The organism is Mesorhizobium sp. B1-1-6, assembly GCF_006443035.1.
Classification (GTDB): domain Bacteria; phylum Pseudomonadota; class Alphaproteobacteria; order Rhizobiales; family Rhizobiaceae; genus Mesorhizobium.
In genome coordinates, this window is sequence record NZ_VFWR01000002.1 from 111294 (window position 1) to 165773 (window position 54480).

Annotated in this window: 60 protein-coding genes, 1 other RNA gene and 1 pseudogene (2 of these 62 running past the window's edge); 20 read left to right on the forward strand and 42 right to left on the reverse strand. The window is 64.0% G+C overall.

The genetic code is table 11. The annotated features are described in order from the left end of the window. Positions 1 to 86 carry the final stretch of a peptidoglycan -binding protein gene (locus FJ979_RS04120; protein WP_140493164.1) on the forward strand. Its footprint begins 946 nt before the window's first position, so only the last 86 of its 1032 coding nucleotides appear in the window; its start codon lies off the left edge, out of view; its stop codon occupies positions 84 to 86. A 250-nt stretch (positions 87 to 336) separates the two neighbouring features. After that, positions 337 to 762 carry a hypothetical protein gene (locus FJ979_RS04125; protein ID WP_140493161.1) on the forward strand — a complete coding sequence of 142 codons (426 nt, stop codon included), beginning with the start codon at positions 337 to 339 and terminating at the stop codon, positions 760 to 762. A 77-nt stretch (positions 763 to 839) separates the two neighbouring features. On the opposite strand, the gene FJ979_RS04130 is transcribed toward FJ979_RS04125, so the two are convergent. Further along, a complete protein-coding gene (locus tag FJ979_RS04130) occupies positions 840 to 1193 on the reverse strand; it encodes a DUF1304 domain-containing protein (RefSeq protein ID WP_140493158.1) in 354 nt (117 codons plus the stop codon). A 143-nt stretch (positions 1194 to 1336) separates the two neighbouring features. Here FJ979_RS04130 and FJ979_RS04135 point away from each other — a divergent pair, with 143 nt between their 5' ends. Then, a complete protein-coding gene (locus FJ979_RS04135) occupies positions 1337 to 2824 on the forward strand; it encodes a carboxypeptidase M32 (RefSeq protein WP_140580096.1) in 1488 nt (495 codons plus the stop codon). A gap of 18 nt (positions 2825 to 2842) precedes the next feature. Here FJ979_RS04135 and FJ979_RS04140 read toward each other — a convergent pair whose 3' ends face one another. Continuing rightward, complete coding sequence (locus FJ979_RS04140) at positions 2843 to 4642, reverse strand: ABC transporter transmembrane domain-containing protein (protein WP_140493152.1); 1800 nt, start codon at positions 4640 to 4642, stop codon at positions 2843 to 2845. Between the two features lie 208 nt (positions 4643 to 4850). On the opposite strand from FJ979_RS04140, the gene rpmE reads away from it, so the two are divergent. Next, positions 4851 to 5072, forward strand: a complete 222-nt coding sequence (gene rpmE, locus FJ979_RS04145) for a 50S ribosomal protein L31 (RefSeq protein ID WP_006327661.1) — start codon at positions 4851 to 4853, stop codon at positions 5070 to 5072. Positions 5073 to 5282: 210 nt separating this feature from the next. Here the strand turns inward: rpmE and FJ979_RS04150 are convergent, their stop codons facing one another. Further along, positions 5283 to 5918 carry a TetR/AcrR family transcriptional regulator gene (locus FJ979_RS04150; protein ID WP_140517544.1) on the reverse strand — a complete coding sequence of 212 codons (636 nt, stop codon included), beginning with the start codon at positions 5916 to 5918 and terminating at the stop codon, positions 5283 to 5285. 221 nt (positions 5919 to 6139) lie between these two features. Between FJ979_RS04150 and FJ979_RS04155 the strand changes: the two genes are divergently transcribed. After that, positions 6140 to 6619 carry a DUF1772 domain-containing protein gene (locus tag FJ979_RS04155; protein WP_140580097.1) on the forward strand — a complete coding sequence of 160 codons (480 nt, stop codon included), beginning with the start codon at positions 6140 to 6142 and terminating at the stop codon, positions 6617 to 6619. A 63-nt stretch (positions 6620 to 6682) separates the two neighbouring features. Continuing rightward, the gene (locus FJ979_RS32440; protein ID WP_181165385.1) at positions 6683 to 6844 is read left to right on the forward strand and encodes a hypothetical protein; all 162 of its coding nucleotides are present in this window, start codon (positions 6683 to 6685) and stop codon (positions 6842 to 6844) included. 21 nt (positions 6845 to 6865) lie between these two features. Here the strand turns inward: FJ979_RS32440 and FJ979_RS04160 are convergent, their stop codons facing one another. The 3 genes from FJ979_RS04160 to FJ979_RS04170 form a co-directional block, all read right to left on the reverse strand. Next, positions 6866 to 7162, reverse strand: coding sequence for a SelT/SelW/SelH family protein (locus tag FJ979_RS04160; protein ID WP_140493146.1), 297 nt, complete (start codon positions 7160 to 7162; stop codon positions 6866 to 6868). Between the two features lie 12 nt (positions 7163 to 7174). Then, positions 7175 to 7924: a YebC/PmpR family DNA-binding transcriptional regulator gene (locus FJ979_RS04165; RefSeq protein ID WP_140525039.1), complete on the reverse strand. Its 750-nt coding sequence runs from the start codon at positions 7922 to 7924 to the stop codon at positions 7175 to 7177. A gap of 210 nt (positions 7925 to 8134) precedes the next feature. Continuing rightward, positions 8135 to 8458: a helix-turn-helix domain-containing protein gene (locus tag FJ979_RS04170; RefSeq protein WP_140580098.1), complete on the reverse strand. Its 324-nt coding sequence runs from the start codon at positions 8456 to 8458 to the stop codon at positions 8135 to 8137. Positions 8459 to 8509: 51 nt separating this feature from the next. On the opposite strand from FJ979_RS04170, the gene FJ979_RS04175 reads away from it, so the two are divergent. The 4 genes and pseudogenes from FJ979_RS04175 to FJ979_RS04190 all read left to right on the forward strand — a co-directional run bounded on the left by FJ979_RS04175 (position 8510) and on the right by FJ979_RS04190 (position 10084). Continuing rightward, entirely contained in the window at positions 8510 to 8992 is a 483-nt protein-coding gene (locus FJ979_RS04175) for an SRPBCC domain-containing protein (RefSeq protein ID WP_140580099.1), read from the forward strand. Between the two features lie 17 nt (positions 8993 to 9009). Further along, complete coding sequence (locus tag FJ979_RS04180; RefSeq protein WP_224684745.1) at positions 9010 to 9399, forward strand: VOC family protein; 390 nt, start codon at positions 9010 to 9012, stop codon at positions 9397 to 9399. A gap of 11 nt (positions 9400 to 9410) precedes the next feature. Further along, positions 9411 to 9590 (forward strand): annotated as a pseudogene (locus tag FJ979_RS32880) (hypothetical protein); the annotation flags it as partial. Between the two features lie 26 nt (positions 9591 to 9616). Beyond that, positions 9617 to 10084: an SRPBCC family protein gene (locus FJ979_RS04190; protein WP_140580100.1), complete on the forward strand. Its 468-nt coding sequence runs from the start codon at positions 9617 to 9619 to the stop codon at positions 10082 to 10084. Positions 10085 to 10090: 6 nt separating this feature from the next. On the opposite strand, the gene FJ979_RS04195 is transcribed toward FJ979_RS04190, so the two are convergent. The 6 genes from FJ979_RS04195 to ssrS all read right to left on the reverse strand — a co-directional run bounded on the left by FJ979_RS04195 (position 10091) and on the right by ssrS (position 13287). Continuing rightward, positions 10091 to 10375: a BrnA antitoxin family protein gene (locus tag FJ979_RS04195; protein ID WP_140580101.1), complete on the reverse strand. Its 285-nt coding sequence runs from the start codon at positions 10373 to 10375 to the stop codon at positions 10091 to 10093. Further along, entirely contained in the window at positions 10311 to 10643 is a 333-nt protein-coding gene (locus tag FJ979_RS04200) for a BrnT family toxin (RefSeq protein ID WP_140580102.1), read from the reverse strand. The genes FJ979_RS04195 and FJ979_RS04200 overlap by 65 nt, the downstream gene beginning before the upstream one ends. 80 nt (positions 10644 to 10723) lie before the next feature. Continuing rightward, entirely contained in the window at positions 10724 to 11491 is a 768-nt protein-coding gene (locus tag FJ979_RS04205; protein ID WP_140580103.1) for a TerC family protein, read from the reverse strand. Between the two features lie 70 nt (positions 11492 to 11561). Then, entirely contained in the window at positions 11562 to 12386 is an 825-nt protein-coding gene (locus tag FJ979_RS04210; protein WP_140493122.1) for a YmdB family metallophosphoesterase, read from the reverse strand. Between the two features lie 62 nt (positions 12387 to 12448). Continuing rightward, positions 12449 to 13036 carry a 5-formyltetrahydrofolate cyclo-ligase gene (locus FJ979_RS04215; protein ID WP_140580104.1) on the reverse strand — a complete coding sequence of 196 codons (588 nt, stop codon included), beginning with the start codon at positions 13034 to 13036 and terminating at the stop codon, positions 12449 to 12451. Positions 13037 to 13131: 95 nt separating this feature from the next. Continuing rightward, positions 13132 to 13287: non-coding RNA, 6S RNA (gene ssrS / locus FJ979_RS04220), on the reverse strand. 159 nt (positions 13288 to 13446) lie between these two features. Between ssrS and FJ979_RS04225 the strand changes: the two genes are divergently transcribed. Then, complete coding sequence (locus tag FJ979_RS04225; RefSeq protein WP_140493116.1) at positions 13447 to 14286, forward strand: MoxR family ATPase; 840 nt, start codon at positions 13447 to 13449, stop codon at positions 14284 to 14286. Positions 14287 to 14329: 43 nt separating this feature from the next. Here the strand turns inward: FJ979_RS04225 and FJ979_RS04230 are convergent, their stop codons facing one another. Further along, positions 14330 to 15895, reverse strand: coding sequence for an MFS transporter (locus FJ979_RS04230; RefSeq protein ID WP_140580105.1), 1566 nt, complete (start codon positions 15893 to 15895; stop codon positions 14330 to 14332). Between the two features lie 143 nt (positions 15896 to 16038). On the opposite strand from FJ979_RS04230, the gene FJ979_RS04235 reads away from it, so the two are divergent. From FJ979_RS04235 to msrB, 5 genes are all read left to right on the forward strand, one after another. Then, positions 16039 to 16902: a LysR family transcriptional regulator gene (locus tag FJ979_RS04235; RefSeq protein ID WP_140580106.1), complete on the forward strand. Its 864-nt coding sequence runs from the start codon at positions 16039 to 16041 to the stop codon at positions 16900 to 16902. A 65-nt stretch (positions 16903 to 16967) separates the two neighbouring features. Continuing rightward, positions 16968 to 17414, forward strand: a complete 447-nt coding sequence (locus FJ979_RS04240) for a GNAT family N-acetyltransferase (RefSeq protein ID WP_140580107.1) — start codon at positions 16968 to 16970, stop codon at positions 17412 to 17414. Between the two features lie 7 nt (positions 17415 to 17421). Next, a complete protein-coding gene (locus tag FJ979_RS04245) occupies positions 17422 to 18612 on the forward strand; it encodes a VWA domain-containing protein (RefSeq protein WP_140566802.1) in 1191 nt (396 codons plus the stop codon). A 24-nt stretch (positions 18613 to 18636) separates the two neighbouring features. Next, the gene (locus FJ979_RS04250; RefSeq protein WP_140580108.1) at positions 18637 to 19434 is read left to right on the forward strand and encodes an MBL fold metallo-hydrolase; all 798 of its coding nucleotides are present in this window, start codon (positions 18637 to 18639) and stop codon (positions 19432 to 19434) included. A 113-nt stretch (positions 19435 to 19547) separates the two neighbouring features. Then, positions 19548 to 19952: a peptide-methionine (R)-S-oxide reductase MsrB gene (gene msrB / locus FJ979_RS04255; protein ID WP_140493098.1), complete on the forward strand. Its 405-nt coding sequence runs from the start codon at positions 19548 to 19550 to the stop codon at positions 19950 to 19952. 63 nt (positions 19953 to 20015) lie between these two features. Here the strand turns inward: msrB and FJ979_RS04260 are convergent, their stop codons facing one another. From FJ979_RS04260 to FJ979_RS04320, 13 genes are all read right to left on the reverse strand, one after another. Further along, positions 20016 to 20327 carry a hypothetical protein gene (locus tag FJ979_RS04260; protein ID WP_224655908.1) on the reverse strand — a complete coding sequence of 104 codons (312 nt, stop codon included), beginning with the start codon at positions 20325 to 20327 and terminating at the stop codon, positions 20016 to 20018. 7 nt (positions 20328 to 20334) lie between these two features. Continuing rightward, complete coding sequence (locus FJ979_RS04265) at positions 20335 to 20775, reverse strand: hypothetical protein (protein WP_140493092.1); 441 nt, start codon at positions 20773 to 20775, stop codon at positions 20335 to 20337. Positions 20776 to 20807: 32 nt separating this feature from the next. Continuing rightward, the gene (locus tag FJ979_RS04270; protein WP_140493089.1) at positions 20808 to 21068 is read right to left on the reverse strand and encodes a DUF2312 domain-containing protein; all 261 of its coding nucleotides are present in this window, start codon (positions 21066 to 21068) and stop codon (positions 20808 to 20810) included. Between the two features lie 167 nt (positions 21069 to 21235). Then, positions 21236 to 24694, reverse strand: coding sequence for a pyruvate carboxylase (gene pyc / locus FJ979_RS04275; protein ID WP_140580110.1), 3459 nt, complete (start codon positions 24692 to 24694; stop codon positions 21236 to 21238). 273 nt (positions 24695 to 24967) lie between these two features. Further along, positions 24968 to 26086, reverse strand: coding sequence for a branched-chain amino acid ABC transporter substrate-binding protein (locus FJ979_RS04280; protein WP_140517531.1), 1119 nt, complete (start codon positions 26084 to 26086; stop codon positions 24968 to 24970). A 137-nt stretch (positions 26087 to 26223) separates the two neighbouring features. After that, positions 26224 to 26571: a DUF6867 family protein gene (locus tag FJ979_RS04285; RefSeq protein WP_140493080.1), complete on the reverse strand. Its 348-nt coding sequence runs from the start codon at positions 26569 to 26571 to the stop codon at positions 26224 to 26226. Between the two features lie 17 nt (positions 26572 to 26588). Continuing rightward, positions 26589 to 27317 carry an ABC transporter ATP-binding protein gene (locus FJ979_RS04290; RefSeq protein ID WP_140493077.1) on the reverse strand — a complete coding sequence of 243 codons (729 nt, stop codon included), beginning with the start codon at positions 27315 to 27317 and terminating at the stop codon, positions 26589 to 26591. Continuing rightward, the gene (locus tag FJ979_RS04295) at positions 27317 to 28819 is read right to left on the reverse strand and encodes an ATP-binding cassette domain-containing protein (RefSeq protein WP_140580111.1); all 1503 of its coding nucleotides are present in this window, start codon (positions 28817 to 28819) and stop codon (positions 27317 to 27319) included. Before FJ979_RS04295 ends, FJ979_RS04290 begins: the two co-directional genes overlap by 1 nt. Then, on the reverse strand, positions 28819 to 30417 hold the full coding sequence (livM, locus tag FJ979_RS04300; RefSeq protein ID WP_140493070.1) for a high-affinity branched-chain amino acid ABC transporter permease LivM: 1599 nt from the start codon (positions 30415 to 30417) through the stop codon (positions 28819 to 28821). Before livM ends, FJ979_RS04295 begins: the two co-directional genes overlap by 1 nt. A gap of 4 nt (positions 30418 to 30421) precedes the next feature. Beyond that, positions 30422 to 31324, reverse strand: a complete 903-nt coding sequence (locus FJ979_RS04305) for a branched-chain amino acid ABC transporter permease LivH (protein WP_140493067.1) — start codon at positions 31322 to 31324, stop codon at positions 30422 to 30424. Between the two features lie 335 nt (positions 31325 to 31659). Further along, entirely contained in the window at positions 31660 to 32661 is a 1002-nt protein-coding gene (locus tag FJ979_RS04310; RefSeq protein WP_140554899.1) for a 4-hydroxyproline epimerase, read from the reverse strand. Positions 32662 to 32677: 16 nt separating this feature from the next. After that, positions 32678 to 33991 (reverse strand): FAD-binding oxidoreductase, encoded by a 1314-nt coding sequence (locus tag FJ979_RS04315; protein ID WP_224684743.1) that lies wholly within the window; start codon positions 33989 to 33991, stop codon positions 32678 to 32680. A 25-nt stretch (positions 33992 to 34016) separates the two neighbouring features. Then, positions 34017 to 34910: a dihydrodipicolinate synthase family protein gene (locus FJ979_RS04320; protein WP_140580112.1), complete on the reverse strand. Its 894-nt coding sequence runs from the start codon at positions 34908 to 34910 to the stop codon at positions 34017 to 34019. A 116-nt stretch (positions 34911 to 35026) separates the two neighbouring features. Between FJ979_RS04320 and FJ979_RS04325 the strand changes: the two genes are divergently transcribed. Beyond that, positions 35027 to 35671 (forward strand): GntR family transcriptional regulator, encoded by a 645-nt coding sequence (locus tag FJ979_RS04325; protein ID WP_224518934.1) that lies wholly within the window; start codon positions 35027 to 35029, stop codon positions 35669 to 35671. 85 nt (positions 35672 to 35756) lie between these two features. Here FJ979_RS04325 and FJ979_RS04330 read toward each other — a convergent pair whose 3' ends face one another. Next, entirely contained in the window at positions 35757 to 36056 is a 300-nt protein-coding gene (locus FJ979_RS04330; protein ID WP_140493053.1) for a hypothetical protein, read from the reverse strand. A gap of 444 nt (positions 36057 to 36500) precedes the next feature. Then, a complete protein-coding gene (locus tag FJ979_RS04335) occupies positions 36501 to 37997 on the reverse strand; it encodes a CoA-acylating methylmalonate-semialdehyde dehydrogenase (RefSeq protein WP_140517525.1) in 1497 nt (498 codons plus the stop codon). Positions 37998 to 38219: 222 nt separating this feature from the next. Here FJ979_RS04335 and FJ979_RS04340 point away from each other — a divergent pair, with 222 nt between their 5' ends. Together FJ979_RS04340 and FJ979_RS33305 are read left to right on the forward strand one after the other, a co-directional pair. Then, on the forward strand, positions 38220 to 39101 hold the full coding sequence (locus FJ979_RS04340) for a LysR family transcriptional regulator (protein WP_140580113.1): 882 nt from the start codon (positions 38220 to 38222) through the stop codon (positions 39099 to 39101). Between the two features lie 44 nt (positions 39102 to 39145). Beyond that, entirely contained in the window at positions 39146 to 39280 is a 135-nt protein-coding gene (locus tag FJ979_RS33305) for a hypothetical protein (RefSeq protein WP_263483336.1), read from the forward strand. 59 nt (positions 39281 to 39339) lie between these two features. On the opposite strand, the gene FJ979_RS04350 is transcribed toward FJ979_RS33305, so the two are convergent. The 10 genes from FJ979_RS04350 to rsfS form a co-directional block, all read right to left on the reverse strand. Further along, a complete protein-coding gene (locus tag FJ979_RS04350) occupies positions 39340 to 40596 on the reverse strand; it encodes a D-amino acid dehydrogenase (RefSeq protein ID WP_140493047.1) in 1257 nt (418 codons plus the stop codon). Positions 40597 to 40719: 123 nt separating this feature from the next. After that, on the reverse strand, positions 40720 to 41262 hold the full coding sequence (locus tag FJ979_RS04355; protein ID WP_140580114.1) for a nucleoside-diphosphate kinase: 543 nt from the start codon (positions 41260 to 41262) through the stop codon (positions 40720 to 40722). Between the two features lie 14 nt (positions 41263 to 41276). Further along, on the reverse strand, positions 41277 to 41699 hold the full coding sequence (gene rnk, locus FJ979_RS04360) for a nucleoside diphosphate kinase regulator (RefSeq protein ID WP_140580115.1): 423 nt from the start codon (positions 41697 to 41699) through the stop codon (positions 41277 to 41279). A gap of 275 nt (positions 41700 to 41974) precedes the next feature. Further along, complete coding sequence (gene alr, locus FJ979_RS04365; RefSeq protein WP_140580116.1) at positions 41975 to 43114, reverse strand: alanine racemase; 1140 nt, start codon at positions 43112 to 43114, stop codon at positions 41975 to 41977. 92 nt (positions 43115 to 43206) lie between these two features. Beyond that, complete coding sequence (locus tag FJ979_RS04370; RefSeq protein ID WP_140517610.1) at positions 43207 to 43728, reverse strand: RNA pyrophosphohydrolase; 522 nt, start codon at positions 43726 to 43728, stop codon at positions 43207 to 43209. 30 nt (positions 43729 to 43758) lie between these two features. Next, complete coding sequence (locus FJ979_RS04375) at positions 43759 to 44934, reverse strand: divergent polysaccharide deacetylase family protein (RefSeq protein ID WP_140554894.1); 1176 nt, start codon at positions 44932 to 44934, stop codon at positions 43759 to 43761. 198 nt (positions 44935 to 45132) lie between these two features. Beyond that, on the reverse strand, positions 45133 to 46464 hold the full coding sequence (locus FJ979_RS04380; protein ID WP_181168618.1) for a S41 family peptidase: 1332 nt from the start codon (positions 46462 to 46464) through the stop codon (positions 45133 to 45135). Position 46465: 1 nt separating this feature from the next. Further along, the gene (locus tag FJ979_RS04385; protein ID WP_140580117.1) at positions 46466 to 47845 is read right to left on the reverse strand and encodes a murein hydrolase activator EnvC; all 1380 of its coding nucleotides are present in this window, start codon (positions 47843 to 47845) and stop codon (positions 46466 to 46468) included. A 167-nt stretch (positions 47846 to 48012) separates the two neighbouring features. Further along, positions 48013 to 48495, reverse strand: coding sequence for a 23S rRNA (pseudouridine(1915)-N(3))-methyltransferase RlmH (gene rlmH / locus FJ979_RS04390; protein WP_140525017.1), 483 nt, complete (start codon positions 48493 to 48495; stop codon positions 48013 to 48015). A gap of 83 nt (positions 48496 to 48578) precedes the next feature. Further along, positions 48579 to 48956: a ribosome silencing factor gene (gene rsfS, locus FJ979_RS04395; RefSeq protein ID WP_135902362.1), complete on the reverse strand. Its 378-nt coding sequence runs from the start codon at positions 48954 to 48956 to the stop codon at positions 48579 to 48581. 241 nt (positions 48957 to 49197) lie between these two features. Here rsfS and FJ979_RS04400 point away from each other — a divergent pair, with 241 nt between their 5' ends. Next, on the forward strand, positions 49198 to 50049 hold the full coding sequence (locus FJ979_RS04400; RefSeq protein WP_140580118.1) for a mechanosensitive ion channel domain-containing protein: 852 nt from the start codon (positions 49198 to 49200) through the stop codon (positions 50047 to 50049). On the opposite strand, the gene FJ979_RS04405 is transcribed toward FJ979_RS04400, so the two are convergent. The 4 genes from FJ979_RS04405 to proB all read right to left on the reverse strand — a co-directional run. Further along, the gene (locus FJ979_RS04405) at positions 50050 to 51348 is read right to left on the reverse strand and encodes an MFS transporter (RefSeq protein WP_140580119.1); all 1299 of its coding nucleotides are present in this window, start codon (positions 51346 to 51348) and stop codon (positions 50050 to 50052) included. Positions 51349 to 51449: 101 nt separating this feature from the next. Then, complete coding sequence (locus FJ979_RS04410) at positions 51450 to 52037, reverse strand: nicotinate-nucleotide adenylyltransferase (RefSeq protein WP_140554968.1); 588 nt, start codon at positions 52035 to 52037, stop codon at positions 51450 to 51452. Positions 52038 to 52285: 248 nt separating this feature from the next. Further along, entirely contained in the window at positions 52286 to 53572 is a 1287-nt protein-coding gene (locus tag FJ979_RS04420; RefSeq protein WP_140580120.1) for a glutamate-5-semialdehyde dehydrogenase, read from the reverse strand. A 3-nt stretch (positions 53573 to 53575) separates the two neighbouring features. Then, positions 53576 to 54480, reverse strand: the 3' portion of a protein-coding gene (gene proB, locus FJ979_RS04425; RefSeq protein WP_140517608.1) for a glutamate 5-kinase. Its footprint extends 235 nt past the window's final position; 905 of the gene's 1140 nt are visible here — the last part of the coding sequence; its start codon lies off the right edge, out of view; its stop codon occupies positions 53576 to 53578.

Genomic DNA, 54480 nt, shown 5'->3' on the forward strand with positions numbered 1-54480 from the left:
GCGAGTTCCAGCCGCTCGATCCCGCCGACACTGAAGAGGCGCGCAACAAGAACCGCCGGATCGAACTGAAGCTCACCGAACGGTGATCCATCATCACGCGATCTCACGCGAATTTGTTCGCCGGCTCAACTATAGGGCGCAGTTGTGCACCGGCAAGGCCTGAAAAGATTATCTTTTTTTAATTACACTTCGCCGCAAAGCGCTCCTAGCGTGCTGCGCAGGGCCGAGAACCGCCGGCGATGCCTCCCATCGCGACGCGACGGAACTGGACGGCCCGCATCGTCCGGAAGCGGAACGGCAGAGCCGTTCTTTTCCGCAGCAAAAGGAGGCGCCGTCATGCGCTCTTCAGCATCTCTCAAGACTGCAACCCTTGCCGCGATTCTTGTCGCCGCCCCGCTTGCCGGCGCCTACGCCGCGGGTCACCACAAGGGCGCGCTCGACGCGACCGACCCAACCGACATGACCGGCCCGCGTGTCGAGGCTCTCATTGAACAGGTTCAAGGCGTGCATCAGGGCATAATCACCGCCAGACAGGCCAACAACATCACCCCGGCCGCGGCGGAGCGCCTGGAGATGCGCACCGCTCGCATAGGTCAGGCGGCGGAGAAGATAGCCTCGTCGGATCACGGCAGGATACCGGCCGCACAATATCATGACCTGCTGCGCCGTCTCGACAATGTCGACCAGCGGCTGAGGGTCGACATCGGTAGCGGTTTCCTGATGGGCGACGGCGCCGACGGCGGGAACTATCCGAACGGCTGAGGCCATTCTGATCGCGGCCCAAAAGGAAGGGACCACCTGGCGTCTACGGGACCCAATCCCGCAGGCGCCTCTTTTCCTCACCAGCCGAGCCAGACCGCTACCAAGGCAGCCGCTGCCGGCGCGGCCTGCACGAACAGGATCTTGCGACCGACCGTTGCCGCCCCGTAGAGCCCGGCAACGGCCACGCAGAGCAGGAAGAAAACCTTGACCTGGAAACCGGCCGTGCCGAGGTAGAGGGCCCAGATCAGGCCGGCGGCGAGAAAGCCGTTATAGAGACCCTGATTGGCGGCAAGCACCTTCGAGGCGCTGGCGAATTCCGGCGTCAGCCGGAATGCCTTGTGCCCGCGCGGCGTGTCCCAGAGCACCATCTCCAGATAGACGATATAGACATGGATCAAGGCCACCAGCCCGACCAGGATGTTGCCGATCATCGTATTCCCTCGTGATGTGTCGTCGGGCAGCATTTCACGCGTCGGCTCGCCAGCGCAAGGTGCATCTGCCGGATGGCGCGTGAGGGTTGCAAACGCTCCGGCGTTGGTATCTTTTCGCCCCTTCCTCAATCACGGAAGCCGCCATGTCCTTTCAAAAACTCGATGACCTCGGCCACAAGCTCGAAGCCCTGGAGCACGCGCTGGCCATCCTCGGCGCCGATGAAGCGACCCACATGGCCGTCGGTGGCGGCGAGAAGCGCGCCGAGGCCATGGCGGCACTTGCCGGCATGTACCACACCAGGGCGACCGCGCCGGAAATAGCGGACTGGATCGCCGCCGCCGAAGGCGAGGCGCTTGACGATGAACAGCGGGCGGCGCTGGCCGAACTGGGGCGGCAATACACCAACCTGACCTGCCTGCCGGTCGAATTCGTCGAACGCCAGACGACCGCCCGCATGCGCTGCGAGCAGCTGTGGCGCGACCTGCGGGCCAAGAACGACTGGGCGGGCTTCCTGCCGGCGCTTGAAGGCGTGGTGGCGCTGGTGCGCGAAGAGGCGGCCCTGCGCGCCGACATCCTCGGCCTCGCCCCCTACGACGCGCTGATGGAGCAATACGACCCCGGCAACCGCGCCGCGGATATCACGCCTGTCTTCACCCAGCTGAAGACATTTCTCAGGGGTTTCGTGCCGGAAGCATTGGCGGTGCAGGAAGCGCGGCTGCGCAAGCGCCCTCTCAAGCCGCTTTCGGGAACCTATGCGGTCGACAGGCAGCGCGAACTCGGCCTCGCCATGATGGCGGCGGTCGGCTTCGACCTGACGCACGGCTCGCTGTCGGTGTCGCACCATCCGTTCTGTGGCGGTGTGCCGAGCGACGTGCGCATCACCACCCGCTACAAGACGTCCGATTTCCTGTCGGCGCTGATGGGCGTGCTGCACGAGACCGGTCATGCACTCTACGAGCAGAACCTGCCGAAGGCCTGGTCGCACTGGCCGCTCGGCAAGGCGCGCGGCATGGCCGTGCATGAAAGCCAGAGTCTGTTCGTTGAAAAGCAGATCGGGCGCAATCCCGCCTTCTGGCGTTGGGCATTGCCGGTCGTGGAAAAGCATCTCGGCGAAATCTGGTCGCTCGACGACATCCTGCCGCATGTCCACCATGTCGAGCGCGGCCTGATCCGTGTCGATGCCGACGAGGTGACGTATCCGCTGCATGTCATCCTGCGCTATGAACTGGAGCAGGAGCTCGTCTCCGGCAGGCTCGAGGTGGCCGAACTGCCCGAGGCCTGGGACGCCAGGATGCGCGACTATCTCGGCCTCTCAACCATCGACAACCCCGCGGACGGGCCGATGCAGGACGTGCATTGGCCTGCTGCCGCCTTTGGCTACTTTCCCTCCTACACGCTGGGCGCGATAATGGCGGCGCAGCAATGGGCGGCGCTGACGCGGGAGCATCCGTCGGCCGATGACGATCTTGCCATGGGGAATTTCGGTGCCATCAACGATTGGCGCCGCAAGAACATATGGTCGCACGGATCGCGCTGGTCGACGCCCGACCTGCTCGAACGCGCCACCGGTGAAAAGCTCAATGCCGTCTATTTCACCGACCACCTGCGCAAACGGTATGGAGCCGCGTGAGCACGCCCAGGGTCGCCGCTACTCAGCCGCGCCCCTGAAGGCGCTGGCGCCGGTCTCGAACTGCAGCTTGGCCAGCCGGGCATAGATGCCGCCCTTGGTCACCAGGCTCTGATGCGTGCCTTCCTCGACGATGCGGCCGCCATCCATCACCAGGATGCGGTCGGCCTTCAGCACCGTCGCCAGGCGGTGCGCGATGACGATCGTGGTGCGGCCCCGCATCAGCCGCTCCAGCGCCATTTGCACCAGCGTCTCGCTTTCGGCGTCGAGTGCCGAGGTCGCCTCGTCGAGCAACAGAATCGGCGCGTCGCGCAGGATGGCGCGGGCGATCGCCACCCGCTGGCGTTGCCCGCCCGACAGCGTCACGCCGCGCTCGCCGACCTGGCTGTCATAGCCCTTCTCGAGCTTGAGGATGAATTCGTCGGCCAGCGCGTCCTTTGCCGCCGCTTCGATCTCTGACTCGCTGGCGCCCGGCCGGCCGAAGCCGATATTGTCGCGCGCGCTGGCCGCGAAGATGGTGACGTCCTGCGGCACGATGGCGATGCGCTGCCGTATCGAAAGGGGGTCGGCTTCGCGGATGTCGACGCCGTCGATCAGGATCCTGCCGGTCTCCGGATCGTAGAAGCGCAGGATCAGCGAGAACACCGTGCTCTTGCCCGCTCCCGAGGGACCGACGATCGCCACCGTCTCGCCAGGCTTGACCGAGAAGCTCAGGCCGTGGACGGCGGCGCGGTCGGGCCGGGCCGGGTAGGAAAAGGACACGGCCTCGAAGCTGATCGCTCCCTTGCTCGCCACCGGCAGCGGCCTGGGATTGGCAGGCGCCACGATCGCCGGCTCCTCGGCGAGGATTTCGGTCAGCCGTTCGGCGGCACCTGCTGCCTGGGCCAATTCGCCCCAGACCTCCGATAGCGCGCCGAGCGCACCGGCGGCGAATACCGAATAGAGCAGGAACTGGCCTAGCGTGCCCGGCGACAGATTGCCGTCGAGCACGTCGCGCGAGCCGAACCACAGCACCGCCACGACCGAGGAGAAAATCGTGAAGATGGCGAAGAAGGTGAGGAACGAGCGCGCGAAGATCGAGGCGCGCGCGGCCTCGAAGGCGGCCTCGACGGCACCCGAAAAACGCCCGGTGACCAGCGTCTCATTGGTGAAGGCCTGCAATGTGCGCACCGCGCCGATCTGCTCGCTGGCATAGGCGGTGGCATCGGCCAGCGTGTCCTGCGCCTGCCTTGACTTGCGCCGCACCGAGCGGCCGAAGGCGACCAGCGGCAGCACGATGATTGGAATGGCTGCGATGACCAGCCCGGACAGTTTCGGGCTGGTGAAAACCATCATCGCGACCGCGCCGAGGCCAAGGATGACATTGCGCAGCGCCACCGAAGCGGTCGCCCCGACCGCCGATTTGACCTGCGTGGTATCGGCGGCGAGCCGCGACACGATCTCGCCCGACTGGGCAGTGTCGAAGAAGGCCGGCGACAGTTTCGTCACATGGGCAAAGACATCGCGCCTGATATCGGCGACGACGCGCTCGCCGAGCGTGATGACGAAATAGTAGCGGCCCGCCGATGCCGCCGCCAGCAGCGCGGCCATCGCCACCAGCGCGGCGAAATATTCGGCGATGAAGGAGGAACCGGACGGCGTGAAACCATGATCGATCATGCGCCGTACCGCCAGCGGCAGCGCCAGCGTCGTCACCGCCGCGACGATCAGCGAGATGACGGCGCCCGCCACCAATGTGCGGTAGCGGCCGATGTAGGGAAACAGGCGCCTGAGCGGCTTGAGCGAGCGCCGGCGCTCGTCTGCGCTGCTGGTTTGCGCCATCCTGGTCTTTCCTCTTGGCCGCCTTCAGCTATGCGCCTCAATATGCGCTTGCCGCGGCCTTGTGATTCAATTCCGGCTGATGTATAGGCTCGCCGACCGTTTTAGAAGCCGTGGCTCCTCAATAGCTGCGGCTTCGAGTTTTAAAAAGGGGCGCATCGACGCAGGCTTTCAGCCCGTCAGCCGCGCCCGGCAAACCAGGAACCGAGCCATGAAGACCGATATCCATCCCGACTACCACACCATCAAGGTCGTCATGACCGACGGCACCGAGTACATGACCCGTTCGACCTGGGGCAAGGAAGGCGATACGATGAACCTCGACATCGACCCGACCACGCACCCGGCCTGGACCGGCGGCCAGCAGACCCTGCTCGACCGCGGCGGCCGCCTGTCGAAGTTCAAGAAGCGCTTCGAAGGTTTCGGCCTCTAGGCCTCATCAGCTTTTCGCAGACCAGAGAACCCGCCCCCGTGGCGGGTTTTTTGTTGGCCAATGCACGTCCCTTCACGCTGGCGCTTGCCCCCACCTCCGCCTTGTCGGTCCCGTGTGGGAGGTCGGACCGAAGGTCGGGGTGGGGGTCGGCGCTGCCCCACCCCGCTGCTTCGCAGCGACCCTCCCCACGAGGGGGCGGGTGAGAGCATCCTATTCCGCAAGCAATTCCCTGAGCGCCATGCGCTTGTAGGCGGCGACCAGCCTGTCGCCCTCCTTCCGCTCGACCGAGATCGCCAGCCGCATGGCGGCCTCGCCCATCTGCCAAACGAGAAACGCCGTCGTCTCCAGCGCGACGGCATCGGCATCGGGCCGCAGGCGTTTGAGCGTCGCAGTGAGAAATTCGGCGTTCGCACGGCTGTCGGCGAGCTCCAGTTCGCGCAGCGCTTTGTCGGCCTGCGTGCCCGACCAGATATCGCGCATCACCGGCTCCGCCAGGAACAGGTGGTAATAAATGTCCACCAATTCCGAGAACGCCCGCCGAAGGCCCTCGGCGTCGCCGACGTCCTTGAGCGTGGCTGAAATGCAGGCCTGGCTTTCGGCGGTGTAGCGCTCGGCCAGCGCCCAGACGATCGCCCGCTTGTCGGGGAAGAACTGGTAGAGCGAGCCGATCGACACCCCAGCCCGCTCCGCCACCTCGCCCATGCGCATGGCATCGCTGCCTTGCTCCGCAATCAGCGCCGAGGCGGCGGCGAGCATGCGCTCGACCCGTTCACGGCTGCGCTGCTGGCTCGGCGCGCGGCGTGGCGTGGCGACCTGTTCCGGTGGGGACGTGGCGGTTTTTTCCATGGCTCTTCAACAGACGCCGGGCGGCAATGCCACCCAGAAATGACTTGACTCGCAAAATACGAGGGTTTATCACGTTTTGCAAATATGAGGATTTCTCATGTTTTGAAAGAAGCAGACGGGATAATTGATTTGAAGGCGTCGAACAGGTGGCCGGCCATCCCGCAAAACTTTTCTGCCCATTGCGGCTGAAACCGCCGCAACCGGCATCTGGAGCAACTGACATGATCGCGAAGCTACTTCCCACCCTCATCTTCATCGCCGCTATCGGCTCGGGCGTTGTCGGCGGCGTGTTCTTCGCCTTTTCCAACTTCGTCATGCCGGCAATGGCTCGCCTGCCTGCCGCGGGCGGCATCGCCGCCATGAACTCGATCAACATCACCGTCATCACGCCGATGTTCATGACCGCCTTGTTCGGCACCGGCCTGATCTGCCTTGTCTTGATAGCCGGCGCCATCATCGGCTGGCAGCAGCCAGGCTCCTTCTGGCTGCTGGCCGGCGCAGTCATCTATCTCGTCGGCAACCCGATCGTGACGATGGTTTTCAACGTGCCGCTCAACGACGCGCTGGCCGCCATCGATCCGGCCAGCAGCAACGGCGCTGCTGTATGGACCACCTATCTCAGGGACTGGGTGATGTGGAACCACGTGCGCGCGATCACCGCCATCGCCGCGCTGGCATCCTTCTGGTTCGCGGCGCGTTGACGTGTCTCGGTCCGCCGCGTTCGGCATCGCGGCGACCGAGGCGTGTTTATCGGGAGAAGCGCCGTGAACGACCCGTATTCCACCATGGCCTTGGGCATTGCCGCGGGGATCGGCCTCGGCGCTGTCTGTGGCGCAGCGATGGATGACCCTGCCGTCGGCATCGGCATGGGCATAGCAATCGGCGCGGGGATCGGCGCGATTTTCGGGCAGAGGCGAGGAAAATGACGTCCGGCTTCTGCGGAAGTCTCAGCTCTTCGCCTTGCGGTCGGAATGACCGAGATCGCGGTCCGGGTCGATGACGTCGCGCACCAGTTGCTTGAGTTTTGCCGCATCCGGAAAGCCGCCGTCGCGCTTGCGGTCCCAGACCAGCACCTCGTTGCACGATATGGTGAAGACGCCGCCAGTGCCGGGCACCAGCGTCACCTCGCCCAGATCGGTGCCGAATGTTGATAGCAGTTCCTGCGCCATCCAGCCGGCACGCAGCAACCACTGGCACTGCGTGCAATAGGTGATGCGGATCGTGGGCAGCGGTTTTTCGATCATGTCAGGCTTTGCTCACGCAGCGCTGAGCTTGGCCATGGTCTCCTCGTCGACCTCGAAATTGGCGTAGACGCTTTGAACGTCATCGTCGTCCTCGAGCGTGGCGACCAGCTTCATCAGCGACTGGGCGCGTTCCTCGTCGACCGGAATATTGTTCTGCGGTTTCCAGATCGGCTTCACCGATTCCGCCTCGCCGAGAGAGGCTTCCAGTGCCTTCGACACCTCGCCGAGGTTTTCGAAGGCGCAATAGATGGTGTGGCCTTCCTCGTCCGACTCCACGTCATCAGCGCCGGCTTCGATCGCCGCGTCCATGACCTTGTCGGCGCTGCCGGCCGATGCCGGATAATAGATCTCGCCGACCCGATCCCACATGAACGACACCGAGCCGGTTTCGCCCATCGCCCCACCGGCCTTGGTGAAGGCGGCGCGCACATTCGAAGCCGAGCGGTTGCGATTGTCGGTCAGCGCCTCGACGATCACGGCGACGCCGCCGGGACCATAACCCTCGTAACGCACGGCTTCGTAATTTTCGGCGTCGCCCATCGACGCCTTGTTGATGGCGCGCTGGATGTTGTCCTTCGGCATCGACACCGCCTTGGCGTTCTGCACGGCAAGGCGCAGGCGCGGATTCATCGACGGATCGGGCGTCCCGCTCTTGGCCGCGACGGTGATTTCGCGCGCCAGCTTGGAAAACATTTTCGACCGCACCGCGTCCTGACGGCCCTTGCGGTGCATGATGTTCTTGAACTGTGAATGGCCAGCCATGGCACCCCTGTCGTGTTCGGCTAGAGCATCGCGCGGCGAGATGCATGCCACGCCTTCCGCAATGCTCGAATTCAAAATGTCAGAACGTCCCTGCTGCGTCCGAATGGACGTATGGCGCTCTTTGTCGGAATGGCCGGCTTATAGATAAATCGGCTCAATTCGTCCAGCCGCGCCGCGCTTTGCCACGCATGGCAAAGCCGTGACGGCTGTTCACCGCTCCAGATCGGATTTCAGCCGGTCTATGATGCTGAGCGCATGGCCCGCGTACTGGCTGATCCAGCGGTCGTGAATCTGCTTGATCGGCAGCGCGTTGAGATGGTTCCAGCGCTCGCGCCCCTCGCGCCGCGCCACGATGAGATCGGCCTCTTCCAGCACTTTGAGATGCAGCATGACGGTGCAGCGGTCGACATCGGAAAACGCCTCGCACAGCATGCCGGTCGTCTTTGGCGCATCCTTCAGCAGATCCAGCATCTCGCGCCGGCGCGGATGCGCCAGCGCCTTGAAAACATTGTCGTCTTGCGATCGGCTTGACATGTTATTTTTTTATAACATAAGCTCCTATCGATCAAGGAAGGAGCTGTGGATATGTCTCTTGGATTCAGAGTTTCAGGACGCATCGGCAAACCGGTCGCCGACGTCTTCGACGCGGTCGTCAATCCGAAGAAACTCAGCTCCTATTTCACCACCATAGGCGGCGCCAGCGCGCCCTTGGTGCCGGGCACCAATGTCGTGTGGTGGGGCAAGGTGCCGGTCGAAGTCGACGAAATCGTCAGGGACAGCCGCATCGTGCTGCGCTGGGATGCCACCGACGAAGAGGGAAAGCCGGCCTACAAGACCCGCATCGAGATGAATTTCGAGCCGCTCGACGACGGCGGCACCTTCGTCACCATCGCCGAGGCCGGCTGGCACGAGGACGCGGTCGGCCTGAAGAAGTCCTATCTCAATTGCGAGGGCTGGTCGCAGATGCTGGCCTGCATGAAGGCCTATGTCGAACGCGGCATCAATTTGCGCGAAGGCTACTACCGCAGCGAGATGAAGGGCGAGCCTGCCAACGAGACCAACATTTGAGCGAAGGGAGGCCTGCCGTGAAAGTAACCCCGTTCCTGATGTTCGAAGGCAAGGCGGAGCAAGCCATGGCCTTCTATTGTGAGACCATTCCGGATAGCCGCGTCCTCGACCTCACGCGCTACGGTGCAGGCGAGGACGGACCCGAAGGGGCAGTCAAGCTGGCTCGCGCATCCATCGGCGGCACGGAGGTCATGATCTTCAACAGCCCGGTACAGCACGCCTTCACCTTCACGCCGTCGGTCTCGCTCTTCGTCGACTGTTCCACCGAAGAAGAGCTGGAGCGCATCGTCGAGACCTTGTCCAAAGACGGCACGTTTCTGATGCCGACCGGCAATTACGGTTTCAGCCGCCGTTTCGCCTGGCTGAACGACAGGTTCGGCGTTTCCTGGCAGATCAATCTGCCATAGCAGGACCGGGCCAAGCCGAGATCTGGCTGGGACTGTTCACCGGGGATTTTCCGGGCGCCGCCGATCATCTCGCCAAGGTCGGCGTCGAGCGATGCGACGCCATCGAGCCGCTGGGAGAAGGCTTCCGCGGTTTCTGGATCACCAGCCCCGCCAACATCGTTCACATGGTGCGGGAGCCCGACGCCTGGTGAAGGCGTATTCGGCAGGGGAGAACGGTATGGAAATCCGCGAGACACCGACGGCCGAAGCCGCCATGATGATCCGGCGGCCGGTCTCCGACGTTTTCGAGGCCATCGTCAACCCGGAGATCACCACGAAATTCTGGTTCACCCATTCCAGCGGCAGGTTGGACGGCGGCAAGCCGGTTCAATGGGAGTGGCGCATGTATGGCGTCTCGACGACGGTGGTCGCCAGCGAGATCGTCGTCAACGAAAGGATCGTCATGCAATGGAGCGATCCGCCGACCACGGTGATCTGGACCTTCACCGAAATGCCAGGTGACGCGACCTTCCTGGAGGTCCGCAATTTCGGCTTTGCCGGCAATGGCGACGAACAGGTGAAACAGGCGGTCGATTCAACCGGCGGCTTCACGCTCGTTCTGGCCGGCGCCAAGGCCTGGCTCGAACAAGGCCTGACACTAGGCCTGATCGGCGACCGTCACCCGAAGGGCGCGCCGGGGAGTTGAACCGGCTCAGGTTCTACGCTTTTCCTGCTCGATCACGTGATGGCGGAGCACACGATTGATTTCGGTCTGGCAACCACCCCCGACGTGTTCCTTGAACCACGATAGCACGTCGGCATCGAGTCTGATTGTCACTGGCTGCTTGAGTGGTCTGTAAAGATGTCCACGACGAGCGTGAATCCAATTCTCCGCCGGAACTTCTGGAATATCGGAAGTATCAATCTCGCTGTCAGGCAAACCAGCCAGCTTGGCGAGCTGATTGCGCTGCTCCTGACCAAGGTCCTTCTTGCTCATAGCGCCTCCTTTCATGCGCTGTCGCTTTCCGGGCACCAACAATCCTAACTCGTTCCTCATCTTCGCGATCAGGATATGTGTGGACAACCAGCATGACCACTACGGCATCGATCGTCCCGATAGCGTGCCAACGCTGCTCACCATCTTCAAACCGGTCGGGCACGATGAGATAAAGCGGATCATCGAACACCTTCTGCGCGAGATCGAATCCGATGCCGAGCTTGGCAAGTTTGCGCCTGGCTCTTTCAGCATCCCATTCGAATCGCAAAGCAGCACCATCGATTACGATATTGTACGTACAATTTCGTAAGAGTCAGCCTGAACTCGGCATTGGCCATGTCGTCAGGCTCAATGCCCGCCGCCGGACTTCGCCTTCTTGCGGTTCCGCGCCAGCATGTTGAGGCCTTCGACGAGCGCCGAAAAACCCATCGCCGCGTAGATATAACCCTTGGGCACATGGTAGCCCATGCCGTCGGCGATCAGCGTCATGCCGATCATCAACAGGAAGCCCAGCGCCAGCATGACGATGCTCGGGTTCCTGGCTATGAAGTTCGCCAACGGCGTAGCCGCCAGCATCATCACCGTAACCGCCACGATGACGGCGATGTACATGATGGCGATCTCGTCGGTCATGCCGACGGCGGTAATGATGGAATCGATGGAGAAGACAAGGTCGAGAAGCAGTATCTGGAAGATGGCGCCGGCAAGGCTCATCCGCACGGTCTCGCCCAGCATCGTGTCCTGGTGGTCGTCGGGGTCGACCGTGTGATGGATCTCCTTGGTCGCCTTCCACACCAGGAACAGGCCACCGGCGATCAGGATCAGGTCGCGCCAGGAAAAGCCGTGGCCAAGGGCGGTGAAGACCGGCGCCGTCAGTTGGACGATGATCGAGATGGTGGCGAGCAGCACCAGCCGCATGACGAGCGCCGCCGAGATGCCGAGCCGGCGGGCGCGGGCTCGCTGTGCTTCCGGCAGCTTGTTGGTCAGGATCGAGATAAAGATCAGGTTGTCGATGCCGAGCACGATCTCGAGCACCACCAGGGTCAACAGCGCGACCCAGGCGGTGGGATCGGACACGAAGGCGAAGTGCGGCGCCAGGAACTCGATAAGCTGCATGGAGGTCGTCCCCTCTACGATCTAGAGCAGTGTCGCCGGCAGTTAGGTATTGAGAGCCCCTATATCAATGTCACGTCCAGAAGGACGGCGCCGTTTCCTCGAGCCGCGGCCCGCGGCGAAACGGCGCGATCTTCTCGGTCAGCCCCGTGCGGTCGGAAATATCAACGCCGACGCCGCACAAGGTCGCGGGTCCGGTCGCCGCCTCGAAACGCCCCTTCGGCACTTTCGACAGGAACCGGTTGAGCGGCTCCTCCTTGTCCATGCCGAGCGACGAATCATAATCGCCGCACATGCCCGCGTCGGAAATGTAGCCGGTGCCGCCATTGAGGATATGGTGATCGGCGGTCGGCTGGTGGGTGTGAGTGCCGACCACGAGGCTGGCGCGACCGTCGACGAAATGCGCGAAGCACATTTTTTCGGAGGTCGCCTCGGCGTGGAAGTCGATGACCACGGCATCCGCCTGCTCGCCGAGCGGACAGGCGGCAAGCTCGCGCTCGCCAGCCTGGAAGGGATCGTCGAGCTCGGGATGCATGAACACCCGGCCCATGATGTTGGCGACCAGCACGCGCGCGCCGCTCCTGGCGATGTAGACGCCCGAGCCGCGCCCGGGCGTGCCCTTGGGAAAATTGGACGGGCGCAGGAAGCGCTCTTCGCGCGGCGCGAAGGCGAGCGCATCGCGCTGGTCCCAGACATGGTTGCCGGTGGTGACGACATCGGCGCCGGCCGCGATGGTCTCGCGAAAAATCTCCTCGGTGATGCCGAAGCCGCCGGCCGCGTTTTCGCCGTTGACGATGACGAAATCGAGCTTGAAATCCGAGATCAGGCCCGGCAATTGCTCCCACACCGCCGTGCGGCCTGTCTTGCCCACCATGTCGCCGAGGAAGAGAAGTCTCATCTACGCCTGATCCGGAAAAGTGGCATGACTTTCGGCAAAGATCATGCGTCCCAAAGAACTATCTACAATTCTGGCGCGAACCGGCGCAACCCGCTCTCGGTCAGTATTTCCGGGATGATGACGTCGTGGTCCTCATTGGGAACCATCGTCACTTCCTGGCAGTCGAAAGCAATGCCGATCAGCCGGGGCGCATGCCCCTTGTCGACAAGCTTGGCGATCGCACGGTCATAATAGCCCGCGCCGTAACCGATGCGGTGGCCGCGCGCGTCGAAGCCGGCGAGCGGCACCAGCATGACGGAGGGGTCAAGAACTTCGGCCTCCTCATGCGGCCCGACGGTGCCAAATCCCATATCGATCATCGGTGCGCCGCGTACCAATTCGCGAAAGACCATGGTCGTCTTGTCGAGGATCGCCGGAAGGCAGAGCCGTGCGCCCTTTTCGCGCAAGGCGAACATCAGCGGCCGGACATCGACTTCCGAGCGCATTGGCCAGAAGCCGGACACGATTTGGCCTGGCTCGATGGCAAGCTGGTCGCGCGCGGTTTCGGCCATGTCGAGCGCGACTTCCACCCGCCAGAATTCATCGAGCGCGTCGCGGCGGCCAAGTGCTTCCTTGCGCAGCTGTTTTTTCAGGTCTTTTGAGGATGTCATGCGCAGACGCTAGAAAAAGCCAGACCTGAATGGACGTTTTGGGAGCGACGCTTTCCATCGCATGATCCACGAAATACGTGGATGTGGCGAATAAGTGACGATCCACACAACCGGTGGAGAAGTCGATCCCGGGTGCCTACAAAGTAGGTGGGCGCCGTGTGAGAAAACCCACGGGTCTTCCCAGGGACAGCTCCCTAAGGATCGTTAAGGCCCCGGGGAAAAGTGTCTCCTGCCGGGAAGCGCAGACCGTCAGCCCCAATATAGGCCGATGCCCTCCCAAGCGCCAGAGACTTGGCGCCAGAGAGTTGGCGCTCTTTCCCTGCCGGCTTCACATTTCGCCGCCGCCAACCCACCCTTGCATGGGCCAAGCCGTCTCCTTACGGTCGTCCGTACTGAACCAAGGAGCAAAAATGCGTTTCGAAGGCACTGCGGCCTACGTCGCCGACAAGGATCTGATGGTGGCGGTCAACGCGGCGATCGCGCTGGAACGGCCCTTGCTGGTCAAAGGTGAGCCCGGCACCGGCAAGACGGAGCTTGCCAGGCAAGTGGCGGCGGCACTCGGGCTGGAACTCATCGAATGGCACGTCAAATCGACGACGCGGGCGCAGCAAGGCCTCTACGAGTACGATGCCGTGTCGCGGCTGCGCGACAGTCAGCTTGGCGATACCAGGTTCAACGATATCAAGAACTACATCAAGCGCGGCAAATTGTGGGAAGCCTTCGCCGCCGGCAAGAAAGTCGTCCTCCTAATCGACGAGATCGACAAGGCCGATATCGAATTTCCCAACGACCTCTTGCAGGAACTCGACCGGATGGAGTTCTTCGTCTACGAGACCGGCGAGACGATCCGCGCCGCGGTGAGGCCGATCGTCATCATCACCTCCAACAACGAGAAGGAGCTGCCGGACGCCTTCCTACGCCGCTGCTTCTTCCACTACATCCGCTTTCCCGACGTCGAGACGCTGCACAGGATAGTCGATGTGCACTATCCCGGCATCAAGCAGAATCTGGTGCGGGCGGCGCTCACTCAGTTCTACGAAATCCGCGACGTGCCGGGGCTGAAGAAGAAGCCGTCGACCTCCGAGGCGCTCGACTGGATAAGGCTGCTGGTCGCCGACGACATCGCGCCCGAGGATCTGCGCGCCGACCCGAAGAACGCGCTGCCCAAGCTGCATGGCGCACTGCTGAAGAACGAGCAGGACGTGCATCTGTTCGAGCGGCTGGCCTTCATGGCGAGGCGGCAAGGATGAACGAGCGCATCGGCGCCCAGAGGCCGAGCCGCACAAGGCATTGCTACGAGCGCACCTCGCCAGCACCCTGCGCAGGACGCCCGCTTCGCTGCTGCGGCGCGACATATTTTGGGCCGAAGATAGCAAAGCTGATGACGGCAAGAGCCAGAACGCCGATCCCGCTATAGAGCATGACCCAACCAAAACCGTTGATCAGGGCGGCACGCGCGATGGCGCCCGTCGGGTCGAGGGTCGCAAGCTTGGGCGAGTATTGCGCCAGGCCGTCGAGATTGCCGGCTGCGATCTTCTCTGCCAGGGCGCGCAGTTCGTTCGGGTCGATAGCCGTGCCGAAGGCGTTGCGCAGATAAGAAACGATCCCTTGCGTCAGCAGCAGTCCCAGCACCGCGATGTTGATGGCAAGCGTGATCAGCCGCGCACTGATATCGATGCCGGACGCCATGCCGGCACGATTGGGCGACACCGAGCCGGTCGTGGTGTTGGTGGTCGGCGAATTGGTCAGGCCGATGCCGATGCCGGCGATCAGCGTGCCGGGCAGCATGGTCAGCCAGCAGGCGCCCTCGAGCCCGGACCCTATCCACATGGCGATGAAACCGACCCCCAATGTCAATAAGCCGAGCGGGATCGCCACCCGCGCCTGATAGCGCGCGCGCAGGCGCTCGGCGATCGACGGCATCAGCATGAAAGGGAGCGTATAGACGAGCAGCAACAGGCCGGTCGTGGTGCTGTCGTAACCGAGAACCCCCGAAAAATAGATCGGCAGATAGATGATGAACGGCCAGTAGCTGAAATTCATGCCGATGCCGCCCATGATCGCTCCCGAGAATTGGCGGATGCGGAAAACCGAGAAATCGAACATCGGATAGGGATTGATCTTCTCGGCTACGAGGAACGCGACGAAGGCCAGCACGGCCGCGCTTGCCACGCCGATGCGCGCGCCAGCCGCCATATCTGCCCCTTGCGTGATCAGATAGGAGAAGCCGAACACCGCGAACGACAGTGTCAGTATGCCGGCCCGGTCAAGCTTCTGGGCGTTGCGATCGCGCGATTCGGTGACACCGGCGCCGATGAAGGCCAGGGCAAGAACGGCAAGCGGCACATGGATGAGGAACACCCATTGCCAACTCGACAGCGTCACAATCAATCCGCCAATGGCGGGGCCGAAGCCAAGCCCGATGCCCGAGACGACGCTCCAGGCGACGAAGGCTTTGCCGCGTTCACTGCCGTCTTGAAACTGGTGAGACAACACCGCCACGCTGCAGGTAAACATCGCTCCGCCCGCCAGGCCTTGCAGAAAACGCGCGATGATAAGGAGCGAAGCGCTCGTTGCGAGACCGCATAGCAGGGAGGCGAGGCCAAAGGCGACGGTGGTGCCCACCATCACGCGTTTGCGGCCGAGACGGTCGGCCAATGTCCCCGTCGCCATCAACACCGTGGTGCAGGCAATGGTGTAGGCATTCATGATCCATTGCAGATCCTTGAAATCAGCGCCAAGCACGGTTTCCAGTTTCGGCAGGATCACCGGGACGCTGGAGATTTCGAGGCCGAACAGCAGCGAGGCGAGGCAGACCCCCGCAAGAGCAACGGTGTTTCGGTCGATTGGAAACGTCATGTCGGTCACTTTCAGTCGGAGCATTCGGAAGTGGCTGCGAGCGTCGCTCTTCACACAGCGGTCGACATGACTTAAATGACCCCCCATCATGAAAAAAGACTATGCGTTTCTATTTCAGAAATGACAAAATGGAATGATTAGAGATGACCAGTCTTGACGTCGATGCCGTGCGGACCTTCGTCATGGTGGCCGACCTGCAGAGCTTCACGCGTGCGGCTGCCGCGCTGGGCAGCACCCAGGCGACGATCAGCGTTAAGCTGCGTCGGCTGGAAGAGAAGCTCGGCGCGCGTCTGATCGAACGAACGCCGCGCCGCGTGGCCCTCTCGGCAAGGGGAGCGGCTTTTCTCCCGGCGGCGCGTGAATTCCTTGCCGCCCACGAACGAGCCGTTACGGAATTTTCCGACGCGCCGTGTCGGCTTGCTCTCGGCTTTGTCGATCACGTCGCCGGGCCTGAGCTGTCCATATTGATAGCCCAGTTGCATGCCCATGATCCGTCGCTCGCGCTCAACATCAGGATCGATACGAGCTCCATGCTGGAGGAGGCTTTCGATCGCGGTGAGCTCGATGCGGTGATTGTCCATCAGGAAGACGACAGCCGCCGCGGCGAAGCCTTGTCGCGCACTCAATATGGCTGGTTCGCCGCCCCGGCCTTCGAATGGCGGCCGGGAACGCCATTGCGCCTGGCGCTGCTAAGCACCGTATGCAATTGCCCTGACCGCGTGAGAGCTGTCGAGACGCTGGATAAGGCAGGCATTGCCTGGAACGAGGCTTTCGTGGGCGGCGGCGGCGCAGCCGTCAATATCGCGGTGTCGGCCGGCTTCGCCGTCGCTGCGCTCGCCTACCGTGTCGCGCCGCCCGGCCTGGTCGAGGTGGGCCGCAAACTCGGCCTGCCGCCAATTCCCCCTTCCGAGATCGTTTTGCATTCGCACAGCTTGGCGCCAAGGGCACGAGAGGCGCTGCACATGCTCGCGACCGCTTTTCGCGAGTATAATTCGCCGGCGGGATAGGCAAGGGTGTTCCTGATCCCGATTCTGTTGGTATGGATTGAGTTCCAGACCTCAGAGGGAACGAAATGGCCGAGATCACTATCCGCCCGCTCGCAGAATCCGACCACGCCGACTGGCGCAGGCTTTGGACCGCTTACCTTGCTTTCTACGAGACGAAGCTGCCGCAAGAGGTCTACGAGGTCACCTGGAAGCGCCTGTTCACGCAAGGCGAGTTCGAACCTAAGGGCTTTATCGCCGTCCTCGACGGCAAGGCTGTCGGCCTCACCCATTACCTGTACCATCGCTCTTGCTGGTCTGAGAAAAACAACTGCTACTTGCAAGATCTGTTCGCCGACCCCGAAGTGCGCGGCAAGGGGATTGGCGCTGCGCTGATCGAAGCCGTGAAGCAGGAAGCCGGCAAGATCGGCGTCAGGAATGTCTACTGGATGACGCACGAAACCAACACCACGGCGCGCAAGCTCTATGACCATGTCGCGCGCCGCACCGGCTTCATCGAATATGATCTTCTATAGGTAGAAAATGTTCATCCCCTTCTTCCTCGAACTGAAGGCAGCGCGCGTTCCCGTTTCACTCAGGGAATACCTGTTGCTGCTGGAGGGGTTGGAAGCCGGGCTGGTCGACTACGACGTCGAAGGTTTTTACTACCTCGCTCGCGCAGCGCTGGTGAAGGACGAACGCCATATCGACCGCTTCGACCAGGTGTTCGCGCATGTATTCAAGGGTGTGGAGGCGCTCAGCGGTCCGAATGCCGTCAACGTCGCTGATATCCCCGAGGAATGGCTGCGCCGGCTGGCCGAAAAGCACCTGACCGAGGAAGAGAAAAAGCTGGTCGCGGCGCTCGGTGGTTTCGAGAAGCTGATGGAGACGCTGAAGCAGCGGCTCGAGGAGCAGAAAGGCCGCCACCAAGGCGGCTCGAAATGGATCGGCACTGGCGGCACCTCGCCTTTCGGCGCCTATGGCTACAATCCCGAAGGCGTGCGCATCGGCCAGCATGAGAGCCGCAACCGCCGGGCCGTGAAGGTTTGGGACAGGCGCGAGTTCAGGAATTTCGACGACGCCGTCGAGCTCGGCACCCGCAACATCAAGATCGCGCTCAAGCGGCTGCGCCGCTGGGTGCGTGAAGGCGCCGAGGAGGAGTTCGACCTGCCCGGCACCATCCACGCCACCGCCGAGCACGGTTATCTCGACGTCAAGACGCGGCCAGAGCGGCGCAACGCGGTGAAGCTTTTGATGTTCTTCGATGTCGGCGGCTCGATGGACGACCACATCAGAAGCGTCGAGGAATTGTTCTCGGCCGCCCGCGCCGAATTCCGCCAGCTCGAATATTTTTATTTCCACAACTGCCTCTACGAGGGCGTGTGGAAGGACAATCGCCGCCGTCATGCCGAGACGATCCCGACCTTCGACCTCCTCCACAAATATGGACCTGACTACAAAGTGATCGTGGTCGGCGATGCCTCGATGAGCCCCTACGAGATCGCGCATCCCGGCGGCTCGGTCGAGCACTGGAATCCGGAGGCGGGCGCCGTCTGGCTCGGCCGTCTGCTGCGGCAGTGGCCGAACGCGGTATGGCTGAACCCCGAGAGCCAGAAGAACTGGGGTTTCACCCATTCGATCGCTATGATCCGCGACATGTTCGGCGGCCGCATGTTTCCGCTGACGCTGGCCGGGTTGGAAGGCGCCACCAGGCAATTGTCGCGCAAGCATTGAGCCGGCGCAATGACGGGAGGTTCCATGACCTGTTTCCTCTGCCTGCAATGCGGCGTCCAGTTCGCGCAGAGCAAAGCGCCCCCTCGGCATTGCCCGATCTGCGAGGACGAGCGGCAATACGTGCGCTGGGAAGGCCAGGCCTGGATCACACCGGAAGAGCTCGCCGCAGGGCATCGGCTTGTGATGAAGGACGATGCCGGCGTGCTCGCCTTCGGCATCGAGCCGCGCTTCGCCATCGGTCAGCGGGCGCTGCTGGCGCAGACGCGGCACGGCAACGTTCTGTGGGACTGTATCTCGCTTGTGACCGACGAGGCGGTGGCCGAGATCAAGCGCCGCGGCGGTCTCGCCGCGATCGCCATCTCGCACTGCCACTACTATTCGGTGATGGTCGAATGGAGCGAGGCGTTTGGCGGCGTGCCGATCTATCTCCATGACGACGACCGGCAGTGGATCATGCGGCCGCACCCGTCGATCGTCAGTTGGCAAGGCGAGACACTGGACCTGAACCCGGCGTTGACGCTCATCCGCTGCGGCGGCCACTTTGCTGGCGGCCAGGTGCTGCACTGGAAGCGCGAAGGCGGCAATGCTCTCCTGGCCGGCGATATCTTGCAGGTGACGCCGACCCGCCGCCACGTCAGCTTCATGTACAGCTATCCCAACTACATCCCGCTCAATGCGGCCACCGTGCGCCGCATCGCGGCCGCGCTGGAGCCTTTCACATTCGATGACATCTACGGCGCGTGGTGGAACCAGAACGTTATCGGTGGCGCGAAACAGGCGCTGGCGGCCTCCGTTGCGCGCTATCTCACGGCGATCGCGTGAGGATTGCAGACGGCACGCTCGAAAATGCGGGCAAATCTCGTAACAAACGCCTATCTTGTTGCGAATAGACATTGCGATCAACAACGAGCCGTCAAGGCCGAGGAGTTTTCTGCATGGACACCCACGCCTATCCCGTCACCCGCACCGACGCCGAATGGCGCGCCCGGCTGACGCCTGAGCAATATGCCGTCATGCGCAACCATGGCACCGAACGCCCGGGCAGCTGTGCGCTGCTTCACGAAAAGCGCGCCGGCACCTTCTTTTGCGTCGGCTGCGACCAGCCGCTGTTCGAATCCAAGCTGAAGTTCGAGAGCGGCACCGGCTGGCCGAGCTTCAACGACCCCGTTCCCGGTTCCATCGAGACCACGACCGACCGCAGCTACGGCATGGTCCGCACGGAATGCCATTGCGCTCGCTGCGGCAGCCATCTCGGCCACGTCTTCGAGGACGGCCCGCCGCCGACCGGACTGCGCTACTGCATCAACGGCGTGGCGCTGAGATTCGAGCCGGCGGCCTGAGCGCGGCCTCGCCAACGCTTCCTGCGAAGGGCGGCCTCGGCCGCCCTTTTTCGTGCAGCATTGTCAGACGACGACTGTTGCGATCAGCCAGAGCGCCGAACCCAGCATAGCAAGGGAGGCCTTGGCGCCACCGGTTCGCTCCGCCGTCCGCCAGACGGCCGAAGTCAGGAAGATGTTGTAGGGCACCGGCGCGAAATGCACCGCCAGCACAAGACCGAGCGGCATCTTCAATCCCAGCAGAATGAGCGCCGCCACGGACGATGCAACGTTGATCGCCGTGCCGACGAGCACCATATCGCGCCAGAACAGCCGGTCGAGCCGCACCTGGCCGAGCCAGCGTGAGCGAAAGAAGGATCTGGCGACTCCCGGCAACACCGGATACCTATCCCTGCCCCAGAACATCGATGACGGCGCGCTCGAAACGCGAGCATTCGGTCACCAGCCAGTCGGTCATGGCCGGCCAATTGTCCTCGGCAAAGCAGTTGACCCGCCACTGTGAATTGATGCCGAGGTTTTGTGCGCTCTGCTCCGGCCTGAGCTTCAGCCGTTCCTCGATCGCCGGCTGAAACGGCTTGAGGCGCACCCAGACGTCGGTTGCGCCAAGCTTCTCGTTACGGCCGAAGAAGACGCCGACCACATTCTCGCTGGGCGCCACATACATGGAGAGCACCAGCGCGAATTCCGGCAGCCCGCGCTGCCAGAACCAGGGCCCTCGCCTCGCCAGCCGGGTTCTTTCTTCCGGGTGACGCTCGGCAAACAGCGTCCAGAAGCCGCGTTGGCGGAACTCCGAGGCCCTTCGGCCACCGAAGTCGAACTCACTCATCGCCGACCCCGGACATCACGAGATGCCTCGCCTTACACCATGCCGAGAGCGGCCTTGTAGAGGTCCAGGATGGACTCCTCCTCCTGGCGCTCGGCCTGGTCCTTCTTGCGCAGCCGGATGATCGCGCGCATCGCCTTGGTGTCGAAGCCGGTGCCCTTGGCCTCGGCGAACACTTCCTTGATGTCGTCGGAAATGGTCTTCTTTTCCTCCTCGAGCCGCTCGATGCGCTCGATGAAGGCACGCAACTGGCCGGCGGCAACAGTCTGGCTGGTCTCTGTGATATCGTCGGCCATGTTTTTCTCCAAAAAAATCGGTGCTTCGCCGCGACTCGGGGGAACCGTGCCGCCGCAAATTTCTGCGGTTCGATGCCCGACCAGGGACCGCGGGTCAAGCGGTTATCGAACAGGCCGTCAGGGCTGCCGACAGAAGCCGACAGTCTGTGCCTCTCTCTTGCGAGCTCTCAATTGAAGGCGATCAGCAGGTCCTTGGCATCGATCTGGTCGCCGGCCTTGACCAGCACCTCGGCGACCGTGCCGTCACGCTCGGCATGCAGCGCCGTTTCCATCTTCATCGCTTCGATGGAGAGCAGCACGTCGCCGGCCTTGACGGCCTGGCCGGCGGCCACCGCGAGCGCCGAGACGACGCCCGGCATCGGCGCTCCGACATGCGCCTCGTTGCCGGGTTCGGCCTTGCGCCTTGCCTTGGCGGCGGACGCGCCATGCGCCCGGTCGGGCACCTTGACGCGGCGCGGCTGGCCGTTGAGTTCGAAGAACACGGTGACCATGCCCTTGTCGTCCACGTCGCCGATCGCTTGGCAGCGCACGACCAGCGTCTTGCCCTTCTCGATGTCCACGAACACCTCGTCTTCGGGCTTCATGCCGTAGAAATAGGTCGGCGTCGGCAGCACGCTGACGGGACCGTAGGTTTCCTGCGCGGCCGCGAAGTCCGAGAAGACCTTCGGATACATCAGCCAGGAAGCGAACTCGTATTCGCTGAGCTTGCGCTCGAGCTTCCGTTCGATCTCCTTGCGGCTGGCCTTGAGGTCTGCCGGCTTCAGCAGCGAGCCCGGCCGCGCCGTGATCGGCCTGTCGCCCTTCAGCACTTTCTCCTGCAGCGCCTGCGGCCAGCCGCCAGGCGACTGGCCGAGATCGCCGCGCAGCATCGAGACGACCGAGTCCGGGAAGGCGATGTCCCTCGCCGGGTTCTCGACGTCGGCGACGGTGAGATCCTGGCTGACCATCATCAGCGCCATGTCGCCGACCACCTTGGACGACGGGGTCACCTTGACGATGTCGCCGAACATCAGATTGACGTCGTGATAGGTCTGCGCCACCTCGTGCCAGCGCGTCTCCAGCCCAAGCGAACGCGCCTGTTCCTTGAGGTTCGTGAACTGTCCGCCCGGCATCTCGTGCAGGTAAACTTCGGACGCCGGCCCCTTGAGGTCGCTTTCGAAGGCGGCATACTGGTTGCGCACCGCTTCCCAATAGAAGGAGATCCTCCGGATCCATTGCGGGTCGAGCCCGGGATCGCGCTCGGTGCCCTTCAGCGCCTCGACGATAGAGCCGAGGCAGGGCTGCGAGGTGTTGCCGGAGAACGCATCCATCGCCGCGTCGATGGCGTCGACGCCGCTCTCTACCGCCGCCAGAACCGTTGCCGCTGAGAGCCCCGATGTATCGTGTGTGTGGAAATGGATGGGCAGGTCTGTCGCTTCGCGCAGCGCCTTGAACAGCACGCGCGCGGCGCTCGGCTTCAACAGCCCGGCCATGTCCTTGACCGCTATGATATGGGCGCCGGCCGCCTCGAGCTCTTTCGCCAGCCCGACATAATATTTCAGGTCGTACTTCGCCCGCGTGGGATCGAGAATATCGCCGGTGTAGCAGATCGCGGCCTCGATCAGCTTCCCCTCGGCGCCAACCGCGTCCATGGCGACGCGCATGTTCTCGACCCAGTTCAGGCAGTCGAACACCCGGAACAGGTCGATGCCGCCTGATGCCGCCTGTTTGACGAAATGCTGCACGACATTGTCGGGATAGTTGGTGTAGCCGACGCCGTTGGCGCCCCGCAGAAGCATCTGCAGCAGGAGGTTGGGCGCCGCCTCGCGTACCAGCGAGAGCCGCTCCCAGGGATCCTCGGTGAGAAAGCGCATGGCGACGTCGAAAGTGGCGCCGCCCCAGCATTCAAGCGAAAGCAACTGCGGCAGGGCACGCGCATAGGTGCCCGCTATGCCGGCGATGTCGTGCGTGCGCACACGCGTCGCCAGCAGGGATTGATGGCCGTCGCGCATCGTCGTGTCGGTGACCAGCACCTCTTTTTGCGTGCGCATCCAGGCGGCGAATTTTTCCGGACCGAGCACGTCAAGCTTCTGCTTGCTGCCGCCGGGCACATTGCCGTTGAGGTAGGGCACCACGGGTGCGGCGGCATCGGCTTTCGGCTGCGGCCGGCCGCGCGTCTCGGGATGGCCGTTGACGCTGACGTCGGCAAGATAGTTGAGCAGCTTCGTGGCGCGGTCCTGGCGCTTGACCTGCTCGAACAGCTCCGGCGTCGTGTCGATGAACTTGGTCGTGTAGGAATTGTCGGCGAAGTTCGGGTGATTGATGATCGCTTCGAGGAAAGTCAGGTTTGTGGCCACGCCGCGGATGCGGAATTCGCGCAGCGCCCGGTTCATGCGTGCGATGGTCTCGGCCGGCGTCGGCGCCCATGCGGTCACCTTTTCCAGCAACGGGTCATAGAAGCGGGTAATGACCGCGCCCGAATAGGCGGTGCCGCCATCGAGGCGGATACCGAAGCCGGTGGCGCCGCGATAGGCAGTGATGCGGCCATAGTCCGGGATGAAATTGTGCTCGGGATCCTCGGTGGTGATGCGGCACTGCAGCGCGTGGCCGTTCAGCCTGATGTCCTTTTGTGCCGGAACGCCCGATTCCGGCGTGCCGATGGCGAAGCCGTCGAGAATGTGGATCTGCGCCTTGACGATGTCGATGCCCGTCACCTGTTCGGTGACGGTGTGCTCGACCTGGATGCGCGGATTGACCTCGATGAAATAGAACTTGCCGGTGTCGGCGTCCTGCAGGAACTCGACCGTGCCGGCGCCGATATAGCTGGTTTCGCGCGCGATCTTCAGCGCATGGCCGCACAGCTCCTGGCGCAGCTCCTCGCTGAGATAGGGCGCGGGCGCCCGCTCGACGACCTTCTGGTTGCGGCGCTGGATCGAGCAGTCGCGCTCGAACAGATGCACCGCATTGCCACTGGTATCGCCCAGGATCTGCACTTCGACATGGCGGGCGCGCTCGATCAGCTTTTCGAGATAGACCTCGTCCTTGCCGAAGGCGGCTTTCGCCTCGCGCTTGCCCTCCGTGACCTCGCGGGCGAGATCGGCCTCGGCTCGGATGGCGCGCATGCCGCGGCCGCCGCCGCCCCACGAAGCCTTCAGCATCAGGGGATAGCCGATCTCCGTGGCAAGTTTCTTGAACGCCTCCATGTCGTCCGGCAACGGATCGGTGGCGGGAATGACAGGCACGCCGACCTCGATGGCCAGATTGCGCGCCGCGACCTTGTTGCCAAGCCGGCGCATCGTCTCCGGCTTGGGCCCGATGAAGGTGATCCCGGCTTCGGCACAGGCCTCGGCGAATTCGGGGCTTTCCGAAAGCAGTCCATAGCCGGGGTGGATCGCATCGGCGCCCGACAGCCTGGCGACGCGGATCACCTCCTCGATCGAGAGATAGCTTTCGATCGGCCCCATATCCTTGTTGAGGTGCGGCCCGCGCCCGACCTGGTAACTCTCGTCGGCCTTGAAGCGATGCAGCGAATATTTGTCCTCCTCGGCCCAGATCGCCACCGTTTTGAGGCCGAGTTCATTGGCCGCGCGAAACACGCGGATGGCGATTTCGGACCGGTTGGCGACGAGGATCTTCGTGATGGCCAAGGATTGGGCTCCAGCAGCGGAAGGGAAGAGCAAGCGGCGCCATGATTAGCGTGAAAATGCTGCAGTGCAAACAAAATTTGACGCGCGTTTAAACCGATTTAAGCCCGAGTCTTCGCCTTGAGCGTGGCCCCAAACGGCTGAACATCAGGGAAAGCCGCCGCTGGCCTCAAAACGAGGATCTTTGCCAGATAATAAACGCGCGATCGCTGCTTCCGTAAAAGAAAATGCCCGGCGCGAGGCGCCGGGCATTCCGTGAAGTCAATGCGGACAGGCTTACATCTTCTGGACGTAGGTGTACTTGCCGTCGTCGCCCTTCTTCCACTCGTACATGACGTAGCCGGGCAGCGTCGGGTCACCCTTGGCGTCGTAGGAGAGGTCGCCGAGCACGGTCTTGAACGGACCCTTCTCATGCAGCGCCTTGGCAACTTCCTGCGGGTCGTTGGACTTGGCAGCGGTGGCTGCCTCGGCGATCGCCTGCATGGCTGCGTAGGCGTAGAGCGTATAGGCCTCCGGCTCGAAGCCCTGCGCGCGGAACTTCTCGACCAGTTCCTTGTTGGCCGGGATCAGGCGAGGGTCCGGGCCGAACGTGTTGAGTGTGCCCGCGACCGCGTCGCCAGCGATCGAAGCCAGTTCGTTCGACACGATGCCGTCGCCGGAAACCAGCGTCGCCTTGAGGCCCTGGTCGGCCGCCTGGCGGATGATCAGGCCGGCTTCAGTGTGCAGGCCGCCCCAGTAGATGATGGAGACGCCGGCTTCCTTCATCTTGGCGATCAGCGCCGAGAAGTCCTTGTCGCCGACATTGACGCCTTCATACATGACTTCCTTCACGCCCTTGGCGTTCATAGCCTTCTTGGTCTCGTCGGCAAGGCCCTGGCCGTAGGTGGTCTTGTCGTGCACGACGGCGATCTTGGCGTCCTTGAAATTGGCCGCCAGATAACCGCCGGCGATGCCGCCCTGCTGGTCATCGCGTCCGCAGGTGCGGAACACGTTCCACAGGCCGCGCTCGGTGAACTGGGGGTTGGTCGCGGCAGGCGTAATCTCGACGATGCCGTTTTCCGCGTAGACTTCCGACGCCGGAATGGAGACGCCCGAGTTGAAGTGGCCGACCACGAACTTGACGCCGTCGCCGACGAACTTGTTGGCGACCGAGATGCCTTGCTTCGGATCGGAGACGTCGTCGCCGACTTCGAGCTTGATCTGCTCGCCGTTGATGCCACCCGCCGCATTGATGTCGGCGACCGCCTGCTCCGCGCCCTTCTGCAACTGTGCGCCGAAGGCGGCATTCGGACCCGTGATCGGGCCAGCAACGCCGACCATTAGATCAGCCCACGCATTGCCGCTGAACGCGATCAGCGCGGTCAGGGCGACGGCGGACAAAAGTGATTTTTTCATTTAAACGCTCCCATTAACGGAGTGGGCGTGGATGAAGCTTTCATGCGATGCCCACCCTTATCGCAGAAAGCATAGTTTGCCGATTTTCAGGCACTTGTCACGCCGATTCATCCCCGAAACGGCGTTAATGATGAACGTCAACCTTTCGGTTTCCAGCTCAAGATTGAAGCTCTTTCGTAGAGCCAATTATACTGTGTCACCATCTGATTGGTTCGTGTGTATTGATAGCCGACGAAGCCGAGGATCATCAGTACGATGGTATCGACGACATAGTAATGCAGCGAGAACATCGTGCCGTTGAACAGCGCGTGATGGATGAAGCGGATGCCGATGCCGAGACCCAGCAGATAGGCGAACAGCTGGACGAAGCTGCGCCAGGTCTGGGCACTGGCCTTGCCGGTCATCCATGCCGCCCAGCCGCCGAGCAGGCAGGTGACGAAGAAGAACTGCCAGATGGACGGTTCCTCGTAGAGAATGCCTTGCATGGTAAGGACTCCTGAACTCAGTGATGGCCGCCTTCGAGATAGGCGGCGCGCACTTCCGGATTGGCGAGCAGTTCCTTGCCGGTGCCGCTCATGGTCACATTGCCGTTGACCATGACATAGCCGCGCGTCGCCAGCTTCAGCGCGCCGAAGGCGTTCTGCTCGACCAGGAACACGGTCAGCCCCTGCGTGCGGTTCAGCTCGCGAATGGCATCGAAGATCTGTTTGACGATCAGCGGCGCAAGACCGAGCGACGGCTCGTCGAGCAGAAGCAGCTTCGGCCGCGCCATCAGCGCGCGCCCGATCGACAGCATCTGCTGCTCGCCGCCCGACAGCGTGCCGCCGCGCTGGGCGATGCGCTCCTTCAGGCGCGGGAACAGTGCGAACACCTTCTCGACGTCCTCGTCATAGTGCTTGAGGTTGTCGAGGCTGGCGCCCATCTGCAGATTTTCCATCACCGTCATGCGCGGGAAGATGCGCCGGCCTTCCGGCGACTGGGCAATGCGCAAGCGCGCGATCTCGTGCGTCGGCAATTGGGTGATGTCGGCGCCGGCGAAGGTGATGGTGCCCGCGCGGGCGCGCGGCGCTCCAAAAATGGTCATCATCAGCGTCGATTTGCCGGCGCCGTTGGCGCCGATCAGCGCCACGATCTCGCCCTCGTTGACGGTGACGTCGACGCCGTTCAGCGCACGGATGTTGCCGTAATAGGTCTGCACGCCCTTGATATCGAGCAGCGTCTTCCCGGCCATCACTTGCCCCCTCCGCGCTTGGCCCGAACGGGCTTGCCCGCTCCTGTCGCGGGCTTTGCTGCCTGCTTACCGGAAGCATGGCTCGTCGCCACCTTGCCGGCGTCGACGCGGCGCGAGAATTCCGTGTCCTTGCCCTGGCTCAGCAGCCTGGCCTGCTTGACCCATTCTTCGCGGGCGATGCGTCCGTCAAAGGCGAGATACGCTTCGACGGCCTCGACATCGGCCTTCTTCCAGGCGCCGATCTGGTCGAAGTGGAAGATGCCGTGTTCGTTGAGCTTCTTCTCGTTGACCGCGCCGATCCCCTTGATGCGGGTGAGATTGTCGGCCTTGCCGCCGCGGGGCGCCGCCAGGCGGTTCGAGATGCCCGCGGCCTTCGCGGCCGGCGTCTTGGCCCCTGTCTTGACACTCGCCTTGGTGGCCGGCTTCGCCACCGGCTTGGTCCGCGAAGCAGGTGCTGGCGCGACAGCCTTGGCCGCAACGCTCGCCGCCCGCGCATCGACCTGCGCCGCCTTCGAGGCGCCCTTCGACACCGTGATGCGCTCGCCTTCGCTGTGGCCGACCGTGTCGCTCACCGGGCCGGCGAGATAGGACGACGATGTTCCCGGACCATGCGCGGCATCGGGACCGGTATCGAGTTGCTCGATGACGTCCTCGTCGCCGACTTCGGTCAGCACGGTCTCGACCTCCTCGTCGTCGACGCCGAGATAGGCGGCGATGACGCGCGGATCGGTGCGCACCGACTGCGGATTGCCGTCGGAGATCTTGCGGCCGTATTCCAGCACCACGACGTGATCGGAGATCTGCATGACCACCGACATGTCGTGCTCGATCAGCAGGATCGAGGTGCCGGTGTTGTTCTTGATGTCCATCAGCAGGTCGTTGAGCGCGGCCGATTCCTTTGGATTGAGACCGGCGGCGGGCTCGTCGAGGCACAAAAGCTCCGGGCCGGTGCACATGGCGCGCGCGATCTCGAGGCGCCGCTGCGCGCCATAGGGCAGGTCGCCGGCCGGATCGTCGGCGCGGTCGACCAGATCGGCTTTCTCAAGCCAGTGCTTGGCAAGTTCGACGGATTCGGCCGAGGCCTTGCGGTAACCGCTGAAGCCGAACAGGCCGAGCACCGTATAGCCCGAAGCCTTCATCAGCTTGTTGTGCTGGGCAACGAGCAGGTTCTCGAGCACCGTCATGCCCGAGAACAGGCGGATGTTCTGGAAGGTGCGCGCCACCTTGGCGCGCGCCGGGATCTCATGGTTGGGCAACCGTTCGAGCAGGTAGATCGAGCCGTCCTGCCGGGTGAGCGTGATCATGCCTTCCGACGGCTTGTAGAAGCCGGTGATGCAGTTGAACACGGTGGTCTTGCCGGCGCCGTTGGGCCCGATCAGCGCGGTGATCTCGCCGCGCCTGGCGGTGAAGGACAGGTCGCCGATCGCGACCAGGCCGCCGAACTTCATCGACAGGTGTTCGACGTTCAGGATGGCGTCGTTCATGGAGGGGTTCGCGTTCATCAGCCGTGCCCCTCCTTGGTGAAGGAACTGGAGACAGCCCTTCGCACCTTGAGGAAGGCGGTCGGCTCACGGCTGCCGACGAAGCCGCGCGGCTTCCACAGCATGACGATCACCATGGCCATGCCGAACAGCAGCATACGGTAGAGTTCCGGCGTGAAGTCGGGTCCGAAGACCTGCTTGAGGAAGTCGAGTTCGCGCAGCACCTCGGTGCCGCCGATCATGACCAGAGCCGCGACGGCAATGCCGACCAGTGATCCCATGCCGCCAAGCACGACGATGGCCAGGATGATGGCCGATTCCAGGAAGACGAAGGATTCGGGGCTGACGAAGCCTTGCCGGGCGGCGAAGAACGAGCCGGCAAAACCGCCGAACATGGCGCCGGTGGCAAAGGCGGTCAGCTTGGTGGTCGTGGTGTTGATGCCGAGCGAGCGGCAGGCGATCTCGTCCTCGCGCAAGGCTTCCCAGGCGCGGCCGACCGGCATGCGCCTCAGCCTGACCGTGACGAAGGCGGTGAGCAGCGCCAGCCCCAGGATGAGGTAATAGAGGAAGATCTTGTAATAGGCGCTCGATGTGGCGATGTTCAGCACCTTGCCGATGTAGTTCGGATCCGAGACGTTGAAGCTCATCAGGCCGAAGAAGGTGACCTTCGGGATGCCGGAAATGCCGGCCGAGCCATTGGTCACCTCGCGCCAGTTGATGATCACCAGCCGGATGATCTCGCCGAAGGCAAGCGTCACGATGGCCAGGTAGTCGCCGCGCAGGCGCAGCACCGGAAAGCCGAGCAGCACGCCCCAGAAGGCGGCCATGGCGCCTGCGGCCGGCAGGAGGATCCAGAAGGAGAGGCCGTAATGCGTGCCGAGCAGCGCATAGGCATAGGCGCCGACGGCATAGAAGGCGACATAGCCGAGGTCGAGCAGGCCGGCCAGGCCGACGACGATGTTCAGCCCCCAGGCCAGCATGACATAGATCAGGATCTGGATGCCGAAATTATCGACCCATTTCAGCGACCCTTGCAGCCCGCCGACGAGCGACCACGACATCAGCGACAGCATGCCCACGACAATGATCGGATAGAGCACCAGTGCGGCGATGCCGAGTTTTGTGAAGTTGGCATGGATGAAGCCGCGGAAATAGTAGATCACGCAAGCCAGCGCGTAGATGACCGCAAGGGCGCGCAGGAATTGCAGATAGCCGGCCGGCTCCGCCCCTACCCAGCCGGCGAGAGACCTGCTGAAGACGAACAGCAGCGCCGCGACGATGACGGCCACGATGAAGGCTGGAAAGAGGAAGAAGCGCGACGCCACGCTGGCCGGCAGCAAGCCGGTGGCGACGTCGGCGATCTTCTGGTTGGCCAAAAAGGGCTGGCCGTAGGCGACATAGAGGAAGCGGCCGACGGCCGTGGCGATGACCACTGCGGCGAGCAGGCCCCAGCGCTGCACCAGGATCAGCTCGTTTGAGATGTTCTGGTCGGTCTTGAGCCCGATGAACAGCACGAACAGGCCGAGCGCGATGGCACCGGCATAGAAGGCCTCGCGCAAGGCGCGCTGCATGGGCGTGGCTGCGACGGTGTCGCGCTCGGGAGATACGGTGACAGCCATGATCTCAGACCTTTTCGACTTCTGGCCGGCCGAGAATGCCGGAAGGCAGGAAGATCAGCACGATGGCCAGGATCGAGAAGGCGGCGACATCCTTGTAGTCGATCGAGAAATAGGCCGACCACATGCTCTCGATGAAGCCGATCAAAAGGCCGCCCAGCACCGCGCCCGGCAACGAACCGATGCCGCCCAGCACCGCTGCGGTGAATGCCTTCACGCCGGGCACGAAGCCATCCGAGAAGGCGATGACGCCGTAATACATCAGGAACAGCGTGCCGGCGACGGCGGCAAGTGCCGCGCCCATGATGAAGGTGATCGAGATGGTGCGGTCGACATCGATGCCGAGCAGCGCCGCCATCTTGCGGTCCTGCTCGCAGGCGCGCTGCGCCCGGCCAAGCGAGGTCTTGTTGACCAGGTACCAGAACAACACCAAGAGCAACGCGGTGACGACGACGATGATGATCTGCTTCAGCGACACGCTGATGCCTTCGATGTTGTAGACCTTCGACACCATCGGCGGGATCGGCTTGTTGCGCGGGCCTTGCGTCACCTGCACGAAATTGGACAGCGCGATCGACATGCCGATGGCGGTGATCAGCGGCGCCAGCCGGAACGAGCCGCGCAGCGGCCGGTAGGCCACCTTCTCGATCGTCCAGTTGTAGAGGCTGGTCAGCAGCATCGCCACGATCATCATCACCAACAGCGCGATGACCACGGGAACCGAATAGAACAGGGCACCCAGGATGAGGAAAACGATCAGCGCCGTGAAAGCGCCCACCATGAAGATATCGCCATGAGCAAAGTTGATCATGCCGATAATGCCGTAGACCATCGTGTAGCCGATCGCGATCAGCCCATAGATCGATCCCAGCGTCAGCCCATTGATAAGCTGCTGGACAAAATACTGCATGTGTACATGGCTCCCCTGGAATGTCGCCCATGCAGACGCATTCCTTTTCGTATTTCCCCTAGTCGTAAAGTTTCGAGGCGGGATTGCAACGTCATTTTTTGATCGTCATGCGTGTTTCCGACTGCACGCGGTTCGATTGCCCGTTTTTTCGCACCCGCCCCCTGGACTATCGCGGACCCTATCATTGGCATAACGCAATGTCTTTGACGATTAAGCGTCATCATGCGCTCCATTTCGAAGAAATCGCCGTCAAAATAAGTTGATGAGACGATTCGTTGCGCTCGTGACAGCAATCCTTTTTGTCCTTCCCGACCTTCCGCAGCGTGATGAATCGCCTATTTGACGACGAAGCCGTGCGCGAACGGATCGCGGTCATCGATGAAGATCGTGTTGAGCCCGGTCATGCGCGCCCAGCCGCCGATCGAGGGAATGATCGCCGGCTTGCCTGCGACCGTGACGTCTTTTTCAACCTTGCCCTTGAACAGCGAGCCGATGATCGATTCATGGACGAACGCATCGCCGGCCTTGAGCTTGCCCTTGGCATGGAGCTGCGCCATGCGTGCCGAGGTGCCCGTGCCGCACGGTGAGCGGTCGATCGCCTTGTCGCCGTAGAAGACCGCGTTGCGCGCGTCCGCACCCGACACCGTCGGCTCGCCGGTCCACAGCATGTGCGACAGCCGGTTGATGCCCGGATTCTCCGGATGCACGAAAGAGTATTTCTCGTTGAGCCGCTGCCGCACCACCGGGCTCCAGGCGATGAGGTCGCCCGCCGAATGGTCTGCCATGTCGCGATAGTTTTTCTGCGGCTCGACGATGGCGTAGAAATTGCCGCCATAGGCGACGTCGACGACGATCTCGCCGAGCCCGGGGCATTCGACCGTCAGGCCCTCGGCATGGAGGAAGGAGGGCACGTTGGTGATGCGCACCTCCTCGACATATTCGCCGACCTGTTTGTATTCGGCGATGACCAGGCCGGCCGGTGTGTCGAGCCTGAGCACGCCGGGCGTCGTCGGCTTGATCAGCCCGTGCTCGATGGCCATCGTCACCGTGCCGATGGTGCCGTGGCCGCACATTGGCAGGCAGCCCGAGGTCTCGATGAACAGGATGGCGATGTCGCAATCCTCACGCGTCGGCGGGTAGAGGATCGAGCCGGACATGACATCGTGGCCGCGCGGCTCGAACATCAGGCCGGTGCGGATCCAGTCATATTCGGCCAGGAAATGTGCGCGCCGCTCCATCATCGTCGAACCCTGGAGCAGCGGGCCGCCGCCGGCGACCAGCCGCACCGGGTTGCCGCAGGTGTGGCCGTCGATGCAGAAGAAGGATTTCCTGGCCATGACGCTCCTCGAAAAATCAAAACCGTTGTGGACTGAAGGGGGCCACGTCGATCGGCGGAGTCTGCCCCAGGACAAGCTCGCGGATCAACCGTCCCGTCGCAGCAGCCTGGGTCAGGCCAAGATGGCCGTGGCCGAAAGCGTAGACCACCGGCCGGCTTCCCGATGCGCGGCCGACGACAGGCAATGAATCCGGCAGCGAGGGACGAAACCCCATCCATTCGCGTCCGCCCGAAGGATCGAGGCCCGGCAGGAAGTCTTGCGCCTTGCGCAGCAGCGCCTTCGAGCGCGCGTAGTTGGGCGGCCGCTCGATGCCGCCGAGCTCGACCGCGCCGCCGATGCGCAGGCCCGTGTCGAGCGGCGTGATGACGAAGCCTTGGCCGGAGAAAATCAGCATCCGCTTCACCTCGAAGGCGGTCTTTGGCAACGTCGTGTTGTAGCCGCGCTCGGTTTCGAGCGGAATGCGGTCGCCGAGCTGCCGCGCCAGCAGATGCGACCAGGCGCCGGCGGTGACGACCAGGTGCCGGGCTTGCCGCGTCGTGCCGTCGGCCAGCGTCAACGTCGCGCCGTTCCCGTCCGCGGCGACGCCGGCGATGCGGGCCTTCTCGAACCGCGCGCCCTTGGATTGCGCATAGTCCCAGATCGCCTTGCCGAGCAGTTTTGGATCGGCGACCGTCTTCCAGCCCGGCACGAACGTGCCTTTGCCGAAGCGCGGCGACAGGCCGGGCTGCAGCTCCGCCAGCTCCTCGCCGCCGACATGGCGGAAGCCGATGCCGAAGCCCTGGCGCGCCGCCCAGCCGGACAGCGAGGCCTGGAATTCGGCCCCGCTTTCGTAGAGTTCGAGCGAGCCATTCTCGCGCAGCATCCGCCTCGTGCCGGAGCGGTCGAGCAGGCCCATCCATTCGGCCTCGGCGAGCGCCATCATTGCGGCCTGCGCCGCCAGGCCAGCCTCGTAGTGTTTCGCCGAGCCGGCACGCCAGAAGCGGATCAGCCAGGGCAGCAGCTTCGGCAGGTAGGCGGGCGGGATGGCGAGCGGGCCTAGCGGGTCGGCCAGCCATTTCGGCAATTGCCGGAGCATGCCCTTGTGCGCCAGTGGCAGCACGTCGGAAAACGCGAAGGCGGCGGCATTGCCGGAGCTCGTCTCCTCGCAGATGCCGGTGCGGTCGTAGACCGTGACGTTTCGCCCCGCCTCGGCAAGAAACGCCGCCGCGCAAATGCCGATGATGCCGCCGCCGACGATGGCGATATCTATTTCTTCTCCCTGTTCACGGGGAGAAGACGCCCGCAGGGCGGGGCGCCGCCGCGCTTCCATCGATTTGGAACTTCCTGTCACGGGCGCCGCCTCTCGGAAGAAAGCCTCAGAACGCCGGTAGTGTCGGCCGCACCGCCAGTGCGTCCTTGACGATCTTCTCGACCGCCTTGCGGCGCTCGCCCGACAGCGGCTGGCGCGGCATGCGGACGCGGTCGTTGGTTTGAATGGCGAACACCTCGGCAAGCTTGATGTTCTGCACCAGATAGGTCGAGACGTCGAGATCAAGCAGCGGCCGGAACCAGCGATAGATGGCGAGCGCCTCTTCGCGGCGGCCCCGCTGCATCAGCTGGTAGATCGCCACCGTCTCGCGCGGGAAGGCGGTGACGAGACCGGCCACCCAGCCGATGGCGCCCACCGACAGCGCCTCGAAAGCGAGATTGTCGACGCCGGTAAACAGGTCGTAGCGGCTGCCCAGGCGATTGATGATCTCGGTCGAGCGCCTGATGTCGTCGGAGGATTCCTTGATGGCGACGAAGCGCTTGTCCGACGCCAGTTCCTCCATCTGGTCGACGGTGACATCGACGCGGTAGGCGAGCCGGTTGGAATAGATCATGACCGGCAAGTCGCCGGCCTCCGCGACGGCGCGCAGCGCCGCCACCGTCTCTTCCGCATTGGTATGGTAAATCGGGCTGGGCACCACCATCAGGCCGTCGGCGCCTTCCTTGGCGGCGCGGCGGGCGATACTGGCGGCCTCGCGTGTCCCGGCCTCGTTCACCGTCAGCAGCACCGGTTTCTTGCCAGCCACCTTCTGCGCGGTTTTCAGCACTTCAATCTTTTCGTCATGGGACAGCATCGGCCCTTCGCCGAGCGATCCGCAGACGATGATGCCGTCGCAGCCGGCCTCGATTTGCAAGCCGAAGCAGCGCTCCATCTCGGCATGGTCGAGGCGGTCGTCCGTGGTGAATTTAGTCGTGACGGCTGGGAAAACTCCGGTCCACATGGTCATCGCTCCTCTGATATATCAGCCGTATATCTATTAAGAAAGCCGCTGTCAACACGGATTCTCCTATGATATATGCAAAATATATCAGGAGACTGCCTTTGATATCCATGCAAATGAGCGCTGCGTTCGAGCCGGCTGCGACCAAGGCCTACCGCATGCTCGAGCATATGATTGTCACGCTCGAACTGGCGCCGGCGAGTTTCGTCACTGAAGGCGGCCTGATCGAGAAGCTGGCGCTCGGCCGTACGCCGGTGCGCGAGGCGATCCAGAGGCTGGCCTGGGAAGGACTGCTCGACGTGCGGCCACGCGCAGGCATCGCCATCGCGCCGCTGCACCCCGGCGACTGGCTGCGCGTCCTCGACGCGCGCCGCGGCGTCGAGGTGGTGCTGGCCCGCTCCGCGGCGCGCTTCGTCACCCGCGACGCAGCCGACCTCTTCCACGATGCCGCGCTTGCCATGCAGAAGGCTGTCATCTCCGGCAACGTGCTTGCCTTCATCCAGGCCGACAAGACGCTGGACGAGGCGCTGGCGCGGGCTGCCGACAACCCGTTCGCGGCCAGGCTGGCTGCCCCGCTGCAGACCCACAGCCGCCGCTTCTGGTTCCGCTACAAGGCCGATACCGGCCTGGCGGAATCGGCCGAGCATCACGTCGCGCTGATCCGCTCGATTGTCGACGGTGACGAGGAAGCCGCCGCGAAGGATGCCAAGCGGCTGATGGCATTGCTGCGCGCCCATGCCGAGGCGGCCGCCACACGTTGAAGCATACCGCCCGACACCGACCTCGGTTCAGGACAGTGCATGCCCAAGACTACGCGTCGCCTGAACCGCTTCGACGCGATGAGGCTCAGGCTCCTGACAAGGCCGCCTTGATCGTCGGGCTGTCCCAGCCCTCGCCGACGGACAGGATGCAACTCTGGCCCTTGGTGTCGGAGGCGAGGACGGTCCAACTGCCCTGTTCGGAAACGAACACCTCAAGCACCACGTTGGGATTGATCAGGCCACGCCCGGCCTCACTTTCGTGGAAATTCTCGCCGAGCGCCTTGACGATGTCGGCGCGTGCCGCACATTGGCCGGCTGCATTCGCCGGCCCTATCGATAGCGCCGCCGCGGCGCATAGCAGCATGGACATAAGACGTTGTGCCATCGGACACCTCCTTGCGCCCGACGATGCGATGCTAACGGTCAGCCGTCGGCGCTCTGGTTGCCTGCCATGCCTCCTCCAGGGCAGGATCGTAGCTCTAAGTCCTGGCGCCCTCGCCGGTTCCATCACATTAGCGTTTGCAAAATAAACGGCCCGAGCCAGGGGACTCGGGCCGTAGATTTTTGGGTGGTCCTGCCGGCCCGCGCGGCCGCAGCCGAAGGCGAGGACGCGCAAGCGGACAAGTGTCCGGCTAGTTCATCGTCGGGATGACGAACTCGGCCCCGTCCTTGATGCCGGCCCGCGCGCCCGCAGCCGAAGGCGAGGACGCGCTATCGGACAAGCGTCCGGCTAGTTCATCGTCGGGATGACGAACTCGGCCCCGTCCTTGATGCCGGCCCGCGCGCCCCGCAGCCGAAGGCGAGGACGCGCAAGCAGACAAGCGTCCGGCTAGTTCATCGTCGGGATGACGAACTCGGCCCCGTCCTTGATGCCGGACGGCCAGCGCGAGGTGACCGTCTTGGTCTTGGTGTAGAAGCGGAACGCGTCCGGACCGTGCTGGTTGAGATCGCCGAAGGACGACGCCTTCCAGCCACCGAACGTGTAGTAGGCGATCGGCACCGGGATCGGCACGTTGACGCCGACCATGCCGACCTGCACCCTGGAAGCAAAGTCTCGCGCGGCGTCGCCGTCGCGCGTGTAGATGGCGACGCCATTGCCCATCTCGTGGTCATTGGCGAGCTTGATGGCGTTCTCGTACGTTGGCGCGCGCACCACCGACAGCACCGGCCCGAAGATCTCTTCCTTGTAGATGCGCATGTCCGACGTGACGTTGTCGAACAGGCAGCCGCCCATATAGTAGCCGTTCTCGTAGCCCTGCATCTTGAAGCCGCGGCCGTCGACGACCAGCTTGGCGCCTTCCTTGACGCCGATATCGACATAGCCCTTGACCCGCTCCAGCGCCTGAGCGGTGACCAGCGGGCCGAAATCGGCGGCGGAATCCGTCGAGGGGCCGACCTTCAGGCTTTCGACGCGCGGCACCAGTTTTTCCATCAGCCGGTTGGCGGTGTCGTTGCCGACCGGGACCGCCACCGAGATCGCCATGCAGCGCTCGCCGGCGGAGCCGTAGCCGGCGCCGATCAGCGCATCGACGGTCTGGTCCATGTCGGCGTCGGGCATGATGATCATGTGGTTCTTGGCGCCGCCGAAGCACTGCACGCGCTTGCCCGACGCGGTACCGCGCGAATAGATGTAGTGAGCGATCGGCGTCGAGCCGACGAAGCCGATGGCCTTGATGTCGGGATCGTCAAGGATGGCGTCGACGACCTCCTTGTCGCCGTTGACGACGTTGAGGATACCGGCAGGCAGGCCCGCCTCGATGAACAGCTCGGCGATGCGGATCGGCACGCCCGGGTCGCGTTCGGAGGGCTTCAGGATGAAGGCGTTGCCGCAGGCGATCGCAGGCGCGATCTTCCACAGCGGGATCATCGCCGGAAAGTTGAACGGCGTGATGCCGGCGACGACGCCGAGCGGCTGGCGCATCGAATAGACGTCGATGCCGGGGCCGGCACCGTCGGTGAATTCGCCCTTCATCATGTGCGGCGCGCCGATGCAGACCTCGACCACTTCGAGGCCGCGCTGGATGTCGCCCCTGGCATCGGCGATCGTCTTGCCGTGCTCGCGCGCCAGGATGTCGGCCAGTTCGTCATAGTCGCGGGCGACCAGTTCAAGGAACTTCATAAGGACGCGCACACGGCGCTGCGGGTTGGTCGCGGCCCATTTCGGCTGCGCCGCCTTGGCGTTCTCGACCGCCGCGCGCAGTTCCGCCTGCGAGGCCAGCGCCACCGTGCCGCGCACAGAGCCGTCCATCGGCTGCATCACGTCCTGCTTGCGACCGCTGGTGCCGGCGACACGCTTGCCGCCGATGAAATGACCGTATTCGATCATGATGTCTCTCCCTGGGTTTGTGATGGTGCATTGTCCGCCTTTGGCACGCCGATGGCAACGCGAGGGAGAACGCAACCGTTGTGCGGAAAATAGACACCGGTTGACGGGAGAGCATCAATTCTCGCAAATGGGAAGGATCACGAAGACGACGCTCAAGGATTGGCAGGTTGAATTCCTTCACCACAGAACGCGACATTGAAAATTGTCATCCGGACCATCCTCATGAACTGGGATGACGTCCGCATCTTTCTCGCCGTGGCGCGCGCCGGGCAAATCCTTGGCGCGGCGAGGCGGCTCGAACTCAACCACGCCACCGTCTCGCGCCGCATCGCCGCACTTGAAGACGCGCTGCGCACGAAACTCTTTCGCCGGCTGACCACCGGCAGCGAGCTGACGCCCGCCGGCGAGCGCCTCCTCGACATTGCCGAGCGCATGGAGGGCGACATGATCGCCGCCCGCTCGACAATATCGGGCGAAGGCGACGACGTTTCGGGCACGGTGCGGATCGGCGCGCCGGACGGATTTGGCGTCGCGTTCCTCGCCCGGCGCCTCGGCGCACTGACCGCGCTGCACCGTGAATTGACGATTCAGCTCGTACCGGTGCCGCGCTCCTTCTCCCTGTCTCGCCGCGAGGCCGACATTGCCATCACCGTCGAGCGGCCGACCGAGGGCCGGCTGGTAGCGGGCAAGCTGGTCGACTACTCGCTCGGCCTGTTTGCCTCGCGTGCCTATGCTGAAGCCCACGGCCTGCCCCAGACCGCTGCCGAGCTGGGACGGCACACATTGATCGGCTATGTGCCGGACCTCATCGTCAGCCCATCGCTCGACTACGCCGCCGAATTCAGCGCGGACTGGCGCACCAGCTTCGCCATTTCCTCCGCGCTCGGGCAGGCCGAAGCGGTGCGGTCGGGCGCCGGCATCGGCATCCTGCACACTTTCGTCGCCCGCTCGATGCCGGAACTGGTGGCCGTCGACGTGGTGGCTCCCATCCGCCGTGCCTACTGGCTGGTCTATCACGAATCGGTCAGGCCGCTGCGCCGCGTCCAGATCGTTGCCTCCTTCATTACAAAGGCGGTGGAGCGGGAGAGAAATCTTTTCGTCTGACGCATGTCGGCCATCGCAGCTTCCTCCACGACACGGAGAACGGCATGATGGTGCTTGACCCCGCCTTCTACGCCAGGATGAAGCCGATTTATGACGAGTATCTCGCCCACTCCAACCCGGTCGCCACCGATGTGACGATCCCGTGGGCCTACCGGCTGCTGTTCGACGAGGGTTGGTGAAACAGGCGTTCTGACGCGATATCCCCCGGCCGCGCCCGCCGATGGCGAGCGGGCGGCGTCTATTTCAGATAGCGCTCCTGCGCCAGCGCGCGGGCGTCGATATCGGGCACTTTGTTCGAGATGATGTCGGCCAGCACCTTGGCCGAGCCGCAGGCCATGGTCCAGCCGAGCGTTCCATGGCCGGTGTTGAGGTAGAGGTTGGAAAGCTCCGTGCGCCCGATCAGCGGCGGCCCGTCCGGCGTCATCGGCCGCAGGCCGCACCAGAACGTCGCCTCCCGCATGGCGCCGGCTCCTGGGAACAGGTCGCCGACCGAGTGTTCGAGCGTGCGCCGTCGCGATTCGTGCAGCCGGAGGTCGAACCCGGAAATCTCGGCCGTGCCGCCGACGCGGATGCGGTCGCCGAGCCTCGTGATCGCGACCTTGTAGGTTTCGTCCATCACCGTCGACACCGGCGCGGCGGCGGCATCCTTGATCGGCACCGTGATCGAATAGCCCTTGACCGGATAGACCGGGATCGGCCGCTTCATCCGGCGCATGAAGTCCGACGAATAACTGCCCAGCGCCATCACATAGGCGTCGGCGGTCAGCCAGCCCTTGCTGGTGCTCATATTGTTGACGCGGTTGCGGCTGCGGATGACGCGCCATATCGTCGTGTCGTATTCGAACTTGACCCCGCGTGCCACGCAAAGCTCGGCCAGCCTGTCGGTGAACATCTTGCAGTCACCGGTCTCGTCGCCCGGCAGCCTCAGGCCGCCGACGAATTTTTCGCGCACCGCGGCCAGAGCCGGTTCCGCCGCGATGCAGCCGTCCTGGTCGAGGATTTCGTAGGGCACGCCATATCTCTTCAGCACCTCGACATCGCCTGATGTGCCGTCGAGCTGCTTTTGCGTGCGAAACAGCTGCAGCGTGCCCTGCGTCCGCTCGTCATAGGCTATGCCGGTTGCCTCGCGCAGCGCCTTCAGCGTGTCGCGGCTGTATTCGGCCAGCGGCACCATGCGCGATTTGTTGACCGCGTAGCGTTCGGCGGTGCAGTTGCGCAGCATCTTGACCAGCCACGTCCACATATGTGGATCGAAGGCCGGCCGCACCACCAGCGGACCATGCTTCATCAGCAGCCATTTGATCGCCTTGAGGGGGATACCGGGCCCGGCCCAAGGCGAGGCATAGCCGGGCGAAATCTCGCCGGCATTGGCGAAGCTGGTTTCCAGTCCCGGCCCTTTCTGGCGGTCGATCACGGTCACCTCGTGGCCAGCCTCGGCGAGATAATAGGCCGTGGTCACCCCGATCACGCCACTGCCCAGCACCATGATTTTCATTCATTCACTCCTTGCCGCGCCGAGCGTCCTCAGGACGCCCGTGGATGCGGCCGTATTTTCGATTTGCGCATGATCCCGAGCGAAAATCGATGTCGATTTTCGAGACCACGCGCTGTTGCCCATTCACGCCGCCGAGGGACCGGGGTCGTCTTCTTCTGTCTGCCGCATTCCGGCCGTCTCGCCAAGAGGCCGCCAATCGGCTGCGGCACTGTAGACGAGCCTGAGCCCGTGCGGTCTCCGCTCGTCAGCTTGGTCTTTCTGCCTGACCGTGCGCCGGGCAGCTTCGGGCTGGTAGAGCACGGCCTTGATCAGGATCGCCTCCCGCCTGCCGTCGGCGTGTTCGACCGTTGCCGTCTGGCCTTGCGCCATGCCAAGCATGCAGAGCCCGCGCCTCGTTGCGACCGAAAGGCTGGAGCCGACCGGCCCGCGCACCTCGTGCTGCACCAGGGTTCGCGTTTCGGCGGGACCGGCATCGACGCCGAACACCACCCTGCTGTTCAGGGTAACGATGTCGGGGCCGACCGAATCGATCGGCACGACATCGGCGCGTGAAAGCTTGTGTTCGAGCATGCGCACGATCGGATCCGCGAACGCCCGCCGGCGCTCCAGCATGACTTCGAGGACGGCGAAGTCCTTCGTCGTCAGGCAGCAATTCGTGCTCGTCATCACCGCCTCCGCCATCAAGCTCGTTGCAGGCCGGAAGCCGGCGCATCGACGGCTTCGACGGTTACTGACAGTTCCCGACCGCCACGACCGTTCCAGCAAACCGCCTGCCCAACACTCGCGCCAATGAGCGCGGTTCCCATCGGCGTCAGCACCGAGATGCGGTTCTCGGCTATGTCGGCCTCACCCGGGTAGACCAGCATGATGCGCTGGGCGTCGCCGCTTTCGCCGCGCACGATCACCGTCGAACCCATTCGCACCACACCGGCCGGCATCGCCGCCGCGTTCGTGACGACGGCCCTGTCCATTTCCGAAAGCAGCTCCTCGGCCGTCTCGGGCGCGCGATCGAGCAAAGCCCTGGCCAGGCCCGTCAGCCTGTCATGGTCGGCGTCGCTGATCAGAAGATGGCTGTTTGGACGCAGTTCTTTCGCGTGTTGCATGGCAAACCTCATGGACCGGCGCATCGAGCGGATGCGCGCCTGCCGGCGCGCTGGCGACGGCGTGATGAAAGGCCGGCAGCCGCGAAGGGCTGTTCGGCTTGATGGCGATTGTGGATGTATGGATGCCCCGGTACGGACGGACGCCGGAAGGCGGCCGCGCCGGGGCTACGATCCCGCGATCGGGCAGACCCTGAAGAAGGTTTTGATATAAGCGAGCTTGCTCATGTGCCAAAGCTTGCCGAATGGCGCCCGCTTGTCAAGCGCGGCCAAACCGCTCAACCGCCCAGATAGCGCCGGTGAAAACGCGTTCCGAGGCTGGCCAGGATTTCATACCCGATGGTGCCGGCATGGTCGGCAGCATCGTCGACGCTCTGTGAGGGCCCTAGCAACTCCACCAGGTCGCCCTCTCCGAGCCGGCCGGGCGGCAAGGCGGAAATGTCGAGAATGATCGAATCCATCGACACGCGCCCGAGGAAAGGCAGGCGCACCGCCTCGAACCATGCGGCCGAAGCGGAGCGGCGCAGCCAGCCGTCCGCATAGCCGAACGAAATCGTCGCCAGGCTGAGCGGGCCCTGCGCATGGTAACTGTGGCCATAGCCGACGCCAGTGCCCTTTTGGACACTGCGCGTCTGCGCCACCTTGGCCTGCAGCCCGACCACGGGCAGCATCGGGTTGGCTTGGCCAGGCGTCGGGTTGATGCCGTAGAGGGCGGCACCGGGCCGGGCGAGATCGCAATGATAAAGCGGGCCTAGAAAGATGCCGGAGGAGTTGGCAAGCGAGGCCGGCGCCACGGGTAGCATGGCACGCAACCGCGCGAATGCCAGCCTCTGCTGTTCATTGGCCGGGTGGCGCGGTTCATCGGCGCAGGCCAGGTGGCTCATCACATATCTGACGTCAATGCCATCGAAAGCGCCGACATCCCCGGCCACCGCCTCGACCTCGGCTGGCGCCATTCCAAGCCGCGACATGCCGCTGTCGACCTGGACGGCAGCCGGGAGCCGGCGCCCGGCGCGGTGTGCCGCTGCGCGCCAGGCTTGCAACTGTGCGCCACTGTTGATGACAGCGCACAAGCCAGCCGCCACCGCTTCCGGCTCGGAACCCGGCGGCAGCCCGTTCAGCACGTAGATGTCCGGTCCGGCCCCCACCGCCTTGCGCAGCGCGATGCCTTCGGACAGCAGCGCGACGAAGAAGATGTCGCAGCCTTCCTTCATCAGCGCCGATGCCACTTGCGCGGCGCCGAGACCGTAGCCGTCGGCCTTGACCACGCCCGCGCAGCGCACGCCGCCCAGCCGCGCCTTCAGCCGCCGGTAATTTTCGCGGATCGCGCCAAGGTCGATGGTGAGGATGGCCCCGGCAGCAGCCTCGCTTGTGGCGTCGGCTTCCTCGGGCAGCGATCTTTTGGGGGCGTCGTGCATGGCGGCCCTTCTTGTGGCGGATGGACATCAATAAGACGGTCGAACCGGCGCGGCAACCGCTGGCGTTTGAACCGCGGCCGCGGCCCGTCCGGCTATGGCACAAGGTGACGGAACGCCGTCACCACGTCTTCATAGACCTTGCGCTTGAACGGCACGATCAGGTCAGGCAGCTCCTGCATCGGCCGCCACGACCATTTGTCGAATTCGGCGGTGTGGCCGCCGGGCGGCGGATTGATCTGGATCTCGCTGGTATCGCCATGGAAGCGGAAAGCGAACCATCGCTGCGTCTGACCCCGATAGCGCCCCTTGAAGGCGACGCCGACCAGGTTGTCCGGCAGATCATAGTTGATCCAGTCCGGCGCCTCGGCGAGCAGCGAGACGCTGCGCATGCCGGTCTCCTCATAGAGCTCCCGCTCCGCCGCCTGCAGGGGCTCCTCGCCCTTGTCGATGCCGCCTTGCGGCATCTGCCAGAGCTGCGTGGTGCCGGCGAATTCGCTGTCCGGCTCGGCGATGCGATGGCCGACCCAGACCAGGCCCTCGGCGTTGAGGATCATCAGCCCGACACAGGGACGGTAGGGCAGCGTCTCGCGGTCGACCTTCTTCGTCTTCGGCATCATTCAGTCTTTCAAGCTGTTTCCCGGTGGCTAACCCTTTTGCGGATCGATCGCCACCGCTGAAATCGGCACGATCTCGATGCCGCGTTTCTTGGCCTCGGCCACCCATGACGACACCGTGTCGACCGTCAGGTCGAAAGCGGAGCCGATGCCGACCGCGGTGCCCTTGGCACGGGCGGTCGCCTCCAGGCTGTCCAGTTTCTTCAGGATGGCGCCGCGATCCTGCACGGCGTCGATCGCCGTGTCGCCGGCGACGAAGGGCACGCCGTCCTTCAGCGCCAGATCCGGCGCTAGGCTACGCGCCGACGAGCCGTCGTCGATATAGGCGAGCCCGCGTTTGCCGAGCTCGGCCATGAAGGGTTCCATTGCCGCCGGGTCGGCGGAAAACCGCGCGCCCATATAGTTCATGACACCGGTATAGTTCGTCGTCCGCGACAGTGCCCAGCGCAGGTTCTTCAGGTTCTCTTCCGCGCTCGCCGCCACCGTCAGCGTGTTGCGCCCGGGGTTGACATTGGGATAGTCGAACGGTTCGAGCGGCACCTGCATGACGATCTCGTGGCCGCTCTGCCGGGCGGCCTGCATCCAGCGGCCGATGCTGTTGCCTTGCGGCGCGAACGCCAGCGTCACTTCCGCCGGCAGCTTGGCGATGGCCGCCTGGGTGCCGGTCTGTGAAACCGCGAGCCCGCCGATGACGATCGCCACGCGGGCGCCGCGCGCGCCTGACCACGGCCGCGCGTAGACATCGAAGGGCCGCCGGCCGTCTGCGGCGCGCACCGGCAAGGGGCCGGCATCGCCGGCCTCGATCAGCGCCCTGTCGGGAATATGCGCGATCTTCAGGTTTTGGCCGATGGTCGACGGATCGCGGATGACGATTGCCGCCTTGGGCGGACCATCGCCTTCCTCTGTCTGCACATGGATGATCTGCGGGCCTCCAGCCTTGGCCGGCATTTCCGCCTTTGGCGTCGTGACCGGCGCTAGAGCGGACGGCGCAGCGGTCGGCTCCGGCACCACTTTCGGCGTCGAAACCGCGACTTCCTGCGGCTTGCGAAACGGCTTGTCCCTGAGCGCGATCGCGCCGGAGACGCCGACAACGGCCAGCACGACGAACGCAGCCACGAGCGCACCCGCGCTGACCTTGCCGGCAGTGCGCGGCGGACGGACAGTCAGCCCGAGCGGTCGTTCGATGTCCTTGCCGATATCAGCCAAGCCCTGTCCCCGTCCGCATGGCTTCGAACATGGAACCGTTTCGAAGAGACATGCGCGAATTCTTCATGCCGGCGCACCCCTGGCGCCCTGTATCGAGGGATTCGCGTTACCCCCGAATCAAACTGCCGGAACCTTTCGGTCCCGGCAGCATCGCATTGCTTCCATCGGGCGGCCAGACCCGTTGTTGGCCGCCACCTGTTACTGGTTGAGGACGGCCTTCTGCGGATTGGGCGGGAAGGACGGATCGGTCTTCTGGCCGCGCAGCAGCTGCTCGGCATAGATGAGCTGGAGGTCGTCCTTCGGATCCGGTGGCACATAGGCTGCCGAGCCCGAACCGGTCGAGCTCTCGTCGGCACCCTTGATGTGGCCCTTGAGGTCGGATTCGCCGCGCGTCAGGTCCCTGCCCTGCAGTTCCGGCGGCAGCGGCTGGTCGACCTTGATGTCGGGCGTGATGCCCTTGCCCTGGATCGACTTGCCGGACGGCGTGTAATAGAGCGCCGTCGTCAGCCTGAGCGCGCCGTTCTCGCCAAGCGGGATGATGGTCTGCACCGAACCCTTGCCGAAGGACTGCGTTCCGACCACCGTGGCGCGGCGTAGGTCCTGCAGCGCGCCAGCGACGATTTCGGACGCGCTCGCCGATCCGCCATTGACCAGCACGATCAGCGGCTTGCCGCCGATATCGTCGACCTGCTTGGACTTGGCGTCGAAGCGGGTAACGTCCTTGGGATCGCGGCCGCGCGTCGAAACGATCTCGCCACGGTTGAGGAAGGCATCCGATACGCTCACCGCCTGATCGAGCAGACCGCCGGGATTGAGGCGCAGATCGAGCACATAGCCCTTGAGCTTGTCGTTCGGCACCTGCTTCTTGATGGTGTCGATGGCATTCTCGAGGTCGTCATAGGTCTTTTCGGTGAAGGAGGTGATCTTCATGTAGCCGATGTCGTTCTCGACCCGAAACTTGACCGCCTTGACCTTGATGATGTCGCGCACCACCGTCAGCTCGATCGGCTTGTCGGCGCCCTGGCGCAGGATGGTGAGCTTGATCGGCGTGTTGACCAGGCCGCGCATCTTGTCGACCGCGTCGTTCAGGGTCAGGCCGCGAACCTCCTCGCCATCGATCTTGGCGATGTAATCGCCTGCCAGCACGCCCGCCTTGGCGGCCGGCGTATCGTCGATCGGCGTGATCACCTTGACCAGGTCGTTCTCCATGGTGACCTCGATGCCGAGGCCGCCGAATTCACCCTTGGTCTGCACGCGCATGTCCTGCGCCTGCTCGGCGTTCATGTACGAGGAGTGCGGGTCGAGCGAGGCAAGCATGCCGTTGATGGCGTTCTCGACCAGCGATTTGTCGTCGGGCGGTGTCACATACTGCGCCCGCACCCGCTCGAAGATATCGCCGAAGATCGCCAGTTGCTTGTAGGTCTCCGACCCCGCAGCGTTCGCTGCCGAGCCGGGCGCGCCATAGACCAGGCTCATGGCGGACGCGCCCATCAGCGCACCGGCAAACAGAAGCGACAGTTTCCGCATCATTTCACGTCCTTCCAGAAAAACGGTCCGCCCACCATGGGGTCGGATCGACGGGTTTTCCATCCTTGCGGAACTCGACATAGAGCTCCGGCGTGGCATTTCCATTCTTCGAAGCCGAGGTGCTTGCCACCCGGGCCTCTCCCATCGCACCGACCGGCTCTCCTGCGAGCACTGATTGGCCGGTTGCGACGCTGATTCTGCTCATCCCCGCCAGGACGACATGATAACCGTCGCCGGCATTCAGGATCAAGAGTTGACCGTAGGAGCGAAACGGCCCCGCATAAAGCACATTCCCATCCGCCGGTGCGGTGACGATGGCGCCCGATTGTGTCGCAACCATGTCCCCAAGCATCACCGCGCCGTTACCGTCTTCGGCGCCGAACCGGCGTTTGATGCGGCCGATGACCGGCAGCGCGATCTGTCCTTGCAGCGCCGAGAAGGGTGCCGCAGCGGCAAGCCGGTTGGCCTCGGGAACCGGCAGCGACGCCGTCATGTCGCCGCCCGCCTTATCCCTGCCCGCCTTGTCGCCGCCCGCCTTGTCGCCGCCGGCTTCGCCGGCCTCCGCGGCCTTTGCGGCATCCGCGGCCTTGCGGTTGCGTTCGGCCTGCGCTTCGAGCGAGGCGATCAATTCCTTCAGGCTGCTGGCCTTGGCTGCGAGCGCCTCGGAATGCTGTCGCTCGGCCGACAACTGCGCCTGCGTGTCGGCTTCGAGCTTCTGCTTGGCTTCCAGCAGCATGCCGAGCCGCTTCTTCTCCGCCGTCTGCTCGCCGACCGCCTCCGTCAGCCGTGCCCGCTCGGCCTCGATCGAGGCCGTCACTCTTGTCTGCTCCTTGAGGTCGGCCAGGAGCCTGTCGGTCTGCTGGCGCAATTCAGGCACCACGGCGCCAAGCAAGATGGCGCTGCGCACCGACGACAGCGCGTCCTCCGGCTTGACCAGGATCGCCGGCGGCGGGTTCAGCCCCATGCGCTGCAATGCGCCCAGCACCTCCGCCAGCACGTCGCGCCGCGCCATCAGCGAGGCGCGGATCTTCTGCTGCTGGGTCTTCAGCCCCTCCAGCTTGGCGCCGATGTCCTCGATATCCTGCCCAAGCTTCTGTTCGGTCATCGCCGACTGGATCAGCGCGGCGGTGATCGAGGCGTGGTCCTTCTTGACCGCGGCGATGTCGGCGGCCAGCTTGGCCAGCCGCTCGGACGACAGGCTTATCTCCTTGGAGATCTGTTCGTATTCGGCGCGGCTCTGGTCCGGATCGGGGGCCATGTCGAGCGTGTTCTCGGCCCATGCGGCATTGAGCGACAGGATGACCACCGCCGCCGCGATGCCGCAGCGCGCGCGCCAGGAGCCCGCTGTCGATGAGCCCGTCGTCGATTTCCAGCCTTCAGCCATGCGGGATGGACTCTATCTGCGGCTTCGTTAACGAACCATCAACCATATTAATGCGCATCGCCCAAAACTGTGCAGCGGTTTCGCACACCGGTGAGCAAAATAGGGAAAGCCGGGCCGAAGCCGTGATCTTGCGCGGCATTGGGGCGGAATTCGGTGCGATGCGACCTTCAGGCTCTGTGATAGGGGTGGCCGGACAGGATCGTCGAGACCCTGTAGAGCTGCTCTGCCAGCATCACCCGCACCAATTGGTGCGGCCATGTCAGCGCACCGAAAGACATCACCAGCTCAGCCTGGGCGCGCAACGACGGATCATGGCCGTCGGCGCCGCCTATGGCCAGCGCCAGCGCCTTGCGGCCGGCGTCGCGCAACTGGCCGATGCGGCCGGCGAAATCTTCCGAGGACAGGTTCTTGCCGCGCTCGTCGAGCAGGATCAGCGCCGAGCCGGGCTGCAACTGCGCCTGCAGCCTCGCGCCTTCATCCCGCCGGCGTTCATCGGCGTTCTGGGCGCGGCCTTCGGCGATCTCGGCGATGCCGGAGAATTCGAGGCCGACAGCCGGGCCGCTCTTGGAGAAACGCTCGAAATAGCGGTCGGCGAGTTCTCTCTCGGGGCCGCTTTTCATCCGGCCCACGGCATGAACGGTAATCTTCATCCTCGCCTCAGAGGGCCGCCGATGCGTGTCGCCCGCAAATCGTCATTGGGCCTGGAACCACGGCACGCATCCAACCAACCGGCTCAGTGCAAGGTCTCTTCCTCGAGGTCCGGCGCCTGCCACATCTTTTCGAGATTGTAGAATTCGCGGACTTCGGGGCGGAAGACATGGACGATGATGTCGCCTGAATCGATCAGGACCCAGTCGGCGCCGGACAGCCCCTCGACGCGCGCCGTGCCGAGGCCGGCATCCTTCAACGCCTTGAGGAGATGATCGGCAACAGCCGAGACATGACGGTGCGATCGGCCCGACGCGACGACCATGTAGTCGCCGAGGCTCGATTTTCCCTGGATGTCGATTGAGACGATGTTTTCGGCCTTGGAGTCTTCCAGACTGGCAAGGACTGTCTTGATGGCGCGGGACACGGCGTCGTTTACGCTGATCCCGGCCGGCGAAGGCACGATGTCGGCCTTCTTCCGCAGTGCTGTTCTCAGTGTATTTCCTTTCGCAGCAAGAACAACCAAATCACCCTGAAAGCGGGTGACACCGCTTAGATAGGCAGAGTTCCGTTGCAGTTTCAAGACGGAGCCCCGCTTCCATGCGAACTCATTGAGGCTCCGCTTGTTCCGCGCGACACGCAAAAGATCGGAACCCAGGCGTTCCGCAGGGGTTATCGGCTGATTGATCAACCGGAATCCCATTATGCCGATCGACCCGCAAAATGCCCTCCTGACCGTGCAGGCGGGGCTCTCTCAGCTCAGCGCGCTCATTGTCTCCTATTCCCTTTCGGCGGTCGGCGCCGTCATCCTTCTGGTTGTCGGCTACATCGTCGCCGGCTTTGCCGAGCGTTCGATTTTTGCCGGCCTGGGCCACATCCATGGCTTTGACCAGACGCTGCGGCACTTCTTTTCCAAGATCGTCCGCTATGCCATCCTCGTCCTGGTCGTCATCATGGTGCTCGGCCAGTTCGGCGTGCAGACGGCCTCGATCATCGCCGCGATCGGCGCCATCGGCCTGGCCATCGGCCTGGCGCTGCAAGGCACGCTGCAGAACATTGCCGCCGGGATCATGCTTTTGGCATTGCGGCCGTTCCGCATCGGCGAATCCGTCGAAGTCGGGTCCATTGCCGGCTCGATCGAGGAAATCGGCCTTTTCGCCACCAAGCTCCGGAGCGCCGAAGGCGTCTACATCCTGGCGCCCAACTCGACGCTGTGGAACCAGCCGGTGCGCAATTTTTCGCGCAACGGCGTGCGGCGCGGCGACATCACCCTCTCGATCGGCTCCTGGAACGACATCGACCGCGCCCAGAAGACGCTGCTTGCGATCGCCGCCGCCGAGCGCCGCATCAAGCGTGAGCCGGCGCCGACCGCCTTTGTCGCAGCATTGGGCGAAAGCACCGTCTCGATCACCTTGCGCTACTGGACATCATCGGCGGATTTCTTCGCCGCCCAGGCCGACCTCACCAAGCGGGCCAAGCAGGAGTTCGACCGCGAACGCATATCGATCCCGCTGCCGCCACCGCAGGCCCCGGCCCCGGAAACCCGCCGGCAATAGTCAATCGCTCCCGTGCCGGTGCTGTTCGTCCGGCGCGAAGGCGAGTTCCACCGGCAGTGGCGCCTGCGCCGTCATCGGCGCGAAGCTGCCGGTTTCGGTTGCCGGCACCGGCCGCGTGGTGAACACGCGCAAAAGCACGAACAGGCAGAAGACGCAGGCGATGACCACTGTTACATAGATGAAGGCCTGTGTGCCGAAGACGGCCGACAGCGCGGTCACGATGCCCGGCACGATGAAGCCGGACAGCGACCAGGCAAATAACAGCGAACTCGACAGCGCCACCATGTCGTCCTTGCCGGCGCGGTCGGCGGCGTGCGCACTGGCCAACGAGTAGATCGATTCCGAGGCGCCGTCCCACATCACATAGATCACCAGCAGCACCGCCAGCGTACCGCCGTCGAAGCCGAGCGCAAACATCCCTGCCGCCGCGGCGATCGCGGATGCCGCGACCAGCACATAACGGCGATCGGTACGGTCGGAAATCCAGCCGAGCGGAACCTGCAGGATCAGTGTGCCGAGCGGCATCACCGAAAGCAGCAGCGCCACGTCGGCCTGGCTGTACCCCTTCGCGGTGGCGTGGATCGGCGCGAAACCGGAAATCGACATGGACAGGCCACCGACCGCCAGCATGCCGGCGACGCCGACCGGCGAAATCCGCCAGGCCCGGCGCAGCGCCACCGATGCCGCCTGCGGCGCCGGCGGCTGGGCCAGCCGGGTCATCCCGACGGGCAGGATGGATAGCGCGGTGAAGGCTATGCCGATCAGCGATGCATCCGCCGTCCTGATGTCGACCAGCGCCAGCGTCGCATAGCCGATGCCGAGCCCGCCGACATAGGCGACGTAGAAGACGGCCATTACCCTGCCGCGTATGGCGTTGGCCACGGCATCGTTGAGCCAGCTCTGCGCGACGATGAAAAGCCCGCATATGGCAAAGCCGTAGAGAGCGCGCGCCGCGATCCACAACAGGGGGTGCGGCCCGGCGCCGATTGCGGCATTCGACAGCGCGATCAGCGCCGACAGCACCATGAAGGCACGGGCATGGCCAACCCTGCGCACCAGCGGTCCGGTCAGGATGCAGCCGGCGAGACCACCCGCCGACAGACCGGTGACGATCAGACCGGCCCAGGTCGGATCGAAGCCTTCCACGCCGAGCCGGACGGGGATGTAAGCGAACATCAGCCCGTTGCCGATGGCGATCAGCGCCATCGACACCACGACGCTGGCAATCGCGATCAGCGGCGTGGGCGTGTCGCCGTGCCTCGGTTCCGCTTCGGTTTGGTTTTTCACGAGAGTGGTCATATCAGCGCAAGATCATCCATTCGATGACGAAAGGCCGCCGCAAAAGCGACATTGCCGGACTTGCCTTCCTCCTTGCGAAGAAAGGGCGCTGTGCGTACCGATCAGCCCTTCGCCTGCTCGCGGATAGCCGTCGACGACAGCGACGAGCGCGGGCCGTGGATGAAGGTCCACGCGGGCGCCTTCATGCGGGCGAGCCTCGGCGCATCGCCTTCGTCGACGCGGGCATAGTCGAAGGTCTTGGCCACGACCGACGACAGGAACGACAGCGTCGCGCCCGGACGGTCGATGACCGCGATCGGGAAGGTCATGACGATTTCGCGCCAGCGCTGCCAGCGGTGGAAATCGCGCAAGCTGTCGGCGCCCATGATCCAGACGAAGTCGACGCCGGGATTGCGCGCCTTGACCAGCGCCAGCGCGTCGGCGGTGTAGCGCACATGATGCGCCGCTTCGAAGGCGGTGACCTTGATCTTCGGGTTCTTGGCGATCTTCTCGGACAGGCACAGCCGTTCGGCCAGCGGCGCCAGCTCGTGCGTGTTCTTCAGCGGATTGCCCGGGGTGACCATCCACCACAACTGATCGAGCGCCAGCCGCCTGAGCGCGATCTCGGCGACCAGCGCGTGGCCGGCATGCGGCGGATTGAACGAGCCGCCGAACAGGCCGACGGCAAGGCCTTTGCCGGCATGCGGCATTTTGAGGTAGCTGGACGGGATAGGTTGCTCAAGCAGGGAAAGCATTCGCTAGGCACCCCCCTCTGTCCTGCCGGACATCTCCCCCGCAAGGGGGGAGATTAGCAGCTTCGGTGAAGGCACAAATCTTGGAGCATTGAAGATCGGCGAAACCAAAAATGTCAGCCGATCTCCCCCTTTGCGGGGGAGATGTCCGGCAGGACAGAGGGGGGTGGCTGGGCGCAAGCTTCAGGCCCTTTGGACGAAAAGCGTCAAGGCCTCACCTGTCCCGAGCCGCGCACGCGGTATTTGAACGAGGTCAGTTGCTCGACGCCAACGGGCCCGCGCGCGTGCATCTTGCCGGTGGCGATGCCGATCTCGGCGCCCATGCCGAACTCGCCGCCATCGGCGAACTGCGTTGAGGCATTGTGCAGCAGGATCGCCGAGTCGATCTCGTTGAAGAACCGTTCCACCGCCTGCGCGTCCTCGGCGACGATCGCCTCGGTGTGATGGGAGGAGAAAGTCTCGATATGCTCGATTGCGCCAGCGACACCGTCGACCAGCTTCACCGCGATGACGGCGTCGAGATATTCGGTGACCCAGTCGGCATCGGTCGCCGGCTTGGCGTCGAAGAACAGCTTCAGCACCTCGGCATCGGCATGGATCTCGCAGCCGGCGGCGCGCAAGGCGTCGAGGATCGGCACCAGGTGGGTGGAGGCAACCGCACGGTCGACCAGCAGCGTTTCGGCCGCGCCGCAGACACCGGTGCGCCGCATCTTGGCGTTGACGGCGATGCCGACTGCCATGTCGAGCTTGGCCGAGCGGTCGACATAGAGATGGCAGATGCCTTCGAGATGCGCGAAGACCGGCACCCGGGCCTCGGTCTGCACCCGCTCGACCAGGCTCTTGCCGCCGCGCGGGATGATGACGTCGAGATTGCCGCCGAGGCCTTTCAGCATTTCGCCGACGGCGGCGCGGTCGGCGGTCGGCACAAGCTGGATGGCGTCCTGCGGCAGGCCGGCTGCCTTCAAGCCGTCGACCAGGCAAGCGTGGATCACCGACGACGAGTTCAGCGAATCCGAGCCGCCGCGCAGGATCACCGGGTTGCCGGCCTTGAGGCAGAGCGCGCCGGCATCCGCCGTGACGTTCGGCCGGCTCTCGTAGATGACGCCGATGACGCCGAGCGGCGTGCGCACGCGTTCGATCCTGAGGCCGTTCGGCCGCTCCCAACTGGCGATCACGTCACCGACCGGATCGCCGAGTTCGGCAATTTCGCGAATGCCTTCGGCCATGGCGCGGATGCGGGCGGGATTGAGTTTCAGCCGGTCCATGGAGGACGCCGAGAGGCCGGCTTCATGCCCGTTCGCGATGTCGTTGGCGTTGGCGTCGAGTATGGCTCGCTCGCGGGCGATGATCGCCTCCGCCATGGCGGCAAGTGCCGCGTTCTTGGCGGCTGTCGTGGCGATGGCCAGCGGTCGTGCGGCAGCGCGGGCACGGCGGCCGAGGTCGGCCATGGTCGCCACTGTATCGTTCCGGGATTTTTCATGCAGCTTCAGCATGGCTCATCCTCCGCTCGTTACTTGGTCGCCCGCGAGGCTGACCACAAGGTCGTCGCGGTGGATCATCGCCGAACGCGCCTCGTAGCCGAGCACGGTCTCGATTTCGGTTGTCTTCAGGCCTGCGATCCTTACGGCATCCGCGGCATCATAGGCAACCAGCCCGCGGGCGATCTCGCGACCCTCGGGCGACAGGATCGCCACCGTATCGCCGCGCGAGAAATTGCCGCTGACCAGCTTGACACCGGCCGGCAGCAGCGACTTGCCCGATGTCAGCGCCCCGACGGCGCCGGCATCGACGGTGAGCCTTCCCGCCGGTTCGAGCTGGCCGGCGATCCAGCTCTTGTAGCCTTTCACCGGGTTGGCGCTCGGCCGGAAGAAGGTGGCGCGCTCGCCGCGCTCGATCGCCATCAGCGGCGAAAGCCGCGTGCCGGCGGTAATGATCATGGCCGTGCCGGCCGCGGTGGCGATCTTGCCGGCGTCGAGCTTCGTGCGCATGCCGCCGCGCGACAGTTCGGAAGCCGCGGCACCCGCCATCGCTTCGATCTCAGGCGTGATGCGATCGACCACCGCGACGAATTTGGCCTCCGGGTCACGCGCCGGCGGCGCGGTGTAGAGACCGTCTATATCCGAGAGCAGCACCAAAAGGTCGGCGCCCATCATCGTCGCCACCCGCGCGGCCAGCCGGTCATTGTCGCCATAGCGGATCTCGGAGGTCGCCACGGTGTCGTTCTCGTTGATGACCGGCACCGCCTTCATCTTCAAGAGCGTCGAGATCGTCGCCCGGGCGTTGAGGTAGCGGCGGCGCTCCTCGGTGTCGCCAAGCGTGAGCAGGATCTGGCCCGATTTCAACCCGCCCTTGCCAAGCGCATCCGACCAGGCGCCGGCCAGCGCGATCTGGCCGACGGCTG

Excerpts from the sequence above, each read along its gene's own strand:
- FJ979_RS04385 (WP_140580117.1), bottom strand. The coding sequence starts at position 47,845 with ATGGCTGAAGGCTGGAAATCGACGACGGGCTCATCGACAGCGGGCTCC.
- rnk (WP_140580115.1), bottom strand. The coding sequence starts at position 41,699 with ATGCAACACGCGAAAGAACTGCGTCCAAACAGCCATCTTCTGATCAGC.
- FJ979_RS04325 (WP_224518934.1), top strand. The coding sequence starts at position 35,027 with ATGAGCGCTGCGTTCGAGCCGGCTGCGACCAAGGCCTACCGCATGCTC.
- FJ979_RS04230 (WP_140580105.1), bottom strand. The coding sequence starts at position 15,895 with ATGACGTTTCCAATCGACCGAAACACCGTTGCTCTTGCGGGGGTCTGC.
- FJ979_RS04125 (WP_140493161.1), top strand. The coding sequence starts at position 337 with ATGCGCTCTTCAGCATCTCTCAAGACTGCAACCCTTGCCGCGATTCTT.
- FJ979_RS04305 (WP_140493067.1), bottom strand. The coding sequence starts at position 31,324 with ATGCAGTATTTTGTCCAGCAGCTTATCAATGGGCTGACGCTGGGATCG.
- FJ979_RS04405 (WP_140580119.1), bottom strand. The coding sequence starts at position 51,348 with ATGACCACTCTCGTGAAAAACCAAACCGAAGCGGAACCGAGGCACGGC.
- FJ979_RS04140 (WP_140493152.1), bottom strand. The coding sequence starts at position 4,642 with ATGGCGCAAACCAGCAGCGCAGACGAGCGCCGGCGCTCGCTCAAGCCG.
- FJ979_RS04270 (WP_140493089.1), bottom strand. The coding sequence starts at position 21,068 with ATGGCCGACGATATCACAGAGACCAGCCAGACTGTTGCCGCCGGCCAG.
- FJ979_RS04190 (WP_140580100.1), top strand. The coding sequence starts at position 9,617 with ATGGAAATCCGCGAGACACCGACGGCCGAAGCCGCCATGATGATCCGG.
- FJ979_RS04290 (WP_140493077.1), bottom strand. The coding sequence starts at position 27,317 with ATGGCCGGGAAGACGCTGCTCGATATCAAGGGCGTGCAGACCTATTAC.
- FJ979_RS04215 (WP_140580104.1), bottom strand. The coding sequence starts at position 13,036 with ATGACATCCTCAAAAGACCTGAAAAAACAGCTGCGCAAGGAAGCACTT.
- FJ979_RS04240 (WP_140580107.1), top strand. The coding sequence starts at position 16,968 with ATGGCCGAGATCACTATCCGCCCGCTCGCAGAATCCGACCACGCCGAC.
- FJ979_RS04155 (WP_140580097.1), top strand. The coding sequence starts at position 6,140 with ATGATCGCGAAGCTACTTCCCACCCTCATCTTCATCGCCGCTATCGGC.
- FJ979_RS04150 (WP_140517544.1), bottom strand. The coding sequence starts at position 5,918 with ATGGAAAAAACCGCCACGTCCCCACCGGAACAGGTCGCCACGCCACGC.
- FJ979_RS04160 (WP_140493146.1), bottom strand. The coding sequence starts at position 7,162 with ATGATCGAAAAACCGCTGCCCACGATCCGCATCACCTATTGCACGCAG.
- FJ979_RS04400 (WP_140580118.1), top strand. The coding sequence starts at position 49,198 with ATGCCGATCGACCCGCAAAATGCCCTCCTGACCGTGCAGGCGGGGCTC.
- msrB (WP_140493098.1), top strand. The coding sequence starts at position 19,548 with ATGGACACCCACGCCTATCCCGTCACCCGCACCGACGCCGAATGGCGC.
- livM (WP_140493070.1), bottom strand. The coding sequence starts at position 30,417 with ATGGCTGTCACCGTATCTCCCGAGCGCGACACCGTCGCAGCCACGCCC.
- FJ979_RS04165 (WP_140525039.1), bottom strand. The coding sequence starts at position 7,924 with ATGGCTGGCCATTCACAGTTCAAGAACATCATGCACCGCAAGGGCCGT.
- FJ979_RS33305 (WP_263483336.1), top strand. The coding sequence starts at position 39,146 with ATGATGGTGCTTGACCCCGCCTTCTACGCCAGGATGAAGCCGATTTAT.
- FJ979_RS04175 (WP_140580099.1), top strand. The coding sequence starts at position 8,510 with ATGTCTCTTGGATTCAGAGTTTCAGGACGCATCGGCAAACCGGTCGCC.
- FJ979_RS04245 (WP_140566802.1), top strand. The coding sequence starts at position 17,422 with ATGTTCATCCCCTTCTTCCTCGAACTGAAGGCAGCGCGCGTTCCCGTT.
- rpmE (WP_006327661.1), top strand. The coding sequence starts at position 4,851 with ATGAAGACCGATATCCATCCCGACTACCACACCATCAAGGTCGTCATG.
- FJ979_RS04380 (WP_181168618.1), bottom strand. The coding sequence starts at position 46,464 with ATGATGCGGAAACTGTCGCTTCTGTTTGCCGGTGCGCTGATGGGCGCG.
- FJ979_RS04310 (WP_140554899.1), bottom strand. The coding sequence starts at position 32,661 with ATGGCCAGGAAATCCTTCTTCTGCATCGACGGCCACACCTGCGGCAAC.
- FJ979_RS04370 (WP_140517610.1), bottom strand. The coding sequence starts at position 43,728 with ATGCCGAAGACGAAGAAGGTCGACCGCGAGACGCTGCCCTACCGTCCC.
- FJ979_RS04210 (WP_140493122.1), bottom strand. The coding sequence starts at position 12,386 with ATGAGACTTCTCTTCCTCGGCGACATGGTGGGCAAGACAGGCCGCACG.
- FJ979_RS04265 (WP_140493092.1), bottom strand. The coding sequence starts at position 20,775 with ATGAGTGAGTTCGACTTCGGTGGCCGAAGGGCCTCGGAGTTCCGCCAA.
- FJ979_RS04285 (WP_140493080.1), bottom strand. The coding sequence starts at position 26,571 with ATGCAAGGCATTCTCTACGAGGAACCGTCCATCTGGCAGTTCTTCTTC.
- FJ979_RS04280 (WP_140517531.1), bottom strand. The coding sequence starts at position 26,086 with ATGAAAAAATCACTTTTGTCCGCCGTCGCCCTGACCGCGCTGATCGCG.
- FJ979_RS04320 (WP_140580112.1), bottom strand. The coding sequence starts at position 34,910 with ATGTGGACCGGAGTTTTCCCAGCCGTCACGACTAAATTCACCACGGAC.
- FJ979_RS04330 (WP_140493053.1), bottom strand. The coding sequence starts at position 36,056 with ATGGCACAACGTCTTATGTCCATGCTGCTATGCGCCGCGGCGGCGCTA.
- FJ979_RS04130 (WP_140493158.1), bottom strand. The coding sequence starts at position 1,193 with ATGATCGGCAACATCCTGGTCGGGCTGGTGGCCTTGATCCATGTCTAT.
- FJ979_RS04420 (WP_140580120.1), bottom strand. The coding sequence starts at position 53,572 with ATGCTGAAGCTGCATGAAAAATCCCGGAACGATACAGTGGCGACCATG.
- FJ979_RS04355 (WP_140580114.1), bottom strand. The coding sequence starts at position 41,262 with ATGACGAGCACGAATTGCTGCCTGACGACGAAGGACTTCGCCGTCCTC.
- FJ979_RS04205 (WP_140580103.1), bottom strand. The coding sequence starts at position 11,491 with ATGCAGCTTATCGAGTTCCTGGCGCCGCACTTCGCCTTCGTGTCCGAT.
- FJ979_RS04235 (WP_140580106.1), top strand. The coding sequence starts at position 16,039 with ATGACCAGTCTTGACGTCGATGCCGTGCGGACCTTCGTCATGGTGGCC.
- FJ979_RS04250 (WP_140580108.1), top strand. The coding sequence starts at position 18,637 with ATGACCTGTTTCCTCTGCCTGCAATGCGGCGTCCAGTTCGCGCAGAGC.
- FJ979_RS04225 (WP_140493116.1), top strand. The coding sequence starts at position 13,447 with ATGCGTTTCGAAGGCACTGCGGCCTACGTCGCCGACAAGGATCTGATG.
- FJ979_RS04350 (WP_140493047.1), bottom strand. The coding sequence starts at position 40,596 with ATGAAAATCATGGTGCTGGGCAGTGGCGTGATCGGGGTGACCACGGCC.
- FJ979_RS04295 (WP_140580111.1), bottom strand. The coding sequence starts at position 28,819 with ATGAACGCGAACCCCTCCATGAACGACGCCATCCTGAACGTCGAACAC.
- FJ979_RS04335 (WP_140517525.1), bottom strand. The coding sequence starts at position 37,997 with ATGATCGAATACGGTCATTTCATCGGCGGCAAGCGTGTCGCCGGCACC.
- FJ979_RS04170 (WP_140580098.1), bottom strand. The coding sequence starts at position 8,458 with ATGTCAAGCCGATCGCAAGACGACAATGTTTTCAAGGCGCTGGCGCAT.
- FJ979_RS04410 (WP_140554968.1), bottom strand. The coding sequence starts at position 52,037 with ATGCCGCATGCCGGCAAAGGCCTTGCCGTCGGCCTGTTCGGCGGCTCG.
- FJ979_RS04135 (WP_140580096.1), top strand. The coding sequence starts at position 1,337 with ATGTCCTTTCAAAAACTCGATGACCTCGGCCACAAGCTCGAAGCCCTG.
- FJ979_RS04195 (WP_140580101.1), bottom strand. The coding sequence starts at position 10,375 with ATGAGCAAGAAGGACCTTGGTCAGGAGCAGCGCAATCAGCTCGCCAAG.
- rlmH (WP_140525017.1), bottom strand. The coding sequence starts at position 48,495 with ATGAAGATTACCGTTCATGCCGTGGGCCGGATGAAAAGCGGCCCCGAG.
- alr (WP_140580116.1), bottom strand. The coding sequence starts at position 43,114 with ATGCACGACGCCCCCAAAAGATCGCTGCCCGAGGAAGCCGACGCCACA.
- FJ979_RS04340 (WP_140580113.1), top strand. The coding sequence starts at position 38,220 with ATGAACTGGGATGACGTCCGCATCTTTCTCGCCGTGGCGCGCGCCGGG.